General features: G+C 58.1%; 51 protein-coding genes, 1 tRNA gene and 1 pseudogene (1 of these 53 only partly in view). 21 read left to right on the forward strand and 32 right to left on the reverse strand.

Translation table 11 applies throughout. The features are described 5' to 3' along the window. On the forward strand, nucleotides 1–700 hold the final stretch of the coding sequence (locus AVI_RS15615) for a M23 family metallopeptidase (RefSeq protein ID WP_015917264.1). Its footprint begins 1247 nt before the window's first position; the window shows 700 of its 1947 coding nt (coding positions 1248–1947); the start codon falls outside the window, past its left edge; the stop codon is at nucleotides 698–700. Between the two features lie 82 nt (nucleotides 701–782). Here AVI_RS15615 and clpB read toward each other — a convergent pair whose 3' ends face one another. The 7 genes from clpB to AVI_RS15645 all read right to left on the reverse strand — a co-directional run bounded on the left by clpB (nucleotide 783) and on the right by AVI_RS15645 (nucleotide 10640). Continuing rightward, nucleotides 783–3389 (reverse strand): ATP-dependent chaperone ClpB, encoded by a 2607-nt coding sequence (gene clpB / locus AVI_RS15620; RefSeq protein ID WP_015917265.1) that lies wholly within the window; start codon nucleotides 3387–3389, stop codon nucleotides 783–785. Nucleotides 3390–3540: 151 nt separating this feature from the next. Further along, nucleotides 3541–3663, reverse strand: coding sequence for a hypothetical protein (locus AVI_RS31720; RefSeq protein WP_267972252.1), 123 nt, complete (start codon nucleotides 3661–3663; stop codon nucleotides 3541–3543). 56 nt (nucleotides 3664–3719) lie between these two features. Beyond that, on the reverse strand, nucleotides 3720–4604 hold the full coding sequence (locus AVI_RS15625; RefSeq protein ID WP_015917266.1) for a DUF4167 domain-containing protein: 885 nt from the start codon (nucleotides 4602–4604) through the stop codon (nucleotides 3720–3722). 426 nt (nucleotides 4605–5030) lie between these two features. Then, nucleotides 5031–5912, reverse strand: a complete 882-nt coding sequence (gene prmC / locus AVI_RS15630) for a peptide chain release factor N(5)-glutamine methyltransferase (RefSeq protein ID WP_015917267.1) — start codon at nucleotides 5910–5912, stop codon at nucleotides 5031–5033. Beyond that, nucleotides 5909–6988 carry a peptide chain release factor 1 gene (gene prfA / locus AVI_RS15635; RefSeq protein WP_015917268.1) on the reverse strand — a complete coding sequence of 360 codons (1080 nt, stop codon included), beginning with the start codon at nucleotides 6986–6988 and terminating at the stop codon, nucleotides 5909–5911. The genes prmC and prfA overlap by 4 nt, the downstream gene beginning before the upstream one ends. A gap of 27 nt (nucleotides 6989–7015) precedes the next feature. After that, on the reverse strand, nucleotides 7016–9280 hold the full coding sequence (gene ptsP, locus AVI_RS15640; RefSeq protein ID WP_015917269.1) for a phosphoenolpyruvate--protein phosphotransferase: 2265 nt from the start codon (nucleotides 9278–9280) through the stop codon (nucleotides 7016–7018). A gap of 85 nt (nucleotides 9281–9365) precedes the next feature. Continuing rightward, on the reverse strand, nucleotides 9366–10640 hold the full coding sequence (locus AVI_RS15645; protein WP_015917270.1) for an aspartate kinase: 1275 nt from the start codon (nucleotides 10638–10640) through the stop codon (nucleotides 9366–9368). A gap of 506 nt (nucleotides 10641–11146) precedes the next feature. Between AVI_RS15645 and mprF the strand changes: the two genes are divergently transcribed. Both mprF and AVI_RS15655 read left to right on the forward strand, forming a co-directional pair. Beyond that, nucleotides 11147–13759, forward strand: coding sequence for a bifunctional lysylphosphatidylglycerol flippase/synthetase MprF (gene mprF / locus AVI_RS15650; protein ID WP_015917271.1), 2613 nt, complete (start codon nucleotides 11147–11149; stop codon nucleotides 13757–13759). Beyond that, on the forward strand, nucleotides 13756–15183 hold the full coding sequence (locus AVI_RS15655; protein ID WP_015917272.1) for a virulence factor family protein: 1428 nt from the start codon (nucleotides 13756–13758) through the stop codon (nucleotides 15181–15183). The genes mprF and AVI_RS15655 overlap by 4 nt, the downstream gene beginning before the upstream one ends. Before the next feature lie 139 nt (nucleotides 15184–15322). Here the strand turns inward: AVI_RS15655 and AVI_RS29200 are convergent, their stop codons facing one another. Next, the gene (locus tag AVI_RS29200) at nucleotides 15323–16186 is read right to left on the reverse strand and encodes an SH3 domain-containing protein (RefSeq protein WP_015917273.1); all 864 of its coding nucleotides are present in this window, start codon (nucleotides 16184–16186) and stop codon (nucleotides 15323–15325) included. A 363-nt stretch (nucleotides 16187–16549) separates the two neighbouring features. Here AVI_RS29200 and ubiG point away from each other — a divergent pair, with 363 nt between their 5' ends. Beyond that, a complete protein-coding gene (gene ubiG / locus AVI_RS15665) occupies nucleotides 16550–17308 on the forward strand; it encodes a bifunctional 2-polyprenyl-6-hydroxyphenol methylase/3-demethylubiquinol 3-O-methyltransferase UbiG (RefSeq protein ID WP_041697121.1) in 759 nt (252 codons plus the stop codon). 6 nt (nucleotides 17309–17314) lie between these two features. On the opposite strand, the gene AVI_RS15670 is transcribed toward ubiG, so the two are convergent. Genes AVI_RS15670 through AVI_RS15690 form a run of 5 tightly spaced genes read right to left on the reverse strand, consistent with a single transcriptional unit; the run spans nucleotide 17315 to nucleotide 20258 of the window. Then, nucleotides 17315–17896 (reverse strand): DUF3291 domain-containing protein, encoded by a 582-nt coding sequence (locus AVI_RS15670; protein WP_015917275.1) that lies wholly within the window; start codon nucleotides 17894–17896, stop codon nucleotides 17315–17317. Nucleotides 17897–17898: 2 nt separating this feature from the next. After that, nucleotides 17899–18327, reverse strand: a complete 429-nt coding sequence (locus tag AVI_RS15675) for a DUF1178 family protein (protein WP_015917276.1) — start codon at nucleotides 18325–18327, stop codon at nucleotides 17899–17901. Further along, nucleotides 18324–19181 carry a carbon-nitrogen hydrolase family protein gene (locus tag AVI_RS15680; RefSeq protein ID WP_015917277.1) on the reverse strand — a complete coding sequence of 286 codons (858 nt, stop codon included), beginning with the start codon at nucleotides 19179–19181 and terminating at the stop codon, nucleotides 18324–18326. The genes AVI_RS15675 and AVI_RS15680 overlap by 4 nt, the downstream gene beginning before the upstream one ends. 9 nt (nucleotides 19182–19190) lie before the next feature. After that, nucleotides 19191–19445 carry a glutaredoxin 3 gene (grxC, locus tag AVI_RS15685; RefSeq protein WP_015917278.1) on the reverse strand — a complete coding sequence of 85 codons (255 nt, stop codon included), beginning with the start codon at nucleotides 19443–19445 and terminating at the stop codon, nucleotides 19191–19193. A gap of 51 nt (nucleotides 19446–19496) precedes the next feature. Continuing rightward, the gene (locus tag AVI_RS15690) at nucleotides 19497–20258 is read right to left on the reverse strand and encodes a ComF family protein (protein WP_049777317.1); all 762 of its coding nucleotides are present in this window, start codon (nucleotides 20256–20258) and stop codon (nucleotides 19497–19499) included. Between the two features lie 311 nt (nucleotides 20259–20569). Here AVI_RS15690 and AVI_RS15695 point away from each other — a divergent pair, with 311 nt between their 5' ends. Beyond that, complete coding sequence (locus tag AVI_RS15695) at nucleotides 20570–21439, forward strand: methyltransferase domain-containing protein (RefSeq protein WP_015917280.1); 870 nt, start codon at nucleotides 20570–20572, stop codon at nucleotides 21437–21439. A gap of 43 nt (nucleotides 21440–21482) precedes the next feature. Here AVI_RS15695 and AVI_RS15700 read toward each other — a convergent pair whose 3' ends face one another. The 6 genes from AVI_RS15700 to AVI_RS15725 form a co-directional block, all read right to left on the reverse strand. Then, nucleotides 21483–21671: a Flp family type IVb pilin gene (locus AVI_RS15700; protein WP_015917281.1), complete on the reverse strand. Its 189-nt coding sequence runs from the start codon at nucleotides 21669–21671 to the stop codon at nucleotides 21483–21485. A 132-nt stretch (nucleotides 21672–21803) separates the two neighbouring features. Next, nucleotides 21804–22124, reverse strand: a complete 321-nt coding sequence (locus tag AVI_RS15705; protein WP_015917282.1) for a hypothetical protein — start codon at nucleotides 22122–22124, stop codon at nucleotides 21804–21806. Between the two features lie 508 nt (nucleotides 22125–22632). Then, a complete protein-coding gene (gene mutT / locus AVI_RS15710) occupies nucleotides 22633–23040 on the reverse strand; it encodes an 8-oxo-dGTP diphosphatase MutT (protein WP_015917283.1) in 408 nt (135 codons plus the stop codon). After that, a complete protein-coding gene (locus AVI_RS15715) occupies nucleotides 23037–23840 on the reverse strand; it encodes a GNAT family N-acetyltransferase (RefSeq protein WP_015917284.1) in 804 nt (267 codons plus the stop codon). The genes mutT and AVI_RS15715 overlap by 4 nt, the downstream gene beginning before the upstream one ends. Next, nucleotides 23840–25081 carry a bifunctional glutamate N-acetyltransferase/amino-acid acetyltransferase ArgJ gene (gene argJ / locus AVI_RS15720; RefSeq protein WP_015917285.1) on the reverse strand — a complete coding sequence of 414 codons (1242 nt, stop codon included), beginning with the start codon at nucleotides 25079–25081 and terminating at the stop codon, nucleotides 23840–23842. The genes AVI_RS15715 and argJ overlap by 1 nt, the downstream gene beginning before the upstream one ends. Before the next feature lie 88 nt (nucleotides 25082–25169). Then, nucleotides 25170–26045 (reverse strand): peptidylprolyl isomerase, encoded by an 876-nt coding sequence (locus tag AVI_RS15725; protein ID WP_015917286.1) that lies wholly within the window; start codon nucleotides 26043–26045, stop codon nucleotides 25170–25172. Between the two features lie 262 nt (nucleotides 26046–26307). Between AVI_RS15725 and secA the strand changes: the two genes are divergently transcribed. The 3 genes from secA (at nucleotide 26308) to AVI_RS15740 (ending at nucleotide 31863) form a co-directional block, all read left to right on the forward strand. Continuing rightward, a complete protein-coding gene (gene secA / locus AVI_RS15730) occupies nucleotides 26308–29007 on the forward strand; it encodes a preprotein translocase subunit SecA (protein ID WP_015917287.1) in 2700 nt (899 codons plus the stop codon). 148 nt (nucleotides 29008–29155) lie between these two features. Beyond that, nucleotides 29156–30559, forward strand: coding sequence for a lipopolysaccharide biosynthesis protein (locus AVI_RS15735; RefSeq protein WP_015917288.1), 1404 nt, complete (start codon nucleotides 29156–29158; stop codon nucleotides 30557–30559). 20 nt (nucleotides 30560–30579) lie between these two features. Next, on the forward strand, nucleotides 30580–31863 hold the full coding sequence (locus AVI_RS15740) for a GNAT family N-acetyltransferase (protein ID WP_015917289.1): 1284 nt from the start codon (nucleotides 30580–30582) through the stop codon (nucleotides 31861–31863). Nucleotides 31864–31876: 13 nt separating this feature from the next. On the opposite strand, the gene AVI_RS15745 is transcribed toward AVI_RS15740, so the two are convergent. Both AVI_RS15745 and AVI_RS30600 read right to left on the reverse strand, forming a co-directional pair. Beyond that, nucleotides 31877–33532, reverse strand: coding sequence for an AMP-binding protein (locus AVI_RS15745; protein WP_015917290.1), 1656 nt, complete (start codon nucleotides 33530–33532; stop codon nucleotides 31877–31879). Nucleotides 33533–33919: 387 nt separating this feature from the next. Further along, on the reverse strand, nucleotides 33920–34318 hold the full coding sequence (locus AVI_RS30600; protein WP_139192350.1) for a hypothetical protein: 399 nt from the start codon (nucleotides 34316–34318) through the stop codon (nucleotides 33920–33922). Between the two features lie 282 nt (nucleotides 34319–34600). Between AVI_RS30600 and AVI_RS15750 the strand changes: the two genes are divergently transcribed. Continuing rightward, a complete protein-coding gene (locus tag AVI_RS15750) occupies nucleotides 34601–35491 on the forward strand; it encodes a GGDEF domain-containing protein (protein WP_015917291.1) in 891 nt (296 codons plus the stop codon). A 372-nt stretch (nucleotides 35492–35863) separates the two neighbouring features. Here AVI_RS15750 and AVI_RS15755 read toward each other — a convergent pair. The 4 genes and pseudogenes from AVI_RS15755 to AVI_RS15770 all read right to left on the reverse strand — a co-directional run. Beyond that, nucleotides 35864–36241: pseudogene (locus AVI_RS15755) on the reverse strand (integrase core domain-containing protein); the annotation flags it as partial. 261 nt (nucleotides 36242–36502) lie between these two features. Next, nucleotides 36503–36934 carry a hypothetical protein gene (locus tag AVI_RS30605; RefSeq protein WP_139192351.1) on the reverse strand — a complete coding sequence of 144 codons (432 nt, stop codon included), beginning with the start codon at nucleotides 36932–36934 and terminating at the stop codon, nucleotides 36503–36505. A 23-nt stretch (nucleotides 36935–36957) separates the two neighbouring features. Further along, nucleotides 36958–37857 carry an aminoglycoside phosphotransferase family protein gene (locus AVI_RS15765; RefSeq protein ID WP_015917293.1) on the reverse strand — a complete coding sequence of 300 codons (900 nt, stop codon included), beginning with the start codon at nucleotides 37855–37857 and terminating at the stop codon, nucleotides 36958–36960. Nucleotides 37858–38571: 714 nt separating this feature from the next. Then, nucleotides 38572–39939, reverse strand: a complete 1368-nt coding sequence (locus tag AVI_RS15770) for an enoyl ACP reductase FabMG family protein (protein WP_015917294.1) — start codon at nucleotides 39937–39939, stop codon at nucleotides 38572–38574. Between AVI_RS15770 and AVI_RS30610 the strand changes: the two genes are divergently transcribed. Beyond that, entirely contained in the window at nucleotides 39921–40277 is a 357-nt protein-coding gene (locus AVI_RS30610; protein WP_139192352.1) for a hypothetical protein, read from the forward strand. The two genes, AVI_RS15770 and AVI_RS30610, sit on opposite strands and share 19 nt — an antisense overlap. Nucleotides 40278–40452: 175 nt before the next feature. On the opposite strand, the gene AVI_RS15780 is transcribed toward AVI_RS30610, so the two are convergent. Beyond that, nucleotides 40453–41550 (reverse strand): aldo/keto reductase, encoded by a 1098-nt coding sequence (locus AVI_RS15780; RefSeq protein ID WP_015917295.1) that lies wholly within the window; start codon nucleotides 41548–41550, stop codon nucleotides 40453–40455. Nucleotides 41551–41659: 109 nt separating this feature from the next. Here AVI_RS15780 and AVI_RS15785 point away from each other — a divergent pair, with 109 nt between their 5' ends. Beyond that, a complete protein-coding gene (locus AVI_RS15785) occupies nucleotides 41660–42553 on the forward strand; it encodes a LysR family transcriptional regulator (protein ID WP_015917296.1) in 894 nt (297 codons plus the stop codon). 375 nt (nucleotides 42554–42928) lie between these two features. Here the strand turns inward: AVI_RS15785 and AVI_RS15790 are convergent, their stop codons facing one another. Further along, nucleotides 42929–43219 carry a DUF1330 domain-containing protein gene (locus tag AVI_RS15790; RefSeq protein ID WP_041697131.1) on the reverse strand — a complete coding sequence of 97 codons (291 nt, stop codon included), beginning with the start codon at nucleotides 43217–43219 and terminating at the stop codon, nucleotides 42929–42931. Between the two features lie 65 nt (nucleotides 43220–43284). On the opposite strand from AVI_RS15790, the gene AVI_RS15795 reads away from it, so the two are divergent. Further along, nucleotides 43285–43764 carry a MarR family winged helix-turn-helix transcriptional regulator gene (locus tag AVI_RS15795; protein WP_015917297.1) on the forward strand — a complete coding sequence of 160 codons (480 nt, stop codon included), beginning with the start codon at nucleotides 43285–43287 and terminating at the stop codon, nucleotides 43762–43764. Between the two features lie 279 nt (nucleotides 43765–44043). Here the strand turns inward: AVI_RS15795 and AVI_RS15800 are convergent. Continuing rightward, nucleotides 44044–44128: transfer RNA gene (locus AVI_RS15800), tRNA-Leu, on the reverse strand. Nucleotides 44129–44473: 345 nt separating this feature from the next. On the opposite strand from AVI_RS15800, the gene AVI_RS15805 reads away from it, so the two are divergent. Both AVI_RS15805 and AVI_RS15810 read left to right on the forward strand, forming a co-directional pair. Further along, the gene (locus AVI_RS15805) at nucleotides 44474–45064 is read left to right on the forward strand and encodes a YqaA family protein (RefSeq protein ID WP_015917298.1); all 591 of its coding nucleotides are present in this window, start codon (nucleotides 44474–44476) and stop codon (nucleotides 45062–45064) included. Nucleotides 45065–45087: 23 nt separating this feature from the next. Next, nucleotides 45088–45600, forward strand: a complete 513-nt coding sequence (locus AVI_RS15810; RefSeq protein WP_015917299.1) for a disulfide bond formation protein B — start codon at nucleotides 45088–45090, stop codon at nucleotides 45598–45600. Here AVI_RS15810 and AVI_RS15815 read toward each other — a convergent pair. Then, a complete protein-coding gene (locus tag AVI_RS15815; protein WP_015917300.1) occupies nucleotides 45597–46154 on the reverse strand; it encodes an HNH endonuclease in 558 nt (185 codons plus the stop codon). The two genes, AVI_RS15810 and AVI_RS15815, sit on opposite strands and share 4 nt — an antisense overlap. A 98-nt stretch (nucleotides 46155–46252) precedes the next feature. Continuing rightward, nucleotides 46253–46897, reverse strand: coding sequence for a DNA-3-methyladenine glycosylase family protein (locus AVI_RS15820; protein ID WP_041698232.1), 645 nt, complete (start codon nucleotides 46895–46897; stop codon nucleotides 46253–46255). A 47-nt stretch (nucleotides 46898–46944) separates the two neighbouring features. Here AVI_RS15820 and gluQRS point away from each other — a divergent pair, with 47 nt between their 5' ends. Next, the gene (gene gluQRS / locus AVI_RS15825; protein ID WP_015917302.1) at nucleotides 46945–47847 is read left to right on the forward strand and encodes a tRNA glutamyl-Q(34) synthetase GluQRS; all 903 of its coding nucleotides are present in this window, start codon (nucleotides 46945–46947) and stop codon (nucleotides 47845–47847) included. Here the strand turns inward: gluQRS and AVI_RS15830 are convergent. Continuing rightward, nucleotides 47806–48702, reverse strand: a complete 897-nt coding sequence (locus AVI_RS15830; protein ID WP_015917303.1) for a YihY/virulence factor BrkB family protein — start codon at nucleotides 48700–48702, stop codon at nucleotides 47806–47808. The two genes, gluQRS and AVI_RS15830, sit on opposite strands and share 42 nt — an antisense overlap. Before the next feature lie 110 nt (nucleotides 48703–48812). Here AVI_RS15830 and AVI_RS15835 point away from each other — a divergent pair, with 110 nt between their 5' ends. The 5 genes from AVI_RS15835 (at nucleotide 48813) to AVI_RS15855 (ending at nucleotide 52693) form a co-directional block, all read left to right on the forward strand. Continuing rightward, a complete protein-coding gene (locus AVI_RS15835) occupies nucleotides 48813–49646 on the forward strand; it encodes an SDR family oxidoreductase (protein ID WP_015917304.1) in 834 nt (277 codons plus the stop codon). Nucleotides 49647–49682: 36 nt separating this feature from the next. Then, nucleotides 49683–49880, forward strand: a complete 198-nt coding sequence (locus AVI_RS15840; protein WP_015917305.1) for a twin transmembrane helix small protein — start codon at nucleotides 49683–49685, stop codon at nucleotides 49878–49880. Between the two features lie 130 nt (nucleotides 49881–50010). Then, on the forward strand, nucleotides 50011–50589 hold the full coding sequence (locus AVI_RS15845; protein ID WP_015917306.1) for a cob(I)yrinic acid a,c-diamide adenosyltransferase: 579 nt from the start codon (nucleotides 50011–50013) through the stop codon (nucleotides 50587–50589). A 400-nt stretch (nucleotides 50590–50989) separates the two neighbouring features. Beyond that, nucleotides 50990–51739 (forward strand): electron transfer flavoprotein subunit beta/FixA family protein, encoded by a 750-nt coding sequence (locus tag AVI_RS15850; RefSeq protein ID WP_015917307.1) that lies wholly within the window; start codon nucleotides 50990–50992, stop codon nucleotides 51737–51739. A 24-nt stretch (nucleotides 51740–51763) separates the two neighbouring features. Continuing rightward, nucleotides 51764–52693, forward strand: a complete 930-nt coding sequence (locus tag AVI_RS15855; RefSeq protein ID WP_015917308.1) for an electron transfer flavoprotein subunit alpha/FixB family protein — start codon at nucleotides 51764–51766, stop codon at nucleotides 52691–52693. Between the two features lie 92 nt (nucleotides 52694–52785). Here AVI_RS15855 and AVI_RS29205 read toward each other — a convergent pair whose 3' ends face one another. Beyond that, nucleotides 52786–55119, reverse strand: a complete 2334-nt coding sequence (locus AVI_RS29205) for a methyl-accepting chemotaxis protein (protein WP_187152367.1) — start codon at nucleotides 55117–55119, stop codon at nucleotides 52786–52788. A 574-nt stretch (nucleotides 55120–55693) separates the two neighbouring features. Here AVI_RS29205 and AVI_RS15865 point away from each other — a divergent pair. Next, entirely contained in the window at nucleotides 55694–56566 is an 873-nt protein-coding gene (locus tag AVI_RS15865) for a 3-hydroxybutyryl-CoA dehydrogenase (RefSeq protein ID WP_015917310.1), read from the forward strand. Nucleotides 56567–56587: the final 21 nt, after the last annotated feature.

Genomic DNA, 56587 nt, shown 5'->3' on the forward strand with positions numbered 1-56587 from the left:
GCTGAGGCCGACTGACGGGTTGGAAGTTTTCTATTCGGCTGCGGATGAAAGCGGCAAGGCCGCGGCGGATTCAGAACTGCTTTTCCTGCGGGCGCGTTTTGGCGACACGACAACATCGCTCTACCGTTTTCAGGACCCATCCGACAATTCCGTCGATTATTTTGACGAAAACGGTAAGACCAATCGCCAGTTCCTGATTCGCAATCCGGTTCCGAATGGTGTATTCCGCTCGGGCTTCGGCATGCGCAGACATCCGATCCTTGGTTATTCGCGCATGCATACCGGCGTCGATTGGGGTGCCCCATCCGGTTCGCCGATCATCGCTGCCGGCAGCGGAACGGTTGAAAAAGCAGGGTGGGATTCCGGCGGCTATGGCAACCAGACAATCATTCGCCATCCGAACGGCTATGAAAGCTCCTATAACCACCAAAGCGCCATCGCCAAAGGTGTCGTTGCCGGGGCAAAGATCCGCCAGGGTCAGGTCATCGGCTGGGTGGGGACGACCGGTGAGTCCACCGGCCCGCACCTGCATTACGAAATCATCGTCAACGGCACCAAGGTCGATCCGATGAAGGTGCGCCTGCCGGACGGCAAGTCGCTGAACGGCGGTACGTTGGCAAAATTCGAGCAGGAGCGGCAGCGCATTGACGATCTGCTGAGCAGTGCCGAGAAAAATCGGCAGCTTGCTGCCAACAATTGAAAACCCAATAACGATGATATGGAAATGGCGGCCAGAAGGCCGCCATCAAAGCGTTATGAAGAAAGGGGCTGCCTGATCGTAATCAGGCTGCGACCTGATCCATCGGCTTGACCGGCTTGATCAGCAACCGGTCCGAACCGGCGGTGATTTTCACCTCGCTACCGTCAAGCACTTCGCCTGACAGGATCTGCTCGGCGAGCGGGTCCTGCAAGTATTTCTGGATCACCCGTTTCAATGGCCTTGCACCATAAACCGGGTCATAGCCCTTATTGGCCATCCAATCGCGGGCATCCCCGCCAAGATCGACCGTGATCTTGCGTTCTGCCAACAGAGCCAAGAGCCGCTGCATCTGGATCTCGACAATCGCACCCATTTCACTGCGCCGCAGGCGATGGAACAGGATGATCTCATCGACACGGTTGAGGAATTCGGGACGGAAAGAGGCCCGGACAACGCTCATCACCTGGTCGCGAACACTGTCGACATCCTCGTTCTCACCAAGGGCTGTCAGATATTCGGCCCCGAGATTGGACGTCATGATGATGATCGTGTTCTTGAAATCCACCGTGCGGCCTTGGCCATCCGTCAGGCGACCGTCATCCAGAACCTGCAAGAGCACGTTGAAGACATCGGGATGCGCCTTTTCGATCTCATCGAACAGCACGACCTGATAGGGCTTGCGCCGCACCGATTCCGTCAGAGCGCCGCCTTCCTCATAGCCGACATAGCCCGGAGGCGCGCCAATCAGCCGGGATACGGAGTGTTTCTCCATATATTCCGACATGTCGAGGCGAACCATGGCCGTTTCATCATCGAACAGGAACCGAGCCAGGGACTTGGTCAACTCTGTTTTGCCGACGCCAGTCGGACCGAGGAAGATGAAGGAGCCAATCGGCCGGTTGGGGTCCTGAAGTCCGGCCCGCGAACGGCGCACGGCCCGCGATACGGCCTGCACCGCATCGCCCTGCCCGACCACCGATTTTGCCAGTTCGTCCTCCATTCTCAGCAGCTTTTCCCGTTCGCCCTGCAACATCCGGTCCACCGGGATGCCGGTCCAACGCGAGACGATATGAGCGATATTGTCGGGTGTTACCACTTCCTGCACCATGCTGGCCGCGCCAGAGGCATCCTTTGCCTCGGCATCGGTCAACTGCTTTTCGAGGCCTGGAATAACACCATAGGCCAGTTCGCCGGCACGCTGGAATTCGCCCTTGCGCTGGGCGATGGCCAAGTCGTTGCGAGCCTCATCAAGCTGACGCTTGAGATCGGCGGCAAGACCCAGCTTCTGTTTTTCCGACTGCCAGCGGGCCGTCAGCGCATCGGCTTCTTCTTCCAGCGAGGCCAATTCGCTTTCCAGCCGCTTCAACCGGTCGGCGGACGCGATGTCGGTTTCCTTCTTCAGGGCTTCCCGCTCGATCTTCAACTGAATGATACGGCGGTCCAATTCATCCAGCTCTTCCGGCTTGGAATCCACCTGCATGCGAAGACGCGAGGCAGCTTCGTCCATCAAGTCGATGGCTTTGTCCGGCAGGAAGCGGTCGGTGATGTAACGATTCGACAAGGTCGCAGCTGCGACGATGGCCGAATCGGCAATCCGAACCTTGTGATGCTGCTCATATTTTTCCTTGAGGCCGCGCAGGATGGAAATCGTATCCTCCACCGTCGGCTCATCCACCATCACAGGCTGGAAACGCCGTGCAAGCGCCGGGTCTTTTTCCACATGCTTGCGATATTCGTCCAGCGTCGTTGCCCCAACGCAATGCAATTCGCCACGCGCCAGTGCGGGTTTCAGCAAGTTGGACGCATCCATAGCGCCATCGCTCTTGCCCGCGCCGACCAGCGTGTGCATTTCGTCGATAAACAGGATGATCTCGCCGTTATCGGCCTGAACTTCGTTCAACACGGCCTTCAAGCGTTCCTCGAATTCGCCGCGATATTTGGCGCCGGCAATCAGCGAGCCCATATCCAGCGCCATCAATTTCTTGTCTTTCAGACTCTCCGGCACATCGCCATTGACGATACGAATAGCCAGGCCTTCGGCAATCGCCGTCTTGCCGACGCCGGGCTCACCAATCAGGACGGGATTGTTCTTGGTGCGGCGTGACAGGACTTGCATCGTGCGGCGAATTTCATCGTCGCGGCCAATCACCGGATCGAGCCGGCCTTCTCGCGCCTCTGCCGTCAAGTCACGGGCATATTTCTTCAAGGCATCGAAGCCCTGTTCGGCATTGGCGGTGTCGGCGGTGCGCCCCTTGCGGACATCATTGATCACTTGGTTCAACGCCGCAGCCGTAACCCCGCCCTTTTTCAGGCTGGCGGATGTGGATGCCGAGGTTTCGACCGCCAGGGCCAACAGCAGCCGCTCGACGGTAACGAAACTGTCGCCCGCCTTCTTGGCCGCGTCTTCCGCGGTGGAAAACACCCGGGCCAGGGGCTGGGCAAGATAGACCTGACCATTGCCGCCCGACACTTTCGGCAGCTTGGCAAGCGCTGCATCATTGGCGATCCTGACTTCCTTTGGGTCGCCGCCCGCGCGGCTGATCAGCGAGGAGGCCATGCCCTGCTCATCATCCAGAAGCACTTTCAACACATGTTCAGGGGTAAATTGCTGGTGGCCTTCCGACAGCGCATGCGTCTGGGCAGACTGCAAAAAGCCGCGCACCCGTTCGGAATATTTTTCTACGTTCATTTTCGCTCTCCAGTCTCCAGGCCGCCCGTCAAGGCACGGCATGGGTTTTGAGGATCAGGCCCCCATTCGGCAGGCCCGGTGATTGAATTCAATCCTTTAAAGGGATTCTGTTCAATTCGTCAAAGCTGATATGGGGAGGCGATTTTGCCCTTTAAAGAGTGGCTTCGCACAAAAAATCAGGCACACTTGATGAAAGGCAAACAACTGAAAACAAATCATCAAAAAATAAAAAAGCCCCTGCTCCAGAAAAGGAAAAGGGGCTGATTTTGGTCATCAGTCATTCCAGAGTCTGTCTGGCCAGAGTCTGTCTGGTTCAATCACCGATGGATATTATTCCGAAACGATATCGGCAAGAGCCGGAGCATCGCCATTATTGGCCTTGTCGCGACCCTTGGCCGGTGGCTTGCCTTCGGCACTCGCCTCACCATTCGCTTCGGCCGCAATCTCTTCAGCTGTGCGGCGCGGACGGCGCGGACGGGCAGCAGGCGTGCGGCGGCGGGTCTGGGGCCGATCCGACTTCGCGCTGGCCTGCTGTGCGCTTTCCTCAGCGGCAAATTCAGCTTCGACCGGGGTCTTCTCAATCACCGGCTGCGGTCCGCTTCCAGCAATGTCCAGCTCAGGCTGCGGCTGGGCAATCGGCTGCGGCCGGCGATCCTGATGCGTGCGATCGCGGCGATCAGGACGCTCGGCCCGTTCTGGGCGCTCCGCACGCTCGGCCCGTTCTGGACGGTCCTGCCGTTCGGTGCGCTCTGGGCGCTCCTGCTGGGCGCGCTCTGGCTGAACCCGTTCCTGCTGAATGCGGGGCTGCTGAACCGGCATCTCAGGCTGCGGCTGGTAGCCACGGTCCAGACCGTTATCGCCCTCGTCGCCATCCATGTCGGAACCGTCGCGGTCATTATAATCGCGGTCGTCGCGATGGACGCGCTCCTGCATCTGCGCCTGGGCGGCGGCAATGATGCGGTTATAATGTTCGGCATGCTGCAAATAGTTCTCGGCCATGACCCGGTCGCCTGAACTATGCGAATCGCGCGCCAGCGCCATGTATTTTTCAGCGATATGCTGCGCCGTGCCGCGGATCTTCACGTCAGGACCCGAACTGTCATAGGTGCGGGTCAGCGGGTTGGAGCCCTTGCGGTTGAAATTGTTGCCGTTGTTATTATTGCTGCCGCCACTGCTACGCCCCCGACTGCGCTTGTTTTGCTGTCCTGGCCTCATCGATTACTCACCTGATTTCTGTCTTGCTGATATGAGGGCGACGCGGCCCGTTCGCTCAATCGAACCGGGGCTCCACGCGCTGCGGGGCATACTGCGCCAATGCAACATACGGCCGCTGGTGACTATCACAGCTCCTTGCATTCTATAAAATGCGTGAGGGTCGACTGTAACACGTTAACATTCTGCATAATTTTTGCCCTTAATCCGACTTCGGCTTAAGGAATCAAGCAGTAAATTATTTGATCCACGCACCAGGATCATTCGCGCCGCTACCGTCTCCTTAAGGAGGCATGTTTGCGGTCGACCCAGAGCCAAACGAATCTTTGTTCATTCCCCGCTGCCCGGTGCGTGTCTGCAACCTATCCCGCTTCCTTTCGAAAACCAAGCCCTTTCTTTGCATTGCAGAAAGTTCCTTGGTGAATACCACTATAGTTGCGGTCCGGTCTGAGCAAACAACAGAATCCGATCATTATCACCGTGATCCTTTGCGCTTTCCACAAGAACGAAGCTATTGTTTGCGAAAAGTTGCGTCACCGCCATCGCCTGATCGTAACCGATTTCCACCCCAACCAGACCGCCCGGTTTCAGAAAATCGGCGGCGCCAGCGGCAATTGCACGGTAAGCATCCAGCCCATCGTCGCCACCGTCAAGTGCTACGGCAGGATCATAAAGCCGAACGTCAGGGGCCAGATCTTTAATCACATCGCTGACAATATAGGGCGGATTCGACAGAATGATGTCAAAACGGCCCGATAACGCCTCGTACCAATGGCTTTGCAGCGTCTCGAACCGGTCGGAAAGTGAGTTGGCTGCGGCGTTCTGCCGCGCCATGGCCAACGCTTCGGCGGAAATATCGGTCGCCAATGCTGTAGTACCCGGACATTCCTGCAAAAGCGCCAGGGCAATTGCCCCGGTGCCCGTCCCCATATCCAGCAGGCGCACGCTGCCATTCTTCGCCACCATGGCATGAAGATGCGGCAAAACACGCTCAATCAGGATTTCCGTATCGGGTCGCGGTTCCAATGTCGCTGGCGACAGGGCCAGTTCCAGACCGTAAAAGGCCCGCCGTCCCAAAATCCGATGGACAGGCTCAAACAACAGACGTCGCTCGACTGCCGTCTCGATCAGGCTCGTCTCCTCGGCGCTCAAAACCCGGTTGTCCTGCACGATAAGATCGGTCGACGTCAGTCCAAGAAGACCGGCGATCAAGGTCCGCGCATCGCGTGGCGCATCGGCGATACCCGCTTGCGCAAACCGAAGACGAGCGGCAGTGATCGCCTGCTTCAGCGTCACCGGTGCGCCTGTCATGCCTGTTCGCCGAGTTGCGCCAATTGTCCAGCCTGATAATCGGCGATCAGGGCATCGACCACTTCATCGATTTCACCCATCATCATCCGGTCGAGCTTGTAGAGGGTCAGGTTGATCCGGTGATCGGTCACCCGGCCCTGCGGGAAATTATAGGTGCGGATCCGCTCGGACCGGTCACCGGAGCCAACCTGGCTCTTGCGATCAGCCGATCGTTCGCTGTCAGCCCGCTGGCGTTCCATGTCGAACAGACGCGAACGCAGCACCTGCATGGCTTTTGCCCGGTTCTGGTGCTGGGATTTTTCTGAGCTGGTCACCACCAGGCCGGTCGGCAGATGGGTGATGCGCACCGCAGAGTCCGTGGTGTTGACGTGCTGGCCGCCTGCCCCGGAGGAGCGCATCGTATCGATGCGAATGTCTTCAGCCCGAACCTCGATATCGATCTCTTCCGCCTCGGGCAAAACCGCCACGGTAGCAGCCGACGTATGGATACGTCCTTGCGTCTCCGTATCGGGAACGCGCTGCACCCGGTGAACACCGGATTCGAATTTCAGCTTGGAGAAGACCCCTCGCCCGGTCACGGTGGCGATAATTTCCTTAAAGCCCCCGGCATCGCCCTCGCTGGAAGACAGGACCTCAACTTTCCAGCCCTTGCCCGCCGCGAAACGCTCATACATCCGAAACAAGTCACCGGCAAACAACGCGGCTTCGGACCCACCCGTTCCAGCGCGAATTTCCAGGATCGCGCTTTTTTCGTCGGCGGCATCCTTGGGCAAAAGCTGGATCTGGATTTCCTTTTCCAGTCCTTCCAGCCGCGCCTCGACATCCGGCAGCTCCATTTCCGCCAGATCGCGCATCTCGCGGTCCGTGGACTTGTCGGCCAGCAGCGCCTTCAGATCAGCAACTTCCTTTTCCGCCAACCCCAATTCCCGGATGGCTTTGACCACCGGCTGCAACTCGGAATATTCCGAGGCAAGCTTGACATAGACATCGGCGGCAGGCCCGGCGGACATGCGCGCCTCGATTTCGCCAAACCGGCGCTCAAGCTCGCGCATTTTATCGACAGGAAGCTTCGCCACCCTTTACCTCTTGTTTTTCTTCAGAAATCAGACCGGAACGCCGTTCTGTTCGGCAAACCGTGTCAGGAAAGCCCGGATCGGCTCACTTGGCCTGTTGTCGTCCAGCAACGCATTCAGCTCGGCGGAAAGCCTGCCGATATCCAATTGCAACAGCATGGCCTTGATCGGACCGATGGCCGTCGGCGACATCGACACCGAACGGAAGCCGATAGCAAACAGCGCCATGGATGACAACGGCTTTCCCGCCATCTCGCCGCACAGCGTCACCGGCGTATCGTGCCGATCGGCGGCGCGGACAATATCGCGCAGAATGCGCAGGAAAGGCCGGCCCAGAGTGTCGAACCGGTCGGACACCCGGGCATTGCCCCGGTCGACCGCCATGGAAAACTGGAACAGGTCATTGGAGCCAACCGAGACGAAATCCACTTCCTGCATCAACTCGTCAAGTTGCCACATCAGGGCAGGAACCTCCAGCATCACGCCGAATTGCAGCCGCTTTGGCAGGCCATGGCCGAATTTGGAAATATGCTGCACTTCCTTCTGCAGCAATTCGCGGGCAGCGCGGATTTCCGACACTTCCGTGACCATCGGCAGCATCATCTTCAGCTCACCCCCGGTCGCGGCCTTCAACAGCGCCCGCATCTGGGTGCGCAACAGGCCGGGCCGGTCCAGCGACAGCCGGATGGCGCGCCAGCCGAGAGCTGGGTTTTCTTCCTCATGGCTGCGGAAATAGGGCAGCACCTTATCGCCGCCGATATCCAGCGTGCGGAAGGTGACGGGCCGACCCTTCGCCTGTTTCAGCACATTGCGATAGAGCGCTTCCTGCTCATCGGCCTTGGGCATGGTCGAAGCGATCATAAATTGCAACTCGGTGCGGAACAGGCCAATGCCCTCGGCCCCCGATTCGGCCAATTGCGGCAGATCGACCATCAAACCGGCATTCATCTGCAATTTGATTCGCTGTCCGTCCTTGCTGAGCGGCTCAACATCGCGCAGCGCCTTGAACTGTTCCTGGCGGCGAGCACGCAGCTTGACCTTTTCCTCATAGGCAGTCTGCAGATCGACCATCGGGCGCACATGCACCTTACCGTCATCGCCATCGATAATAACGGCATCACCGTTTTCAGCCAGCGCCACAGCACCGGCTGCCTGCCCGACCACGGCAATGCCCATGGCGCGGGCAACAATCACCACATGGCTGGTGACAGCGCCGTCTTCGAGTACCAGACCGCGAATGTTCTGGCGCGGATAATCGAGCAATTCGGCAGCGCCCATGGCACGGGCGAAAATCACCGCATCCGAGGGAAATCCTTCGGCGCTACTGCCGGAAAATCCGGTCAGCTGCCGCAGCAACCGGTTGGCCAGATCGTCAAAATCATGCATGCGCTCGCGCATATAGGGATCGGTCAGGCGCATCATCCGCGCCTTTGTATCGCTCTGGACCTTTTCGACCGCCGCTTCCGCCGTCAGGCCGTTGCGGATCGCCTCTTCCATGCGCCGCACCCAGCCCTGGTCATGGGCAAACATCCGGTAGGTTTCCAGCACCTCACGATGCTCGCCTTCCATTGCCACTTCGCGGCGCGACAGCATGTCATCGATGGAGATGCGCAGGGAGCCGAGCGATTCGGCCATCCGCTTCAGCTCGGTCTCGGTATCCTCGTTCAACAGATTGGTGACTACGATGCGCGGTTCGTGCAGCACGACATGGCCAAGACCGATGCCCTCGCTATAGCTGTCGCCATCGATGGTCACGGCCCGCGTCAGGTCCAATTCAAGGCCCGGCCGGGTAATTTTCTTCAAATCGCCAGTGGCAATCATTTCGGCCAGCACCATGGCCGTGGTTTCAAGCGCTTCAAGCTCGTCTTCCCGATAATTCCGTTGCGCCTTGTTCTGGACGACAAGAACGCCAAGACTGCGGCCAGCCCGCAAAATCGGCACACCGAGGAAGGAATGATAAATTTCCTCACCAGTTTCAGGGAGATAGCGGAAAGCGGGATGCGCCTGCGCATCGGAAAGATTGAGTGGTTGGGCGGATGCCGCGATGGTACCGACCAGACCTTGCCCCATTTTCAGCTGGGCCAGATGCACCGCGTCGGGATTGAGACCTTCGGTGGCGTAAAGCTCCAGCACACCATCGGAACGCAAAACATAAACGGAGCAAACTTCGGCAACCATATTGCTCGCGATCTGGCGAGTGATACGGTCAAGACGCTCCTGAGGCTCAAGGGGCTCCGCCATCAATTCGCGAAGCCGCTTGAGGAGGACGCGCGGACCTGCGGAAAGGTCTCTCATCGCGTGCATGCTCCCGATAATGACAATCCAGGCGCAAAATGCGCCCGGAGGTAGTGATCAAGGGTGGCAAATTCCCACCCGTTGATCAAGCCTTATCGAGACCGTAGCAGGAATGCAAAGTGCGAACAGCCAATTCGGCGTAAGGACCGTCGATCAGGATGGAAATCTTGATCTCGGAGGTGGTGATCGCCTTGATATTGATGCCTTTATCGGCAAGTGCACGGAAAGCGGTCGCCGCAACCCCTGCATGGCTGCGCATGCCAATGCCGATCACCGAGACCTTGACCAGGCCCTTTTCGCTTTGCACCACGTCGAAACCGATTTTTTCCTGGTTGTCGGAGAGCACTTTCAAGGCTTTATCCACATCCCCGGATGGGACGGTAAAGGTCATATCGGTCTTGGAACCGTCCTCGGAAATATTCTGGACGATCATATCGACATTGATATGCGATTCGGACAGCGGTCCGAAAATCGCCGCCGAAACACCGGGACGGTCAGCCAACCGGCGCAGGGATATCTGGGCTTCGTCCTTGGCATAGGCAATGCCGGTAACAACTTCCTGTTCCACGATCTCTTCCTCATCGCAAATCAACGTTCCGGGCGGATTCAGCACGTCACCCATGCCCGGAGCATCGGGATCTTCAAAGCTCGAGCGCACGAAGGTGCGCACCTTGTGTACCATGGCCAGTTCGACGGAGCGCACCTGCAATACCTTGGCGCCAAGCGAAGCCATTTCCAGCATTTCCTCAAACGCTACCTTTTTCAGGCGGCGCGCTTTTGGCTCGATGCGTGGATCGGTGGTATAGACACCATCGACATCGGTATAGATGTCGCAACGGTCGGCCTTGACGGCTGCCGCGATTGCCACCGCCGAGGTATCGGACCCGCCGCGGCCCAGCGTGGCAATGCGATTGTCCGGGCCAATGCCCTGGAAACCGGCCACCACGGCGACCTGGCCCTCACCCATGCGGCGGATGATATCGGAACCGTCGATGTCCTGGATGCGGGCCGCGCCATGCGCATTGTCGGTCTTAATGGCAATCTGCCAGCCCTGCCAGGAGCGGGCATTGATACCGAGCGATTGCAGCGCAATGGCAAGCAGACCGGATGTCACCTGTTCACCGGAGGCCACGATAGCGTCATATTCACGCGCATCATAGAAAGGCGAAGCAGCACCGGCGACCTTGGGCATGGTCTGGACCCAGTCCACCAATTCGTTGGTCTTGCCGGACATGGCCGAAACCACCACGGCAACTTCGTGGCCGGCATCCACTTCACGTTTCACATGCCGCGCCACGTTGTGAATGCGTTCAAGATTGGCGACGGATGTACCGCCGAATTTCATCACAATGCGCGCCATGGCCCGACCGTCTCGACCTCAAACCTGTGCCGGACATATCCGGCTGAAACCAATCTCTGCATTTCACAATGCGGCTGGCGGGCTTTTAGACAATTCGGGGCCAAGGTGCAACGGCAAGTTCACCGCATTAAGGCGGCATCGGTGCCGCTCTCTATGCAAACGTTTTTGTCATGAATTTGGGATACCCCATTCAGCGATAATTCAGTAGAGAACGGCAACATGTCCGATACCGTTAATACCGAGGCTCGAAGATGCTAACGCATCCTCGCCTTAAGCGAGTTTCGAATATCTCAAATGCGTCAAAGGCTTGAGATATTCGAAAAAGGAATACCAACTGCCATTTTTAATGGCAGTTGGTATAAGATTTACCGCATATTTCCTTAAACCTGTCAGGGTTTCAGGGGAAATTCATGCGGCGGATGCCAAATGGGCATAGGCGCTACATATAAAATGCCGCCGCGTACCGGTCGCGGCAGACAAAAGCAGTCAATGAAAGGGACGATCGCATGGCAGCCGAAATACAATCCGAGAGCCAGGAAAGCGCCGAGCCGCCGACCAGGTCCGGATGGCGGGCAGCCCTTGCCGATTATGGCAGGGCGATTGCCGCCGTGTTCACGCTGGTCATTTTTGCCGCCGTAGCGCTGGCGATCTATCGGCTGACGGAAGAAGTCAGCTATGACGACGTCGTCTCGGCCATGGCCACCACCGGCTATGACCAGATCCTGCTGGCAGTGGTGTTTACCGCGCTCAGTTTCCTGTCGCTGTGTCTCTACGACTGGAACGCCATGGAATTCATCGGCCGCAAGCGCCCGATGGCGGAAGTGGCGCTGACCGCCTTCAGTGCCTATGCCGTCGGTAATGCGGCAGGCTTCGGCATGCTGTCGGGTGGCGCGATCCGCTACCGGGCCTATTCGCGGGCAGGCCTTGCCCCGGATGAAATCGGTCGTGTCATCGCCTTCGTCACCCTGTCCTTCAGCCTGGGGCTTGCCGCTGTCACCGCGCTGTCGCTTATTCCGATGTCGTCGGAAATCGCGCCGCTGCTGAATATCAACCCGCTCTGGCTGCGCGGCCTGGCGATTGCCATCGTCCTTGGCTTTGCCGTGCTGATCGTCATCGGCCAGCGCCGCAGCCTGACCTTTGCCGGCGTGACGCTGCGGATGGCCGATACCCCGACCCTGTCGCGGCAATTCCTGGTCACCGTGGCTGATCTGGCCTTTTCCGCCTCGGTCGTCTATGCGCTCTTGCCGGAACAGGCCGCCATTTCCTGGCCGGCCTTTTTTGCGATCTATTCCATTGCCATCGGGATCGGCGTGCTCAGCCACGTTCCTGCCGGTATCGGCGTGTTTGAAACCGTCATCATCGCAGCCCTTGGCCCGACCACCAATATCGACGCGGTGCTCGCCTCACTGGTGGTTTACCGCCTGATCTATTATGTTTTACCGCTGATTCTGGCCATCGTGCTGGTGACAATCACCGAGCTGCGTCATTATTCCAAAACCCCGGCACTGGCCGGGGTCGGACGCACCGCAGCCCGAATATCACCGGCACTTCTCGGCGCACTGACCTTCATTCTCGGCGTCATGCTGATTTTCTCCAGCGTCACGCCGACGCCGGAAAGCAATCTCGAATTCCTGCAAAACATCGTGCCGCTACCGGTGGTGGAAGGCGCGCATTTCTTCACCAGCTTGCTCGGGCTATTTCTGGTCATCGCGGCGCGCGGCCTTGCCCAGCGGTTGGACGGCGCGTGGTGGGCGGCCATGGTTGGAGCCTCGACCGCCCTGGTCCTCTCGCTGCTGAAAGCCTTTGCGGTGCTCGAAGCCTCGGCGCTGGCCATCCTGCTGATCGGCCTGTTCGCCAGCAAGCGGCTGTTCATTCGCCCCGCCTCGCTGTTTCGCCAGGTGCTGACCTCGTCCTGGCTGACTGCCATCGCCCTGATCTGCATTTTTGCCTGCTTCATCCTGTTCTTCGTCTATCGCGATGTCGATTACACCCGCTCGCTCTGGTGGGAATTCGAGTTTTCGCAAGAAGCGCCGCGCTCGCTGCGCGCCATGCTGGGCCTGACCATCTTCTCATCGGCGCTGGCGGTCTTCAGCCTGTTGCGCCCCGCAGCGCCCGCCGTGACACCGTCGAGCCCGGAAGATATTGAAAAGGCCGTCACCATTCTCAGCAAATCGGATGTGGCCGATAGCAATCTTGTGCGCACCGGCGACAAGGCCGTGATGTTTTCACCGGATGGCCTGGCATTCCTGATGTATGGCAAGCAGGGCCGCTCGTGGATCGCCTTTCTCGATCCGGTCGGGCCGAAAAAGTCCCGCGACGAACTGGTTTGGCAATTCGTCGAATCGGCTCGTTTGGCTGGCTGCCGGGCCGTCTTCTACCAGGCCTCGCCCGTGCTGCTGCCGGCGATTGCCGATGCCGGCATGCAGGCCTTCAAACTGGGAGAACTGGCGGTCGTCGATCTCTCCCGCTTCGACCTGAAGGGCGGGAAATGGGCCAATCTTCGCCAAAGTGCCGCCAAGGCCGAGCGCGACGGACTGAGTTATGACATCATTCCCCTGGCCAACGTGCCTGATATTCTCGAAGATCTCCGGGGCGTGTCGGATGGCTGGCTTGCCCAGCACCGCGCCAAGGAAAAGGGCTTTTCCCTCGGCGCGTTCACCGATGACTATATCCTGAGCCAGCCAGTGATCGTGCTGCGTTTCGAAGGTCGGATCGTCGCTTTTGCCAATATCCTGGTGACGGAAACCAAGGCCGAGTCATCCATCGACCTGATGCGCTTTTCGCCGGAGGCCCCGAAGGGATCGATGGACTATCTGTTCGTCAGCCTGCTGACCCATCTGCGCAGCGAAGGGTACGAACATTTCAACCTGGGCATGGCGCCCCTATCGGGCCTGTCGAGACGCGATGTGGCCCCGGTCTGGGATCGCATTGCCAACACATTCTATGAGCATGGTGAGCGCTTCTACAATTTCAAGGGGCTTCGGGCTTTCAAGACAAAGTTTCATCCCGAATGGCAACCCCGCTATCTCGCCGTTTCAGGCGGCCTCAGTCCGGTCATCGCGCTCCTGGACGCAACTCTCCTGATCGGTGGCGGTCTGAAAGGCGTGGTAAAGAAATGAAATCGTCAACTTATCGTCTCACCAAGGGCAGTCTGGCCCGCAATTGTCTGGCCGCCGGCGTTCTGGCATGGGCGTCGTCCACGGCTGTTTTCGTGCAGCCCGCCCTGGCCGAGGACCCGCAATACGAAACAGGCACGATACCCGATCCGGTTATCGCCATGCCGGACGACAAACCGAAATCCATCGTTTTCCTGTTGTCCGACAAGGACGGCTGGAGCGACAAGATGAAGACTGAGGCTGAAAGATTGCGCAGCAACGGCTCGATTGTCGTCGGCATCGATACGCCGCGCTATCTGCAATCCCTACAGGCCGATTTAAAGTCGTCCGATGAGGACGATTGCATCTATACCGTATCCGACATCGAGGACCTGTCCCATCAGATTCAGCGGCATGTCGGCGGTGCGGATTACCTGCCGCCGCTGGTGGCGGGCATCGGTGAAGGCGGTACGCTGGCCCTGGCGATCCTGGCCCAGACACCCAACGCGACCATCGGCGAAACGCTGGCTGTCGATCCCGGCGACGTCATTCCCCTGCCCGAACAGTTCTGCACCCCGGCGGTCAAGACCGAAAAGAACGGCGGCATCGTCTATGGCCTGACCGACGGCGCGCTTCCCGATCCAGCCAGCGTCCGGTTTTCGCCCTCGGCCGATCCTGCGGGGCGTGCCCATGTGGCCGATCTGCTGAAGGATCATTCCGATATCGACGTGGCCGATAGCCAGAAGCCTGCCGCCCAGACCCTGTCGGACGGCATCGACGTGATGATCGCAGCCACCGCCAAGGAGGCATCGCCTCTTGGCTTGCCGCTGACACTGATGGATGTCGATAAACCGGCATTTGATACGATGGCGATCATCTATTCCGGTGATGGTGGCTGGCGCGATATCGACAGCGAAATGGCAAGCTATTTCCAGAGTGAAGGCCTGCCCGTCGTCGGCGTCGATTCGCTGCGCTATTTCTGGTCGGAGCGCAAACCGCAGGAAACCGCGGACGATCTCGCCCGTATCATCACCGCCTTTACCAAACGTTGGAAGGTCAAGCATGTGATGCTGGTCGGCTTCTCCTTCGGCGCGGACATTAGCCCACCGGTCTATAATCTCCTGCCAGACAATATTCGCCAGAAAATCAACCAGGTATCGCTCCTGTCCATGTCGCAGGCATCCGATTTCGAGATTTCCGTGACCGGCTGGCTGGGAGCAAAAAGCAGCGGCGCCGGCGGCGATCCCACCAAGGAAGTCGCCAAAATGCCAGCGGGCCTGGTGCAATGCCTTTATGGCGCCGATGACGAGGAAGATGATGGTTGCCACAAGCTCGACCCGAAGAAGGTCGATGTCGTCAAGCTTGAGGGCGGTCACCATTTCGATGGCGACTATGAAGCCCTTGCCAAACTGCTTCTGGATCGGCTGAAAACCCGCAAGCTGGATTGATAAAGCAAAGAGCGTTGCTCACGCCCTGCTCGACCTTTGCGCGGGATAGGGTACGCAACAAGATTTTAAATTAACCGCATGAAAAAAGGGCCGCTTAAAGCGGCCCTTTCCAATATCTGTAGCTCGGTTCCCTGCCTGATTACCGTGGCGGGCAATTCGGTGTGTTGGGCGCGCAAGCCGCACCCGGTGGTGGTGGCGGTGGCGGGGCAGCCTGACCCGGCACAGGTGGCGGCGGTGGCGGCGGACGGTTTCCATCCGGAGCGTTGCGGTCTGGCCGATCAGGACGCTGGCCTTGTGGCGGCTGCATCTGGTCACGACGCTGATCGCCTGGACGCATATCACCGGGGCGCATGTTATCCGGCCCTCTGTTATCGGGACGTCTGTCGTCCGGGCGTCTATCGTCTGGCCGACGATCATCCGGGCGAGGCCTCTGTCGGTCATCGCGCATCATCCGGTCACGGTCGCCGTCCATTCGCGGATCTTGCATCCTTGGGTCCGGTCCACGACGGCGATCCATGTCCGGTGCGCCTGGAGGCGGGGGACCATCACCACCCATGAAGCGGGGCGGTGGACCATCGCGGCGCCAAACCGGCGGCGGTGGCGGCGCACGGCGCCAGCGATCCCGTTCGCGGTAAAAATCGCGGCCGCGATAATAGCGATCCCAATAATTATCAACCTGGAAGGTCACAGTCGGAATGCCGAGCGGCTGATAATAATCCGGATCGACATAGACCCGACGGTTGGAATATTGGGTCTGCAAATAGCTGCCGGAAATCCAGCCGCGATAGCCCGCGTAACCGACATCGCACCAATTGGCCGAAGACAGGCAGCCAAAGATCCGCACGGAATTACCGGCTGGCACGACCAGAACAGGGGGATATTGTGTGCTGGGCCCAGCCCGCAAGTTAACATTCGCCGTTGCAAATGCTTGGGCCGCCTCAGCGGCCGCCGGCAACGCAACTGCCATCAGCCCTGCAAAGGCCGACAGGTAAAGTGGTTTCATCGATCTGATCTCCTTGGCCGTCCCTGACCTTGGCTTGTCCCGCCAATTGGAATTGGGTTCATGCGGCATGGTAACGCCATCAGGAGCAATTTGTTCCCCCAGCGCCCCACCCGCACTTGACCCGCTTATGTCAAGCAATGTCCTCCGGCTTTTTTGAGGCGGCGTGTTTTGAAGCGACCGTGTTTTGAAGCGACAAGGTGTCGCTCACCCTTGACTTTAAGCCCGGATCGTCCGACCTCACGCAAGAGACGGCGAAGCGACTGCGCCTAAGGATGGCGCGGCAGCGCAAAACGCGGTAGTGAGCCTTGAGATATCCGCCCGGATCAACAAAGCTATGGAATGCAGCACAGTCAGGAGAACCCGATGAGCGAGACCGCCAAGAGCACCATCGATCAGGCCGAGGTCGACCGCTTTTCCGCCATGGCTGCTGAATGGTGGGACCCCACCGGCAAATTCAAGCCGCTGCATAAGATCAATCCGGTGCGCCTTGCCTATATCCGCGACAAAGCCTGCGAAAATTATCAGCGCGATCCACGCTCCAATCAGCCGCTATCGGGCCTGCGGGTTCTCGACATCGGCTGTGGCGGCGGCTTGCTGTCGGAACCCATTGCCCGCATGGGCGCCGACGTGCTGGGCGCTGATGCCTCCGCCAAGAATATCGGCATCGCCCAGACCCATGCAGCCCAGACCGGCGTAAGCGTGGATTACCGCGCCGTCACCGCCGAGGCCCTGGCCGCTGCTGGCGAAAGCTTCGATATCGTGCTGAATATGGAAGTCGTTGAGCATGTCGCCGATGTCGAGTATTTCATCTCCACCTGCGCCTCCATGGTACGCCCTGGCGGGATCATGCTGATTTCCACCATCAACCGCACCCTGAAGGCTGCAGCGCTGGCCATCGGCGCCTGCGAATACGTTCTGCGCTGGCTGCCGCGCGGCACCCATCAATATGAAAAACTGGTGCGCCCGGAAGAATTGGAAAAGCCAATCCTCGGCGCAGGCATGAATGTATCCGAGACTGTCGGTGTCTTCTTCAACCCGTTCCAGAACCAGTGGAACCTGTCCACCGACACCGATGTCAATTACATGATGCTGACCCGCAGGCCGACGTCCACCCCAGAGTGAACCATCTCATACAGGCATTGAGGCAAGGCGTTCCAGCAAATCCTGCTGGCGGGCGCAATTGCCGGTGGCAAGCTGCTTTATCCGCGCTCGGTCAAGATGATAGGATGTACCATCCTCAGCAAAAGCCTGCTTGAACGTGAAGCCGAAGGGCGTCGGTCCGTGATCGGCGAGATGCTCGAGCCTTTCCACGCCATCTGACCATTGCGGCCTGCTGCCAACTGGCACCCACCACAGCACCAAAGAAGGCCAGGTCTGCTTCACATTCCAGTGGCGAGCGTGTTTCAAGGCGTCAGCATGGACGCCACTATAGGAGAAGGCCATCAGCGTCTCCGGGTCTTGCCAGAGCGAAAGAGACGATGGACCGGAGGTAAAGCCGCTGCCTTCCATAAAACGCGGAAATACCTTCACGCCCCAGCTTTCGGGCCCCGGTTCGCCCTCATAACCGGAACGGTCGATAAAGCCCGTGGAGCGCGTAGCGGCCTCAAAATTAAGAGGCTCGCGGTCAACAAAGCCCTGAATGGCCGGATCTCCAGATGGCGCGACATGCAGACCGAAATTATAGAGCGCGAGGTGATGGGTGGACGACATGCTCAATTCACATCGTCAGGCAGAACCGGCAAGGGGGCAATTTCGATGCCTTCCTCGATCAGGGCGCGCGCCTCGTCGGGGCTGGCATTGCCGATAATCCCGCGGGCATCGGCCTCGCCGTAATGGATCTTGCGGGCCTCTTCGGGAAACCGCTCACCGACATCTTCGCTATTGGCCCTGACGGTCGCAACCGCCTCCTTCAACTTCAGGAAGGCTTCACGCTGGGCAGCGTCATAGGCCACCTTCTGGCGTTCTTCCTTGCCGCGCGCCGTTGACACCATTGGCGCCATCAGGCTTTTGGAAATGGAGGCGGAAGAACAGACCGGGCAGGTCAAAAAGCCGCTGGCTTTCTGGCGGTCGAAATCATCGCTTTGCGCAAACCAGCCCTCGAATTCATGGGCCTGATCGCAGATGAGGGAATAGCGGATCAAACCGTCTGCCCTCCCTTGGCCAGCGTTGGAACCATGTCGAGATTGAAATCACGGCCATTTTTGAGGTTGGGGATCTTCATGCGCGCCGCCTTGACGGCATCGAGATCGATCTCGGCCATCACCACGGCCTCGCCCGCCGCCGGGCCTTCCGCCAGGATTTTCCCCCAGGGATCGATGATCAGCGAATGCCCATAGGTTTCGCGTCCATCCTCGTGGGTACCGCCCTGGGCGGCGGCAATGACGAACGCACCATTCTCGATGGCCCGCGCTCTGAGCAGGATGTGCCAATGCGCCTCGCCGGTCTGCCGGGTGAAAGCCGCTGGCACCGTCAGAATGTCGGCGCCCGCCATGGCTTCGGTGCGAAACAGCGAGGGAAACCGCACATCATAGCAAATCGCAAAGCCGAGCCTGGCGAAGGGCAAATCAGCAACGCAAGCGCTCTTGCCGGGCGCATAAGCGGCACTTTCCCGCCAGCTTTCACCATTGTCCAGATCCACGTCAAACATATGAATCTTGTCATAGGTGCAGATCCGCCGACCATTCGGGCCGAACAACAGGCCGCGATTGGCAATCATCCCATCGGCACGGGCAATCGCTGTTGAACCGACATGGACATGGATCTTCAGTTCGCCAGCCAGTTGAGCCGCCGTCACGGCAATCAAGTCATTGTCGTCATCGCGCAGCATGGCCCGCAAAGCCTCACGGTTGCGCTGCAAGGCCCCGGTCATTTCCGGGGTCTGGACATAGATCGCCCCTGCTGCTGCTGCCTCGCGCACCAGACGCGCCATGGTAGCGGCATTCTTCTCAAGATCGGTGCCTGAGCACATTTGCAGGGCTGCAACCGTAATGGTCATGACATGTCCTCAGGCCGCCAGCATCGGATCGAGCTTTCCGGCCCGTTCCAGCGCATGCAGATCATCGCAACCACCGACATGGGTGTTATCGATGAAGATCTGCGGAAAGGTATTGCGACCGGATTTATCGACCATTTCCTGGCGCAGCGCCGCATTGCCCGTCGCGTCGACCTCGGTAAAAGCCACGCCCTTGGTGGTCAGAAGCGCCTTGGCGCGGGCGCAATATTCACAATATTTCCGCGTATAGATGATCACGGACGCCATGCTCGTCTCCGGTTCAGTGTTGATGAAATAATGTCTATCAGTATTGTCATCTCATATAGGTGTTACAAGCGCCATTGCAAAGGTCAAGACCGTGACTTCCACGGCCCCCGCCCGCTTCAGCGCGCGGGTCGCAGCACTGACCGTGGCCCCTGTCGTGTAGACATCATCGACCAGCACCAGATGGCGGCCAAACACCTGATCGCGGCGGTTTTCCGCCACTTTGAAAGCGCCACGAACATTGTCCGCCCGTGCCTTCTCCGTCAGCCCAACCTGCTTTTGCGTCCGCTTCACCCGCGTCAGAACCCCCGGCAGGAATGGCTTATCTGACAGCCCGGCCAGCGCCCGACCTAGTTCCGCTGACTGGTTATATTGGCGTGAAAACAACCGCCAGCGATGCAACGGCACCGGCAGGATCGCATCGGCGCGGAGCAGTTCCTGGCCGCCGGCCCGGATCATCCAATGGGCCATCATCGGTGCCAGATCGGTCCTGTCGCCATATTTCAGCCGATGGACCAGATCACGCGCCGCACCATCATGCACAACCGCCGCCCGCAGCCGGTCGAAAACCGGAGGATTGGCAATCGCCTCGGCACAGACCATGCCCTGGCCTGGATCAAAACCGAAAGGCAGACCGAGAATTTCACAATAAGGCCGCTCGATGAACCGCACCGAGCACCAGCAATCGGAACACAGGCTGCCAGCCTTGGCAACCGGCAGACCGCAGGTGGCGCAACCGGGAGGATAGACCAGATCGCGCAGCACCCGGCCAAGACTTTGCGTCCCCCGAAAGCCCCGATGGGCCAGGGCCACCATGCTGTCCCTGGCCTGCCGGATATGGTCCACCCTGCCTCCATTCGCCCGCATCATACCGATATACCCTACCCGATCTCGTCCAAGGCCCATGAATGCACCATAAAAGCGTAGGTGCGATATAGTGCACTCAACACCCAAGAGGATTCAAGCCGCTTGGAAACTTTAAGGGGACAGAGCTGTCCAGAATCCGCCTGGGGTAAACACGGGAATGTTCGAGCCCAATTAAGCGATTTCCTGCGCAAATCGATTCCGATTGATGCAATTATGCAGTAGGCACTTGGTGTCTCGAAGAACAACACCGGGAGGCCTCCATGGAGCCGCTATTCGATCCTGATCTCATCGTCCGCAACCGCGAGCGTGCCTTCGGCGCTGATGATGCCGGAGCCGGTTTCCTGCTGGATATCGTCGCACAGGAACTGACCGAGCGTCTGGCTGTGGTGGAACGCCGGTTTGAAACCGCAGTCGAATTGCACGGAATCGATGGCAGGGTCGGGAGGGCCTGTCTGGAAACAGGACGGATCGACCAGTTGCAGCGGGTGGAAACCAGCAGTCGCTTTGCCCGGCAGGGAGAAACGCTGATCCCCGGCCCTATCGAGCATCTGCCACTTGGCGAGCAAAGCGCCAATCTTCTGCTGTCGCCGCTTGCCCTGCATCTTGCCAATGACATGCCGGGCCTGCTGATCCAGATGCGCCGGTCACTCCGGCCTGACGGTCTGTTGCTGGCAGCCTTGCCCGGAGCCGGAACGCTTGGCGAATTGCGCGATGTGCTGTTGACGACCGAGATCGAGATCAGCGGCGGAGCAAGCCCCCGCGTCATGCCCTTTGCCGATGTGCGCGACATGGGGGCATTGTTACAGCGGGCGGGCTTTGCCCTTCCGGTTGTCGATGTCGAGACCTATACGGTGCGATATGATGGGATTCTGGCGCTGATGCGCGATCTCAAAGCCATGGGCATGGCCAATCCGCTGGCCGCCCGCAGCCGCAAACCGCTGACCCGGCAGTTTTTCCTGCGCGCCGCCGAGCTGTATGCCGAACGCTATAGCGATGCCGATGGCCGCATTCGCGCCAGTTTCTCGATCATCTACATGTCAGGCTGGGCCCCGCATGAAAGCCAGCCCAAACCGCTCAAGCCGGGGTCTGCGAAAATCCGCCTCGCCGACGCATTGGGCGGAAAGCCGTAGGGGATCATTCAAGCCTTTGCCGCAAGCCTGAACGCATTGCCGGTCAGGCTTGCGGTATGGCGGCAATGATGGAATCAAACAGCCTGTCCAGCGCTTCGTAATAAACGCCAAGCGCCAGATAAAGCGTCACCGCGATTATCCCCGCGATCAGGCTATACTCGATTGCAGTTGCAGCAGACGTTTGGCGAAAAATCGCCGACAAGCCGGAAAACCGGCGTAAAAGCCCCATCATACCCCTAGCCTAAAACCATGCGCCCCCGCATGGGTGATCGAAGCGAACGTTTTGTCATACCAAAACGCTCTGTCTGTTTGTTTTCAAATATTTCCGGTTTCAAAACCGCCTAACCCATACCATCACGGGTTATCAGCAGGCATCCCCATTACCGGGATTGACGATACAGACGGAACCGGGCGTCTCCTGCAAGACGCTGCGCCGGATCGTGTAGCGTTTTCCGGCATCGTGCTCGCCAGGAATGGAGCCCGTGCTCATCCGATCGACATCAGCCGGTCGCGCCGCAAACTGACCGGAGGTGGTCTTGTCTGCGAGCATCGGCGTCAGCACCAGCGATACCGCCACGGCCGTGACAGCAAACAGCAAGGCAAGATTGACAACGCCTATTCTACCGGACCTGGAAGTCGCACGTCGCGACTGCCGTCCGCCCTTTCCGAAATCCTTCTGCGTCATCGCAAACCTCACAAAATCCAAAGGGCTTCTTCCCGGACCATGGCCCGCCGGACGATTGCCCCACAATCGACCACATAGATCAGGAGGTTTGCATCATTGAACATGCAAAACTCCTTTTGCTCACCCCATGACCCGATTCGATTCTTGATATCGCACCCAAGACGGTCTCGACATCAACACACCGCAGCAGGCGACATCCTGCGCGGTAGAACCGTAAAGCCCTGAGATTACTGCGTTATTTTTTATCGAACGATACCGCGCCCCATGCGATCATGCCATCCGACGCCCAACGCACATAAGACGATGCACGAAGCGCCTGTGCATGATGAGGGAATAATGCCGGTTTGAGGATTAACTTTCTATTAATCGCCGATAAAAACCGGTGAGCAATGGCCCATCTGGTGGGCTTATCCCGGCATTTCACACCGCTTCACAGGACAAATCTGCTGAATAATTCCTGAAATCGGACTCGGATTCCGGTTATCCTGACGAGCTCTAAAGGCAAATTCTAGAGCAAATCCAGCAGGAACGGGATCAACGGCTCATCGGCTGGCGGCATCGGATAGGATCGCAGATCGCGGGGCTTGACCCATTTGATCGCCTGGCCTTCCCGCCCCTGCGGCATGCCCTCATAGCGACGGCAGACATAGAGCGGCATCAGCAGGTGGAATGTTTCATAGGTGTGGCTGGCGAAGGTCAGCGGCGCGAGACAGGGGATTTTCGTGGCAATGCCAAGCTCTTCCTCCAGCTCGCGAACCAGGGTTTCTTCTGGTGTTTCGCCGGGTTCCACCTTGCCGCCGGGAAATTCCCAGAGCCCGGCCAGCGATTTTCCTTCCGGCCTTTGCGCCAGCAGAATGCGTCCGTCGCTATCCAGCAAAGCGCAGGCGGCAACCAGCAGAATAGGCCGCACCGTCATTCTTCGCCCTCAGCCTTGGCAGCGGTTTCGTGACGCCAGTAGCAATAGCGATAGGCTTCCTTGAAACCGAGCTTTTCGTAAAGCGAAAGGGCCGGACCGTTATCGGCCTGGACCTGGAGCCAGGCGCTTTTCGCTCCCCTTATCCGCGCCCAGCGCAGGGCCGCATAGGTCAGTTCGAGGCCGGTTCCCTTGCCACGATGGGCTTCCCCCACGGCAAGCTGCAACAGTCCGGCCAGATCATTGTCTTGCACGCAAATGGCCGCTGCTACCGGGCCATTGTCAGGCACCTCGATCAGAAACAGGCCAAGCGGCGGCTTGATATTGCTGATCAATTCGGCAAGCGCCGGCTTCGATGCGGCATCCTCATTGCGCAGCGCCAGACTGGCATCGACGAAACGACCGATATCCTGAGTTGGCAGGTGATCCATCACATCGAGATCGCAAAGCTCCGCCAGATCGAGTGCCATGACCAGGCTTTCGTCAAACCGGGTCCAGCCATCCTCGCGCAGCACATCAATCACTTGCGGCGGCGCCAGTGGCGTTTCGCGAAACACCATGGGTCGGCCATAGGATTCGAATTTGCGCTCCGCCTTTTCCAGCCGCAGACGGATGTCACGGATATCGGAGCGGTCCAGCGCCACAACGCAATTGACCCGCTTCGACGGATGACCGCCCGTCAGCCGGACCTGCCAGCTGCCGTCATACTGAACGGAGGCCGCGGGCCAGGCGCGAAAACTGACGGCTTCCAGCCTGCGGACCTGCGGCAGGTTTGGCGCGCGTGGTGACTGATCCACCGCCATCAGCTCCGATAATCCCCGTTGATGGCCACATATTCCTTGGTGAGATCGCAGGTCCAGACCGTGGCTGTCCCCGACCCAAGCCCAAGCTCAACCGTGACCGGAATGTCTTCGCCCTGCATCACGGCTGTGGCTGCGGCTTCCGAATAATCCGGATCACGCTCACCGTTAACAGCAACGCGCACGTCACCGAACCAGATCGCCAGACGATCCCGGTCGGCCAGCTCGCCAGCCTTGCCGACCGCCATGACCACGCGGCCCCAATTGGCGTCTTCGCCAGCAACCGCCGTCTTCACCAAGGGCGAATTGGCAATCGAAAGGGCAATCACCTTGGCAGCCGCGTCGCTTTCAGCGCCCTTGACGGTGACTTCCACCATCTTGCGCGCGCCTTCGCCATCCCGCACCACCTGCAAGGCCAGATCCTTCAGGAGATCGTTGAGCGCTGCCCGGAACCCATCAAGACGGGCGTCATCGGCAGTCTCAACCCGCTGCTGACCATCACTGGCCGCAGCGCCGGTCGCAAACAGCATCAACGTATCGGAGGTCGAGGTGTCACTATCAACCGTGACGGAATTAAAGCTTGGACCGACACCCGCCGACAACAGCGCCTGCAAGGCAGCCGGTGCGATATCGGCATCGGTGACGACGAAGGACAGCATGGTCGCCATATCAGGCGCGATCATGCCAGCACCCTTGGCAATGCCATTGATGGTCACAGTGACGCCGCCGATCTCAGTGCTGCGGGTCGCAACCTTCGGATAGGTATCCGTGGTCATGATCGCCTTGGCGGCTTCCAGCCAGAAATCGCCCTTGGCGTCACGGGCCATGTCATCAAGCACGCCGGCAAATTTCGTTGCATCCAGAGGTTCGCCGATCACGCCGGTCGAGGCCAGATAAATTTCATCTTCACCGCAGTTGAGCGCCGATGCCGCCGATTTGGCCGTCAACTCGGTCGCAGCCCGGCCCTTGGTGCCGGTAAAGGCATTGGCATTTCCGGAATTGACCACCACGCCGCGTGCCACGCCATGGGCCAGGTTTTTCCGGCAGAAATCCACTGGTGCGGATGGGCATTTGGACCGGGTAAACACGCCCGCAACGCTGGCAGGCTGGTCGAACACCATCAACAGCACATCGGTACGGTTCTTGTATTTAATGCCCGCCGCAGCTGTTGCCATGGAGACGCCGCGGATCGCGGGCATTTCGGCAAAACTCTTTGGCGCGAGAGGAGAAACACTGGCTGACATAGCTGGAAACGGCCCCGGAAAAGACGAAACGACAAAAGGAAACCGCCGCATCGCGTCCTATGCGCGATGCGGCGGAATGAGCGCTTGCTTATGGCTTCGGCGCGGCGGCAGCGTCCGGATCGGCTTGCTGCTTGCTGATGTCCTCATAGCCCTTCTTCAGAGCCGGATCGACGATCTCGACCTTTTCAGAGGTCTTGGCCTTTTCCAGCAGGGCCAGATACTTGTCACGCATCACCAGCTGGCGAACCTGCTGCTGCACATCTTCGAATTTCGGCGGAGCCGCGTCACGGATCTCTTCGACCTTGATGACGTGGAAGCCGAACTGGCTCTTGACCGGGGTCTTGGTATAGGTGCCGGGCTTCAGGGCAAAGGCCGCTTCTTCGAATTCAGGCACCATACGGCCCTTGGAGAAGAAACCGAGATCACCGCCGTCCGATCCGCTGGAATCGGTCGATTTTTCCTTGGCAAGCTCAGCAAAATCCTTGCCAGCGTCCAGTTGCTTGATCACATCCTTGGCTTCATCCTCGGTCTTCACCAGAATGTGACGGGCGTGAATTTCCTGCTCCTTCGGCAGAGCGGCAATTTCCTTCTCATAGCGCGCCTTGACTTCCTCATCGGTCGTCACATCAACAACATGCTTCTTGAAAAAGGCATTGTGCAATTCGCGGTCGGCAATGAAAGCCATGCGCTGCTTGTAGGCCGGATCGTCCTGCATTTTTTCGCCGATGGCGCTGCCGGCAAGCAGCTTGACATCGATGGCACCGGACAGAGCCGCAACCTTTTTCTGGTCATCCGGCATCTGGGCAAACTGGGGATCGAGGTTGGCAATGGCCAGATCCAGCTCGGACTGGTGGATTTCCAGAGTGCCGACCTTGGCGACGACAGCATCGTCGGCATGGGCGTAGGAAGACAGCGCCACAAGGGCGGCACAGGCCGCCAGGACGAGTTTGTGAGAACGCAGCATATAATAACCCTTCGGTAAAGAGGCCGATTGCGACTGTCAATCGGGTCGAAAACACCCTAAACCACGCGATTGTGGCACTTGTGGTGCATGCTGTCCCGTTGACATAATTCGACCCCCCTCTTATCTGTCACGCAACTCCGCGTCCAGAGCAGTTTCCGGAGGCGGTACGCCAATCTCCACTGTCATGTGGCCGTGAGCGACCGGGAGTAGACCCGGGGCTTCGGTTTCAACCTCGTGACGGAATTCAGAAAGGACCATGGACATGGTCAGTCTTGGTGGGATCGCCCGCAAAATTTTCGGCTCCTCGAATGAACGCCGCATCCGGGGGAATAAGCCTCGCGTGGCCGCCATCAACGCGCTGGAGGACAGCATAAAGGCATTGAGTGATGCCGAGCTGGCCGCAAAGACCGAGGAATTCAAGGGTGAGCTTGCCAAAGGCAAGACGCTCGACGACATCCTGATCCCGGCCTTTGCCGTGGCGCGCGAAGCATCGCGCCGGGCGCTCGGCATGCGGCCCTTCGATGTGCAGCTGATCGGCGGCATGATCCTGCATGAAAACGCCATTGCAGAAATGAAAACCGGCGAAGGCAAGACGCTGGTGGCAACGCTCGCCGTTTATCTCAACGCATTGTCCGGCAAGGGCGTGCATGTGGTGACGGTCAATGATTATCTCGCCAGCCGCGACGCCGCCATCATGGCCAAGCTCTACAGCTTCCTCGGGCTGACCACCGGCGTCATCGTGCATGGCATGAACGATGATGAGCGCCGCGAGGCCTATGCCTGCGACATCACCTATGCCACCAATAACGAGCTTGGGTTCGACTACCTGCGCGACAACATGAAATATGAGCGCGGCCAGATGGTGCAGCGCGGCCATAATTACGCAATCGTCGACGAAGTGGACTCAATCCTGGTCGATGAGGCGCGCACGCCGCTGATCATTTCCGGACCGCTCGACGACCGTTCCGATCTCTACACCACCATCGATGCCTTCATTCCGATGCTGAGCGCCGAAGACTACGAGATCGACGAAAAGCAGAAATCGGCCAATTTCTCCGAAGTCGGCACCGAAAAGCTGGAAAACCTGCTGAAAGACGCTGGCCTGCTCAAAGGCGTTTCGCTGTATGACGTCGAAAACGTCGCCATCGTCCATCACATCAACAATGCGCTGAAGGCCCACAAGCTGTTCCAGCGCGACAAGGACTATATCGTTCGCAATGACGAAATCGTCATTATCGACGAGTTCACCGGCCGGATGATGCCGGGCCGCCGTTATTCGGAAGGCCAGCACCAGGCGCTGGAAGCCAAGGAAAAGGTAACGATCCAGCCGGAAAACCAGACGCTGGCCTCGATTACCTTCCAGAATTATTTCCGGATGTATTCCAAGCTTGCAGGGATGACCGGTACGGCCAATACCGAAGCCGAGGAATTCCAGGATATCTACGGCCTCAGCGTCATCGAAGTGCCGACCAACCTGCCGATCCTGCGTATCGACGAGGATGATGAGGTCTACCGGACCTTTGAGGAAAAGTTCAAGGCGATCATCGAGGAAATCAAGGCCTCCGCGTCGCGCAATCAGCCGGTCCTGGTCGGGACAACATCGATTGAAAAGTCCGAACTGCTGGCCACCATGCTGCGCCAGAGCGGATTTACCGATTTCAGCGTGCTGAATGCCCGCTATCACGAGCAGGAAGCCTATATCGTCTCCCAGGCTGGTGTGCCGGGCGCCGTCACCATCGCCACCAACATGGCCGGTCGCGGTACCGACATTCAGCTTGGTGGCAATATCGACATGCGGCTTGAACGCGATCTGGAAGGCATGGAGCCCGGCCCCGAGCGCGACGCCAAGGAACAGGCGATCCGCGAGGAAGTCAAAGCGCTGAAGGAAAAGGCACTGGCCGCAGGCGGCCTCTACGTGATCGCCACCGAGCGCCATGAAAGCCGGCGCATCGATAACCAGCTGCGTGGCCGTTCTGGTCGTCAGGGCGACCCGGGCCGTTCGAAATTCTACCTGTCGCTTCAAGACGACCTGATGCGGATTTTCGGTTCCGACCGCATGGACAGCATGCTTCAGAAGTTGGGCCTGAAGGAAGGCGAAGCCATCGTCCATCCCTGGATCAACAAGGCGCTTGAACGCGCCCAGAAAAAGGTCGAGGCGCGCAATTTCGACATCCGCAAGAACCTGTTGAAATATGACGACGTGCTGAACGACCAGCGCAAGGTGATTTTCGAGCAGCGCGTCGAGCTGATGGATGCCGAAGACCTGACCGAAACCATCGACGACATGCGCCACGAGCTGATCGACACCATCGTGCGCACCCATATCCCGGAAAAGGCCTATGCCGAACAATGGGATGTGGCTGGCCTGAAGACGGCAATGACCGGAATCCTCAACCTCGACCTTCCTATCGAGGACTGGGCGCAGGAAGAAGGCATTGCTGAAGACGATATCGTCGAACGGGTCAAGAAAGCTGCCGACGAGGTCATGGCTGAGAAGACCGAGCGCTTCGGCCCGGAAATCATGGCCTATATCGAGCGTTCCGTGTTGTTGCAGACCATCGATAACCTGTGGCGCGAGCATATCGTCAACCTCGACCACTTGCGTTCTGTGGTGGGTTTCCGTGGCTATGCCCAGCGCGATCCCTTGCAGGAATACAAGGCGGAAGCGTTCGAACTGTTCCAGGCGCTGCTGGCCAATATGCGTGAAGGCGTGACCGCCCAGATGATGCGGGTGGAAATCGTCCGTGAAGCGCCCCCGGAGCCGACCCTGCCGATCATGCATGGTCACCACGAAGATCCGCAGACCGGCCAGGATGAATTTGCCGCCGCCGATGGCATCGTCGCCCCTGAGAACCGCAATCCCGCCGATCCCTCGACCTGGGGCAAGGTTGGACGCAATGAAATGTGTCCTTGCGGCTCCGGCAAGCGCTTCAAGCACTGCCACGGCGCCCTGCTGGCGTAAGACAATCAAAATCGGCCAGCCGGATGGGTTGGCCGATTTCTCACAGGCATAGGCTATTCAAACACTGACGGGCAGGCTTTTGTTAACCGTAAGCTGCCAAGACTGAATGCCCTGTCGCATATGTGCCTGTGAGTGTTGCGTGTTTATCATGGCGGTTATCCAGAGGGTGGAACATCTCCTGCCAGCCCGGCTGCATGGCCCGCTGCGCAGGATCGTCGCCGCCTTGTCCGCTCACGACGATGTGGCCCGCGCCCAGCGCATGGCGCTGATTGCCTTTGCCATCCGCATCGTCAGCGCAGCGATTGCCTTTTTCTCGCAGATCGTCCAAGCCCGGCTGATGGGCGATTTCGAATACGGTATTTTCGTCTTCGTCTGGGTCTTGGTCGTACTGTTCGGCAATCTATCCTGCCTGGGCTTTCATTCGACCGTCATCCGCTTTCTGCCGCAATATCACGCCCGAGGCGAAATTCCAGAAATCCGTGGCATCACGGTCACCATCCGGATCTTCGCGCTTGGCCTCGCCAGCTGTTTGACTGCAACCGGTCTTATCCTGTTGAATTTTTTCGGAGATCGGATTGCTGGCTACTATCTGACGCCGCTGTTTCTCGGCCTGTTCGCACTGCCGATGATTGCGCTGGGCGATGTGCTTGACGGGACGGCGCGCGCCAATAGCTGGCCCGTTGCAGCCCTCAGCCCCACCTATATCGTCAGGCCCGTGCTGATCCTGGCCTTCATGCTGCTGGCCGTCATGCTGGGCGCGCCACGCACCGCCACCACCGCCATGCAGGCGGCCCTTGCCGCCACTTATGTCACGACACTCAGCCAATTCGCCACCATTCACTGGCGTCTGCGGCGCAAATATCTACGGGGCCCTCGGCGGATCGATTTCATGGTCTGGTTTCGCGTTGCCATCCCGATTTTCCTGATCGAGGGCTTTCTGTTTCTGCTGACCAATTCCGATGTCATGGTGGTCGGGCTTTATCTGCCACCCGACCAGGTCGGGATCTATTTTGCCGCGGCAAAAACCATGGCCCTGGTGCAATTCGTCTATTTCGCGGTCAAGGCCGCAGCCGGACCGCGCTTTTCAGCACTGATGAATGAAGATGATATCCGGCCGCTGGCCCTGTTTGCCGGCAGAATGGCCCGCTGGTGCTTTTGGCCGTCGCTGATCATCGGTCTTCTGGTGCTGGCGGCAGGCGAAGTCTTGCTCGGTCTGTTCGGCCCGAATTTCACGGCAGGCTATCCATTGATGGCCATTCTGTTTGCCGGTGCCCTGACCAAGGCGCTGATCGGCCCCGGTGAGATGCTCCTGACCATGGCCGGGCGACAAAAATTGTGTGTGCTACTATATGTGATTGCTTTAGCATCTAATATCGGGCTGAATGTGACTCTCATTCCGCTTTATGGCCTCACCGGCGCGGCAACGGCTGCCGCCTCGGCAATGTTGGTGGAAGCGATCTTGTTACACATTGCCGTGCGCTATGCGCTTGGCATTGTCTTATTTGCATTTGCCGACCCATTGTCTCGCATGAAGCAAGACAGGCCCGCATGAAGCGAACCAGGTTGTAGGATATGAACACACTACCGGTGACCGACGAGACCAGCCGGGAAACGAGCACCGAGCGCCCGGTTCTGCATACCGTGTCTGCACCGGTCAATCGTCCGCCCGCCGATGGCCAGATTGCCGTGGGACGCCCCGGCCGCGATCTTTGGCTCTATCCACGCCAGACCAGCTACGACCTTGAACAGGAAATGGACTACCTGACCAACCGGGCGCTGGAGCAGAATGTCTTCTTCTCGGCCCGCTTTCTGGCCCCCGCCATCCCCCGCCTGGACGAGCGTGAAGTGCGCATGGCACTGATCCGCGACGAGCGGCAGGGTCGCAGCCGGATCCGGTTGCTGATGCCTTTCTCCGTGGAAAAACCGGGATTTGCAGTCGGTCCATCCATTGTTCGCGTCTGGTCCAACCCCTTCGGCCCGCTTGGCACGCCTCTGGTCGATGCAGAGGATGCGGTGGAAACGCTCGACAACCTTTTCGAAGGACTGAGCGATCCCAAAGCCAAATTGCCCTCCGTTCTCGTCCTGCCGGATCTGCGAATCGATGGGCCGGTCACAAAACTGCTGCGGGCCGTGGCGATCAGCCGTGACCTACCACTGACCGTGACAAATCCCTACCAGCGCCCAATGCTCGAGAGCCTGGAGGATGGAGAAACCTATCTAAGCCAGGCCATTGGCAAGTCCCATTGGCGCGATATGCGCCGGCAGATGCGCCTGCTGGGTCAGCAGGGCGAATTGACCTATTCCGTCGCCCGTCAGCCGCAGGATCTGCATGTCCGCATGGAGGAATTCCTGGCGCTTGAAGCCAGCGGCTGGAAAGGCCGCAAGCGTAGCGCCCTTGTCATGGACCGGCTACGAGCCGCCTTTGCCCGCGAGGCGATGACCAATCTGGCCGAGCGCGATTCGGTCCGCATCCATACGCTCGATCTCGATGGAAAAGCCATCGCCTCCATGGTTGTCTTCATTATGGGTGCCGAAGCCTATACGTGGAAGACTGCCTATGATGAGCGCTATGCGCGATATTCGCCCGGCAAGCTTCTGGTGGCTCGATTGACAGAATGGCATCTGGACGATGCCAATATTCTGCGCACCGATTCCTGCGCCGTACCCGATCACCCGGTCATGAGCAGGCTCTGGCGGGAGCGGGAAGACATGGGAACCATGGTTATCGGCCTGAAGCGCAATGCCGACCGCGATGTCCGCCAGGTGGCGGCGCAACTGCATCTCTATCGCAACACGCGCAATATCGCCCGCATCCTGCGGGACAAAGTGCTGGGCAGGCGCCAAAAAGACAGCTGATCATTGCGCGATATCATCCAGTCATCACGCCCGGCTGTGCCTGTTGCGGTTCATCGCGCTCACGCAGCAGGCGGCGGATCACCTTGCCACTGGTGGTCAGCGGCATATCGGTGATAAACTCCACTTCACGCGGATATTCGTGCATGGACAGCCGCTGCTTGACCCAATCAGCAATGTCACGGGCCAAGGCCGGTCCAGCCTGAAAACCCGGCGCGAGCACCACATAGGCCTTGACGATTTCAGTTCGCACCGGATCGGGCTTGCCCACCGCCGCCGCCAGGCGAACAGCCGGATGACCAACCAGACAATCCTCGATTTCCGCCGGGCCGATACGGTAGCCGGATGACGTAATGACATCATCGTCGCGACCGAAAAACTCCACATAGCCCTCGCTATCCTGGCGTCCGAGATCACCGGTCAGCATCCAGTCACCAATGAATTTCTGGCGGGTCGCCTGCGGATCATTCCAATATTCCAGGAACATCACCGGGTCAGGCCGGGCAATCGCCACCTGTCCGACCTTGCCGACTGGCAGCTCCCTGCCTTTGTCATCGATAATTGCCACGCGGTGGCCCGGCACCGGCTTGCCTATGGCGCCTGCCTTGCTGACGCCCAGCCGGGCTGCCGATGACAGCACGAAATTGCATTCGGTCTGCCCATAGAACTCATTGGGCGTGATACCAAGCGCCGTCTTGACCCATTGATAGGTTTCCCGCCCCAGCGATTCCCCTGCCGAACCGATGGAACGCAGCACAAGATCATAATGCTGGCGCGGATTGTTCACCGTTTTGAGCAGCCGCAAGGCGGTGGGCGGAATGAAGGCATTGCGCACCTTCATCTCCGCCATGATGCGAAAGGCCATGGCCGGATCAAATTTCTGGGCAGGCGACGACACGACCGGAACCCCCAGCATCAGGGCTGGCATCAGCACATTCAAAAGCCCGCCAGCCCAAGCCCAGTCCGAAGGCGTCCAGATTCTGTCGCCCGGTTGCGGTAGACCGTCATGGGCAAGCTGGAAGCCTGGAATGTGACCGGCAAGCACCCGATGCCCATGCAGAGCGCCCTTCGGCGCACCGGTCGTGCCAGAGGTGAAAATCATCAGTGCCGGATCGTCTGGCCCGGTCTGTGGCCCCTCAAAAGACGCGGAACCGCTCTGCCATAGAGTTTCAAAGGAAAGGACGCTGGGAGAAGGCGTGCCAATGGAAATAACCTCCCGAAGGTCCGGCAGGCTGGCCCGAATAGGCTCCAGCCGCGACAGACCGAAATCATTGGTGATGACCGCGCAGGCGCCCGCCGTCTTCAGCCGATATTCCAATGCATCGGCGCCAAATAGCAAGGCCAGCGGCAGAGCGATCGCGCCAAGCTTGTAAATCGCCACATGGGCGATGACAGTCTCAAACCCCTGCGGTAGCAGCAGAGCAACCCGCTCCCCAGGGCCAATGCCGAGCTGGCTTAGAGCATCCGCGAAGGCGTTGGATCGCGCAGCAAGCGCCCCATAGGTTAAAGTTCGATGCGCGCCGTCAGGTAAAAAATGCTCAAGGCAGATCCGGTCCGGCTCGCGGGCGGCCCATTCATCGCAAACGGCCCGTCCCATGTTGAACTGAGCTGGTATGGACCAGGAAAACGCATGACAGAGAGCCTCATAGGAAGCGCCGGCAGGTAGAAACATCGATCTTGTCCTGAATGAGTTCCCTGTCGCATTCCCCTGCACTGGCCAAACATTCAGAGAGTTTGCCGCAGATCCAGGATCAGCGTTTTTGTCAAATAGAGAAAAACGTCACTTGGCAAACCTATCATTCCTTTCGCAGTCGCACAATCCATCTCGCAAGCGCACACGACAGCGCTATGCACCGACTATAGCGCCTTCAGGTTTGCTGTAGCGCTTTATATATGCTGCATAATTTTCCTCTTAAACTCCAACCGGTATAACGCTAAAATTATGCAGTAGCCCGGGGGAAATACTGTGGCCCCATGCGCAGTGGAGAGAGGGCGTCAGGGCTTGATGTCTTGAAAATTGCCGGGTGGACGACATCCAGTATCGTTCAACCTTCGATTTTTAAGGTCGCAAAACCGGTTCCCTTTTGCTGGAACAATCCTGAGCCAAAAGGGTTGAAAGGCGGTAACGCGCGCGTGAAAGCGCCATGCCAGACCACGAAAACGTCGCGGACATGCCGTCTTTGCGACCAAGATCTGCGGCATTTTCCTGGTTTAAAAGCTCACGCACTTCAAAACGTGCGGAGCATAAAAGGAGGATACACATGCTGAAGAAAATCGTACCGGTCGTTGCTCTTCTCGGGCTTCTAGCTTCCTGCGGAGATGACAGCAGCTCCAAGAGTGGCAGTTCGACATCAACCCCCGGCACCAGTTCCTCGACAGGCGGCACCGGCAGCACGACAACGGCACCTGCTACGCCTGGAAGCAGCACAGGCAATAGTTCAGGGACAGGCACCAGCACGGGTACCCCATAAGCCTACCGATTCTGTCTTGATACAAGGTAGATATTGCCCGTTCAATGAGCGGGCAATATCCCTGTGTTGGTGAATGGCCATCTTGTTGAACTGTAAAATAGTTTTAAAAACAAACAAATTTGACTGTCATTCACTCGTGACTTGCATGGCAGAAATTCCAAAAAACCCTAAAAATATCTAGATTCTGCTTTTTTAAGCCACGATCATCCCTATCTATCCTGCCGGTTGCACACGGGATTGAAGCTTTAGGGATGCTTAAGAGAAATTGGATGGCTGAATGGCCGCATATGACGGCCCGGGCAATACGTTCGTCGCTGATAACAAAGATTTTTGTAATCTGCTTTATCTCCATTCACGTGCCACTTCTGGCGGTGGTTGCACATGTCCTTGGTGGCGGCGCACTGAGCGAAGCAAGCATTTTGCTTGTCCTGCTGATATCGACCTTGGCTGGAACGGCTGGCTGCCTGCTGTCGCTCTGGCGGATCATTCAACCGCTACGCCAACTCAACCACTCCATAGCCCGATACCGGCAGGAAGGGGCACCTGTTACCATCGCAGTCAAGACGAAAGATGAAATCGGCACTGTCGCCCAGGCGGTTTCAGCCCTGGTAACAGAATTGGACTGTTCTCTCAAAACCCTGACCCTTCAAGCCAATACTGATCCCCTGACCGGATTGGCAAACCGCCGGTTCATTCTGGCAAGAGGCACGGAGGCTCTTGACGAGACCCGCCGCAGCGGCGATCCCATGTGCCTTCTTCTCTTCGATCTGGACCATTTCAAGGGCATCAATGACGCATTCGGCCATGAAACCGGCGATAAAGCATTGATCGCAGCAGCACAGACAATCCGCAGTAATTTGCGACCAAACGATTTGGCAGGCCGGATCGGCGGCGAAGAGTTCTGCGTTCTTCTGCCAGGCACAAATCTGGTCCAGGCCCAAGCGATTGCCGAACGTCTACGCACCTGCCTGGAAAATATTTGTCTTGAACCACTGGCACCTGGCAGGATCACCGCCAGCTTTGGCCTTGCCCAATCCGCCGATCATTTTTCAACTTTCCAGAAATTCATGGCCGCCACCGATATGGCGCTCTACCGCGCCAAACAACATGGCCGCAACCGCATCCACTGCGAACCTCAAAACGCCCTCAGCTATTTGTGACAAAAAGCCAGCCACCAGACCGCAGCATTTTTGTCACCGGGCCAGCATTGGCTTAGGGAGCCCATGACTGACATGTTGAGCTCCGTCGTGAATGATTGGATATAGTCCGAACGGCGAAAGGCCATAAGTTCGCCTGGCAATCAGGCCTCCGCTAAGGCTGCCAGCATCTTGCCCTTTTAGGAGGGAAGTCTATTGTCGACCCGTTAATGACGTAAACAAGATATTTTCACGCGTTGACCGAGTGTGCCTTCAACGCGGCAGTTGTTGGAATTTGATGACGCGATAAGTGGAGGGGGCTTCCATGGACCACGTTCTGTGAACGTGCACCCCGATTTTGGGCCAGCGGGAGCTGGAATTGTCCGGGGTTAAGGCTCAGGTCGGCGGTGGTGCCGGTGAGCCGTTCATAAGCGAAATCGGCACCTTGTTGCCGATGGCGCTGTGTGGCCGGAACTCGTTATAGTCTCTACGCCAATCCTCCATCTTTGCCCTTGCGTCGTCAAGGCTCATAAACCAGTGGGCGTTCAGGCACTCTGCCCGGAACTTGCCATTAAAACTCTCGATGTAGCTGTTGTCCGTCGGCTTGCCCGGCCGCGAGAAGTCAAGCACGACGCCTCTATGATAGGCCCAGAGATCGAGGTCACGAGAGATGAATTCGCTGCCGTTGTCCACCCGAATGGTGGCCGGGTAACCGACCTGCCGGCATACGCGTTCGAGGGTCTGCACGACGTCTTCCCCTTTATAGCTGAAGCGGTTCACTGGACTAAAATCGCAATCCCTCCAGAACTGCTTGAGCGTGATTTCAAGGGATTGCCAAGGACTAAGTAATGACGAAGTGGCTTCGATTGCCGATTTAACGCGAGTGTTGAACATTTAGGTTCGTTGGTTGTGGAGCAGCACCGAAGGTCAACCCCGCTCAAAAGGCAGTAAGCACCTGATTTTAATCGCAAACTCGCAACAAGAGCGAAGTCATCGTCGACACCGATCGTGATCCCATACGATCTCAATTTCATCTTAATAAATCAGTGCCTTACGGGAACAATCGCAGGGGTAAACATCCAACGCTGCTTCACAAATACGCATGAAAGACCAATCATGAAGATTTTCAAGATTGCGACTATATTCGTCGTAATGGCGGTATTGTGCATTTTCCTGGGCTATCAGACGGCTGTATGGTCCGGGATAAGTGGGATCTACGAATGCAATGATGTTGCTTGCCCGTTTGTTGTGACCTTTGTGACCTTTGTGACCGGGCCACTGCTGAGTATTGCTTATGCATTCGTAGCCGGCGGCACTACCTGCTCTGGCGGCGCATTCACCGCTGAATATAGTGACCGCTAATTCCCCGTCGCCTTTTCGCGCTTGCGTGTTTAGCGCGTGAAGTGTCGAATTTAAATGGAATGAAGGGAAGAAGCGAACCGGTGGGTTTGAAGATTGAATGATCATGAGCAGTCTCTGAAAACGATGCACTAGACCTGCGATGGGTAATCCTCAATGAGCCGAGAAATTGTGCTTCGGCCCAAGTCGGCCATGATAGGGTTTGTGTCTTTATAATACCAAACTAAGCCCATCGCTTGCTGGAATGCCCATGCCGCGCCTCGGTGCCATTCAAGGTCATCAACTTGCAGACCTTCGCGGAAGACCGCTCGAGTATCCCGATCTAGCAGATGCCAACCGGCGACGAGATCAAGCGATGGATCGGCGGGAGCAAAACCGCCAGTGTCAAGCACTCCAACCAAGTGTTCGCCATTGACTAAAAGATTTGTAGGAATGATGTCCTTGTGGCTCATCACTTCGCGATTTGGAAATGGCAATTCGCGAAGGCTTCTCCACATGCTGCGTAGGTGATCAACATCAAGAAGGTGTTCACTCTTAGAGAAGCACACCTCCATCCACCCATCATGATCGGTCAAATTTCCGCCTCTACCCCGCCCCTCAAATGTCCGTCCGTTCAAATTCGATGTGCGAAGTGTAATGATCAGTCTTACAAGATCGAGCGCAAAAACAGGCGAGTTGCATAGTCCAGTCGGCGTAGCAATTTGTCCCTCGATCCAAGTTTGTACATACCACGGCAGCGGATAGTCAGAACTTTGCCGCCCGATTCCGACTGGCTTAGGACTGGGAAAGAGGCAACATTCGTTGAATTCCGCGCTGGCTCTGGCTTCTGCTTCCAGTAAACGGGTGCATTCGGCGGGGTCCATCATCCGCAGAGGAAAGCGAGCAGCGTGCTTGGCACCAATTCGAAAGATCGCATTGGCTGTGCCTGCTGTTTCCAGTTCAATGATTTCTTCGCCTCGAAACTGCGGAAACTGGTCAGCGATCAAATCTCTCACGTGCGCCGCGTTGATGTTTATTTGATCGCTATGCATCGCCGCCATTCCTCAAACATCTACGCTGCCATAACCTTTATATATGACGACTTTTTGAAATGAGATCGTCTCCAGTCTGACTGTTTTTCGAGCGTAAAAGACGAAAGCGGCCAGAGCATCTCGGTTCGTCGACTTCCGTCATTGGCCTGAAGCAGACGTCATGCGGCTTTCACAAACGTGGAAATGATCCCCGCGAGAAAGACCTGCTGCGCGGGCTGAAGCCCGTGACGTATTCAAGAAGATTTCCGGTACATTCTACCGCTCTGGTCTGACGGATAGAGTTCACCAAGTGTTGCACCCGCCGAAACCGAACAGTGCAGGGCGCTATCATCGTCCTGGCGAGTGGACCCTTTACACGAGCGCCGCCCTGGAGTGGTCCACGCGCTACCCGATCGCAGTGGAGCGGGCGTCGCGATATTCTACAACGTGTACAACGTGCCAATGGCGTCAAACTTGAATTCGCAGGTTAACATGCCGATGCGCTCGACATGTGGTACTTCAGCGCGTCGACGATGGCGTTTTTTGTCACCTATGCGTAGATCATAGCCATCTTCGCCGTGTCATATGACCGGGCCCATAACGTCGGGTGTTCACGAACGTCGGATTTCAGAATCCGCTTACCGCATAGTGAATGACCAGAATGGGGGCATTCCTGTCGCAAGATTCGTCGCTTCATGGCCAAACACTCAGCTTCCAAGCTAAGCTGGAAAGCCGTCACGCCATCTCAAGGGACGAAGATTCCATTCCCGGCGCTGGAGACTTCGAATGCGGGTGGGAAGCGTTCAGTCGCCGAGCCACGATATCGTGGTTGAGCCACAGGGCAGGACCGGAGGGGTCTGACGATTCGCCAAAAATGAGCTGCCCGGTTGCCTTCACAACGAGACCGCTCAGGAGGTCGCTAATCATCACCTTGTTATTGCGATGCATCTGGGTGATCCCGTTGGACGTGCTGATGGTCAAATCAGCCTGTGCCTGGCTGTTTGCCATGGGCCATGCCGAAAAGTCATAGAACGGGCGCATGACCTCGCTGGCCTGCATATCGGTGATCTTTTGGAAGACATGCTTCATGGTTATGCCGTCTGCCAGAAGTTGCTGGCAGGCTTGCCACTGTTCGTCTGCCCATTTGCCGCCGTTTTCTTTCTTCAACGCAAGCAGCAGCGGTATCAGGGGCAGTTCGATACCCGTGAACACATCGGAGGAATTGGTCCGGATTTCGGGGCAGTTATAGACAGTTGCCTTGATCCCTGCCGCCCAGGCTTGCTCTGCAATGCCTTCGAGCCGCATCTTCGCATAACCCTGGGTGTAGTTGGTGTAGGTCTGCCAACGATAGCTTCCGTCAATGAGGACCGACGATCCGTGGTAACCATAGGCCGTATATCGTACTTGACCACCCGAAGCTTCCACGCGCTCGCGGATCGCCGCGCTGAAATCAATGAGATGGCGAAAGGTGTTTGCGGAGACGTCGTCAAAATTCTGCAGGATGAGTTTTCCCATGTCACTGTCGAGCAAGGTCTGCGACGACATGTGGCGACGTCCGGTCCCCTTGTAGATTCGATTGGCGACGACCAACAATACCTTCGCCTTCGGGATGCCCCCGGCCATTGTGTGGGCAAAGAAGACATTGCGGCCAGCGGCGATCATCCCGTCGAGAACGGTCATGACTTTCGAAAGCGCCTCTGTAAAACGCGCAGTGGCGATGTCGCGGCATTGCCCGAGATAGCCCCAGTCGAGCGTGTCGTGTTCCCAGCTCTCAAGCGTCATCGTTGCCAGGAGATCGGTGGGAGTTGGGCCGTCTTCGGGCGCATCGAGATCGAAACCCGCCATAAGAGGTATGTTGATGATCCTGCCGCCCAGCTGGCCCTCCGCCGAAGACAGCTCCTCGGCGTCAAGCGGCCGCAGCGCGTTGTTCTCGTCGCGCCGCCCGACGGTGATCCCGACAACCTCCATTCCTGCCCGCTTGGCTTCATCGAGCAATCCGGTAGCGTATCCGCGGCCGAACAATTCGCCGAAAAGGACGAAAACATCGCCTTTACGGAAGACCGTGTTTTCGGAAAGACGATTCAGTGCAACCGGATTTTCCATCTGTCAGCTCTTTGATTCGTGTGTCGTCGAGCAGTGGCTCATACGGGCTTTTACAAACACATGCCCGCACTGGCGCCGAATGGGAACTCATTTTCGGTGACCGTTCATTTCAAAACGTGAAGTCGGTCTCTGCTGGTCCTGCAATGGGGCGAAATGCCGAGGCTCTTGGAGATCGGCGCGGCGATAAGAAACGAGTTCGCTGGGAACGCTCGTCCCGCGAATGCTTGCGAGGCTATTGGCGCGTTCTATCATTGTCGAAATCACCTTTCGGCCGCGTTCCGGACGTGACTGCTGAACAGCAGACCGACAGCTTTCAGGATCCAATGCGGGTGATGTGAACGACCGGCATGGGGGCGCAAAGCAGAAGTGATTTCTGCTAGAGTTCGGTCGCAATCATGGTCGCGTTGCGACAACACTGGCCATCATGATTATCTACAGGGTTTACGTCTCTTGCCGTCGTTGATCCCGTTACCCTTGTTTGCGATCAAACAGGGGAAAGCGGATCAATCTGATTTACCCCCAAGCCTGGACCGTCTGCCCTCCAAACATCACCTGCGTTGGCAATGTGAAGATAAAGTAGGGGTTGAACGATGGCGGTGCGCTGATTTGATCCAGTCGATTGAGTTGATCGGCTGTCAGCGCCACCTGCAGCGATGCCACATTCTGCGCGAGCTGCTCGGCTCGGCTGGCACCGACGAGAATGGTATCGACGCCGGGACGCTGTATCGTCCATGCCAGCGCCACTGCCGCCATCGGCTGTTCAAGTTCCGTGGCAACCTGCCGCACCACATCGACGACGTCAAAATTATGCTCGGTGAACAACATGCCCCCGAAAGGGTTGTCGCCGTTCAGTCGGCCGTTGCTATCGCTTTCGTCGTCAGACGAAGCCTTGTCCGGAAGGCCACCCCTTACCCCGGCTTGTGCGAGCATGTCGCGACCGTATTTGCCCGTGAGCAATCCAGCTGCCAAAGGGCTCCATGGAACAAGCCCCATCCCAAACTCTGCGGCTGCCGGAAGGATGTCGAGTTCGACGCCCCGATCTACGAGGGAATAGGCATATTGCAGCCCGATTGGCATTGGAAGTCCGTGGACCGCCGCCAGCGTCGCGATCTTTGCAACATACCATGATGGCGTATTGGAGAATCCATAGTGGAGGATTTTCCCACTGCGGACTGCATCGGTCAGGGTCTGGAGCACCTCTTCGGCAGGCGTGGTCCGATCCCAAACGTGCATCCAGTACATGTCGATGTAGTCCGTCTTCAGCCGCTTCAGCGAGCCTTCGATCCCGAGCCGGATGTTCTTGGCTCCATTGCCACCATGCAGAGGTGTTCCCTGGCTGCGCGCAAAGCCTGACTTGGTGGCGATAACGAGTCTGTCGCGAAGGCCGGTTTCGGCAACAAATGCGCCCAGCATCTCCTCGCTGCGGCCGCCTGAATAGACGTCAGCAGTATCAAAGAAATTGCCACCCGCCGCGACATAGGTGTCGAAGAGTTGGCGCGATCCTTTCATCCCTGCGCCCCAGCGCTCGGCACCAAACGTCATTGTTCCAAGCGCCAACGGGCTGACGATGAGGCCGGATCGGCCCAGTGTGCGGTAGCTTGACAGGTCCATGTTGAATTCCTTGAGTGTGTTTCGAAAAGTTTCTGCTGACACCCTAGCCGGTCGCATGCCTCTCGATTAGCCGTTGCGCGCGGCATGAACTTGTGAGCACGTTGCAGCAATGGAACGAGGCGAACTGAACGATCTCTTGGCTTTTGCCGCCGTCGCACGCGAGCGGAGCTTCACAAGGGCCGCAGCATCCCTGGGAATATCGCCCTCGGCGCTGAGCCATGCCATGCGCGGATTAGAGGAAAGACTTGGTGTCAGGCTGCTGGCAAGGACCACACGCAGCGTCGCTCCGACGGAAGCCGGCGACAGGCTGCTGCAATCCATCCGGCCAGCATTCGCATCGATCGAGGATGGGCTTTCGGCGCTGGCCGAATGGCGTGACAGCCCTTCAGGCTCAGTGCGGATCACGACCTTCTCTTACCCTGCAAAAACCGTTCTCATGGCGAAGCTTCCAGCGTTCCTCCTGTCACATCCCGAAATCCAGGTCGAAGTGAATATCGATGACCGGCTGACAGATATCGTCGCCGAAGGCTACGACGCCGGAATAAGGTTCGGCGAGAACGTCGCGAAGGATATGATCGCCGTGCGGGTCGGCCCGGACCTTCGAACCATCGTAGTCGCGACGCCCTGTTATTTCGAGCACCATCCGAAGCCGAAAACGCCTGGTGATCTTGAAGTCCACAACTGCATTGGATATCGGCTCGCAAGCGCTGGCGGACTTCTTCCCTGGGAGTTTGAACGCGATGGACGTGAGATCAAGGTCAGAACCTCCGGTTCCTTTGTCGGCAATGACGGCGATCTCGCTGCCGCCGCCGTCAGGGCCGGGGCAGGCCTTGGCTACCTGTTGGAGCATGATGTTGCCGAGGACATTGCCTCCGGCCGATTGATCCAGGTTCTCGACGAGTGGTGTCCGCAATTTCAGGGCTGCTACCTCTATCACCCGAGCCGCCGTCAGACGCCACCGGCACTGCGCGCCCTCATCAGTGCGCTGAAAACGGAGAGCTGATAGTTCTCGGCGCCGAACATCGCCCACCAGCACATTGATCACAGCCGCGCACCAATGATTTTCAAAGATGCTCCATGGCCGATCAAAGCGCGAGTAAGTGGCGTGCGTGGGATTTTCTCGACAATATGTTGTCAATCAGCGTTTAAAAGTTTCCAGTTCAGTCGTTCCATCAGCGTTGGCGGCTCCCGATATCCGCCACCCTGCTTAGGCTATCTTAAATGTTTGAGACGGGGCCGAACCTAGAAAGCCCGCTTCTAGGGGCTGCCCTGCAAAATCTGCTTTTGACTTGTCCGGCGTTCTCCAAAAATTGCGACGGAAAAGGGCCGGTGCTTAATTCACAGACAAGTGGCCGGACGATCGTAGGTGCGGATCTCGCTAATTCGCGTCGACAATAAACATACGTGCTTCCTGGGCCTCATCACGCTCGACCTTGATTGGCACATATTCTGACGACTTATAAAACGCCTGCGCATCGGCAAGGGTGGCGAATTCGAAGATGCCAGCCATAGGCAATGGGGTCACGTCCCCTTCCAGAATCTCGGCTACCGGCCCAAAGTGCAGGATACGGCCCCCGGCTGCCTTTAACGCGGCTTGAAAGCGCGGCGCTAATGCGGCTTGCTTGGCTGGATCTTTGATACGCAGATTGACGTGAACATAGGCAGTCATAGTGCAGCTCCCGAGAATACTGTATATACAGTATTCAGTGAGTCGGAGATTGTCGAGACCTGCAAATGACAGACACTTCAGATTTCTATCGCCGCGTCGAAACCGAGTGCCCGGCCTTCCAGGCCAGGGTCGCCGCGAGGGCCTTGACACGCTATTACAATGCCTGCTTTCGACCCCTAGGGATCACCGCAGAGCAGTTCAGTCTTCTGGTGGGGATTGGCGGTAGCCACGAGCCAACGCTCGCTGAACTGGCGGCACGCGCCGGGGTCGACGCCACCACTCTCAGCCGGAGCGTAAAGAGCCTGGAACGGAACAATCTCGTGCATAGTCACGGAGGGCGGGGCCGGGCCGGCAAACGCCTGGCGCTTACCGACAAAGGCCTCCAGTTGATGGCCAAATCTATGGCCACCTGGGAGGATGCCCGCGTCCGTCTGGCTGAGGCTCTCGGTGAGGAAACATCACATGTTGCGGGAAGCGTGATGTCTCAGCTTGCTGTCGCCGCGCAGACCGCGACCTCTGCGGCCGGTTTCGGAGTGGCGGAATAGCATGGTTAGGCGCCCTCAATTCTGTCGTCTGGCCCGCACGCGTGGCCCTTGAAAGCTGCCGCTCGATCAGGTGAATGGCGATCTATGCTTAGGTGACAAAGACCCAAACGGTCACCGACACTAAAAATGCCAATCGGAAGAGGACTGCCAAGAACGCCGTTGACAAGCTCATCCCAGAACAAAAAAACACCGAGATTGTCCCAGGCATTCCGGGGCAGACAAAAGATGTGACAAAAACACCTTAAACTCTCAATGATTTCAATACATCAAAGATGTTGATGGTGCCCCTTGCCGGAATCGAACCAGCACTCCTCTCGGAACCTGATTTTGAGTCAGGCGCGTCTACCAATTCCGCCAAAGGGGCACTTAGAGAGTAGAAGGACGAACTACACGGAGGAAGGGGGGTCGGTCAACCGGGTTTTTTACAAATTTCCGGTTTCACGCAAAAGTTAGGCATCCGGGCAATATCACTGTTTTCGCCGCATTTACAGCCCATGGGCTTTGCGCATAAAGACTTGACGGAACGGCAGATATTCAGTCTTTCGTCATCTTGAATGCTGCGCCGCAATGGCAAAGACCCTCTGCATTAGAGCATGTCGCGCAAAAGTGTGCAGCGGTTTTGCGGTAACGACATGCGTAAAAACAAAAACTTAAAGCGCGTTGCTTGAGGCTGATAAGCCGCAACACGCTTTAGGACCAAGGAGCGATCATGCTGCGACGCCTTTACGACTGGACCATGTCGCTTGCCGCCCGCAAATCTGCGGAAGCCTGGCTTGGGGCAATCTCCTTTGTGGAAAGCTCGATCTTTCTTGTCCCTGCCGATGTGCTGTTCCTGCCCATGGCGCTGGCCAAGCCGGAAAAGGTCTGGCGCTATGCGACCATTGCCACCATCACCTCGGTTTTGGGCGGCATAGCTGGTTGGTTTCTCGGTTATTACGCCTATGAAAGCATTGCCCGGCCAATCCTTGAGTTTTACGGCAAGGCCGATGCCTTCGACCAGCTGCGCCTGTCGGTGGACTATGAAACGGTGGTGCTGCTGTTGATCACCTCCGGCCTGGCCCATCTGCCCCCCATCAAGGTCGTGACCATCCTGTCGGGCGTCGCCCATGTGAATATCTGGTTGTTCATCATGACCGCCATCGTCGCGCGTGGAGGCCGGTTTTTCCTTCTGGCCTGGCTGCTGCGTCGCTACGGTGAGCCGATCCGCCATTTCATTGAAAAACGCCTCGGCCTGATCGCCGCTATCGGCGCTATCGTGCTGATCGCCCTGTTCGTCGCCTATCGCCTCCTTGTCCATTGAAAGATGAGGATTGGAGAACCATCATGACCACGCTTTCTTCCAACCGGCCCGGTCTTGCCCCTGCCCTCCTGTTGACCCTTGGCATGGCCGGGGTTGTCGGCTCGGCTTTGGCCTTTGAATATCTCGGCGGCTATATTCCCTGCGAGCTTTGCCTGTTGCAGCGTAAGCCTTATTACATCGGCGCAGCAATCGGAGTGGTGACGGTCATCGCCGCCACCATCAACCTACCCGCCAAAGTCACGAAAAGCCTGATCCTGCTTCTCGGCCTGATCATGATCGTCAGCGCTGGCCTCGGCGTTTACCACGCAGGCGTCGAATGGCATTTCTGGGAAGGGCCGAGCGCCTGCTCCGCCACCAGCGGCGCAGGCTTCAACGGCAGCGGCGACATCCTCTCGCAGCTCAACAGCTTCAAAGGACCGTCCTGCACAGAAGCGGCCTTGCGGATTTTCGGCCTGTCGCTGGCCGGCTGGAATGTCCTGACCAGCCTCGTTCTCGCCGCCATCGCTTTCTGGGGCGCTCGGCGCATGACGGCTTAAGGCTGCAATTCGGAATCCCAATAGAGATAATCCACCCAGCTTTCATGCAGATAGTTGGGTGGAAACGACCGGCCATTATTATGCAGGTCCTGCACGCTTGGCTGATAGGGCTTCTGGGCCGGGAACATATTGGCCTGTTTCGGCAGTTTAGACCCCTTGCGCAGATTGCAGGGCGAACACGCCGCCACGACATTCTGCCAGGTGGTTTCCCCACCATGGGCGCGGGGAATGACGTGATCGAAGGTCAGGTCGTCAGGCGAGCCGCAATACTGGCACTGAAACTTGTCGCGCAGAAACACGTTAAAGCGTGTGAAGGCAGGATTGCGGGTCGGCTGCACATAGGTTTTCAGGCTGACCACGCTGGGAAGCCGCATAGAAAAGCTGGGTGAACAGACCGAATGATCGTATTCGGCGATGATATTCACACGGTCAAGGAAAACCGCCTTGATCGCGTCCTGCCAGGACCACAACGACAAGGGATAATAACTCAGTGGCCTATAATCAGCGTTGAGCACAAGCGCTGGTAAGGACTGGGGCGAAACTGCAATCGTCAAGGCGTTCTCCTGATCGATTCGGCATCTGCTCCCTCTATATTAGGCTTGCTGTTACAGGATTGTGAAGCCCAATAAATAAGCAGTGAACTGATTCTCCATCAGACCGGCACCGGCGCTGCTTCGCGTCGTAAACGCGCCGCATAAAAGGCCCAGAACAACCGTGCCGCAATGGCGCGGTATGGCCGCCAGGTCAGTGCAATTCGGGTGGTTTCGCGGATGTCCGGGCGCGTGGCAAGGCAAAGGCCATCTCCCACAGCCGCCCGCAGTGCCACGTCACCTGCCGGAAACACATCTGCGTGACCGCCACAAAACATCAGATAAACTTCCGATGTCCACAGCCCAATGCCACGCAGCCGGGTCAGCTCGGCAATACCGGTCTCCACCGGCTGATCGAGGATGGCGAAGAGATCGATGTCACCAGCCTGGACAGCAGAGGCCAAACCGCTCAGGCAGGCATGCTTGGCGCGCGAAAGACCGAGCGAAAGCGCTGCGTCACCCAGCGCCAAATAGGCGGCGGGTTCGGCTGTTCCCATCGCCTCACACAGCCGCCGCCAAATCGCATCAGCACTGGCGCGTGACACCATTTGCGAGACGATGATGAAGGCCAGCCCTTCGAAACCCGGTTCCGTCAACCGAAGCGGCAAGGGTCCGGCCTCGCGGGCAATGGCATGCAGCCGGGGATCGATATCCAGCAAGGCCTCAAGGCCGGTGGCAAGATCCGCTTGGTTGCGAATTCGCATCATCTCGGCCATGTCTTTTCCTCCCGCTATAAATCATGCCAAAACAAACCATGTCCGATCACCACCATCCTTTACCTGTTTCGCAAAAACCAGTCTTGCGTTTTGCGCCCAGTCCAAATGGCTATCTTCATCTCGGCCATGCCCTTTCGGCACTGATCAATGCCGATATGGCTGAGGCGACCGGTGGCCGGCTGCTGTTGCGGATCGAGGATATCGATATCGACCGCTGCACGCCCGCATTCGAGGCGGCGATCTATGAGGATCTCGCCTGGCTTGGCGTGACATGGGAACATCAGGTGCGCCGCCAGTCAGAGCATATCGACGCCTATCGTTCTGCCTTGGCAAAGCTTCAGGCGATGGATCTGGTCTATCCGGCCTTTCTCAGCCGCGCCGAGATCAAGCAGCAGGCGCAGGCCGCAGAGGCGCAAGGCAAGGTCTGGCCCCGCGACCCGGATGGTGCCTGGCATTATCCGGCAGGCGAACGGCAGATGGACCGGCATTTGGCGCAGCAACGGATCGACCGGGGTGAGCGCCACAGCCTGCGCCTGGATACCGGCAAAGCACTGTCCATGATTGGCGCCGACCTGCATTGGGAGGAAAGAACCGGCGACACGGTGCAGCAGATCACCGCCGATCCGACCATCTGGGGCGATGTCATTCTCTGGCGTTGGGATGCGCCCTCCAGCTACCACCTGTCTGTTGTCGTGGATGACGCCCTCCAGGGTGTGACCCATGTGGTGCGCGGCGAGGATCTCTATCACGCCACCGCCGTCCACCGCCTGTTGCAAAGCCTGCTTGGCCTGCCCATACCGACCTATACGCACCATCGGCTGATAATCGGCGAGGACGGGCGCAAACTGTCAAAGAGCCTGCAATCGGCAGGTCTCCGGCACTTGCGCGCAGATGGCCTCTCACCCCTCGACATCCGTAGGCTGGTGGGGATTGCGGTCTGACATTCGCCGTGATCGCGTACGCGGCCTGGAAAACTTCATCAATGCCGCGTTGAATTCCGCGCCGATCAGGAACAGCACGCCCAGCATGTAGAGAAATATGATCACCACCATAACCGAGGCCAGACCGGCATAGGTGGCGGCATAATTGGCAAAGGTGGCGAGATAGGCGGCAAAGGCCAGCGCACCCAGCAGCCAGAGCAACAGCGTCAGGCAGATGCCGGGCAGAACATCAATCAGACGCCGCCGGTCCGCCGGGAGCCACAGATGCGAAATCGTCAGACCGACTGCCAGCAGGATTAGAGTGCCAAGCACGCTCCAATTCGATACCAGCGCCAGGAAATCCTTCAAAAGCGGAAATTGCCGCTCGGCAAAGCGCAGCGCAATTGGCACAGCGATCAGCAGCACGCTAATGACAGCGAAGGCGGCAACCCCCATGATGACGAAACCAAGGCTGATGAGCCGGGTAATATACCAGGGCCGGGTTTCCGTGACCCGATAGGCACGATTCAGCGCCGTGCGTAGCGCTTCCACCCCGTTTGACGCGAAATAGGCTGCCGCCAGCACCGAAATGGTCAGTAGCCCGCCGCGCGGAATGGTCAGCACCTGCACCACCTGCTCGGAAATCGGCTTGGCGATTTCTTCCGGCCAGGTATCGAAAATAAAATGGATGGCTGTTGGTGCAAAGGTATTGGCACCGAGAAGACCGGCAAGCGCCGTGCCGAAGATCAGGAAGGGAAACACCGCCAGCAAGATCGACAGCGCCACATGGCTCGCCATCGCCCAACCATCATCCTCGGTGAAATGCCAGACCGCATCAAAGGCCACCTTGTAAAGCCTGCCCAGATAGGACCGCATTCCGTCTCCCGTTCATTTATTTCATGACTGCTTCTCAAGCGGCCTGCCACAATTGCCTATATCTGTCGAATATGGGAGACCCTATCGTATTTGTAAGAGGAAAATCTCATATGGCCGCACAGAAAAGCATTATCGTCACCGGCTGCTCCTCCGGCATCGGAGCCTACTGCGCCCGCGCCCTGAAGCAGGATGGCTGGCGGGTATTTGCCACCGTGCGCAAGGCCGAAGACTTAAAAGCCCTTGAGGATGACGGTCTTGAAGCGCTGCTGATGGATTACCGCGACACGGCAAGCATCGCGGCCCTCGCTGAGACCGTGTTGTCGCGCACCGGCGGGCGGCTGGACGCCCTGTTCAACAATGGCGCCTATGGACAGGCAGGTGCGGTCGAAGATCTGCCAACGGAGGCGCTTCGTGAACAGTTCGAGACCAATGTCTTCGGCTGGCACGACCTGACACGGCGGATCGTGCCGGTGATGCGCGCGCAAGGGTCGGGCCGTATCGTGCAATGCTCGTCTATTCTCGGCCTCATTCCCTATCGCTGGCGCGGCGCCTATACGGCGTCCAAATTTGCGCTGGAGGGCCTGTCGCTGACCCTGCGCATGGAGCTGGACGGCAGCGGCGTCATGGTCAGCCTAATCGAGCCGGGTCCGATAGAAAGCCGTTTTACCGCCAATTGCCTTGAGGCCATCAAACGCAATATCGACGTGGAAAATTCGGTCCATGCCGCAGATTACCGGCGTCAATTGGCCCGCCTTGACGGCACCGGACCGAAAAAACGCCACAAGCTTGGACCGGATGCCGTGTATAAAGTGTTGCAGCACGCCTTGACCGCGAAGCGTCCACGGCCACATTATCTGGTCACAAAACCGGCGAAACAGGGCGTCGCACTCAAACGGCTGATGCCGTCCGATCTCTTCTATCGGCTGATGCGGGCGCTGGATTGATCGGATAGGTATTCATAATAAGGTCAGCGGCGCATCATGTCCTCATTCACCACCATTCTGGCCATTATCGTCATGGGGCTTGTCGCGCTGGTTCTGGTGCGCGGGCTGTTCAACATGATGAAGGGCGGCGATGCCAACCGTTCCAACAAGCTAATGCAGATGCGTGTGCTGCTTCAGGCCATTGCCGTGGTGCTGATCATGCTGACATTGTGGATCACCGGCGGCGGCCGTTAGGTCTGTCAGGCTCCACTTTTCCTAACAGTCTGTCCAAAAATTGCCGCTGGCCAGCAGCAATTCTTGAGCAGGCTGTCAGGCAAACTCTCATAATGCGGGTACCACCCGCTTTCTCAAGACGAATGGTTCCATGGTAAAACTCAATAAAATCTACACCCGAACCGGCGATGACGGCACCACGGCGCTGGTCTGCGGCCCGCGCCGCTTCAAGCACGATCTGCGTGTCGATGCCTATGGCACGATCGATGAGGCCAACAGCGCCATCGGTGTTGCCCGACTGTACACGGCAGGCGATGAGGTGCTGGACGCCATGCTGTTTCGCATCCAGAACGACCTTTTCGATCTTGGTGCTGATCTGGCCACGCCCGATACCGGCGAAAAACTGGAATGGGAACCCTTGCGCGTCGTCCAGAGCCAGGTGGACAGGATCGAACAGGAAATCGATGCGCTGAACGCCCATCTCGAACCGCTGAAATCCTTTGTCTTGCCCGCAGGCTCACCAGCCTCCGCCAATCTGCATCTGGCCCGCACCATAGCAAGACGCGGCGAACGGATCATCGTCGATCTGATGCAGATCCCCGGCGAAGCCGTCTCGGCACCAGCGCTGAAATATGTGAACCGGCTCTCCGATTTCCTGTTCGTCGCCGCCCGCTATGCCAATGAGATTGGCAAGGCCGATGTTTTGTGGGTGCCTGGAAAAAACCGGTAGCGACAGCATCGCGCAGCAAACCGATTTTGGTTGGATGAAAGGCAATATTTGACGTGAACGTAAAAGTTAGGTAATTCTTGCCTCGGAGCATCAGTCTGCGGGAGGAGCATCGCAAGAATGAATGGCACCGTTGTCATGGAGGAAAAAATGCGTATCCATGTCGCCAATTGACAATCTCCAACGTGCAAAATGCCGCAGTCTGGCGTTTGCCTGAAAACGGAACATTGATGTTTCGACTGGCAGATAAACTGGGCTGTCGCATCTAAAAGAGAGTGGAAACGCGGCTGCATCATTCCCTAAATCGTCGCTGATCTATGGAATTATGCAGGAATAAAGCAATTGCGGCACCGCATGTCATCATGCGCAAGGCCCACTAGAAGGTGAAGCAAGGAAGGACCCCATGAAGATTCTCGTGCCCGTCAAGCGCGTCGTCGATTATAACGTCAAGATCCGCGTCAAGCCGGATGGCTCCGGCGTCGAGCTTGCCAATGTGAAGATGTCGATGAACCCGTTCGACGAAATTTCCGTTGAGGAAGCGCTGCGCCTGAAAGAAGCGGGCAAGGCAGAGGAAGTGGTCGTGGTTTCCATCGGCCCAGCCAAGGCTGAAGAAACCCTGCGCACTGCCCTTGCCATGGGTGCAGACCGGGCCATTCTGGTGGAAACCGAGGATGCCGTCGAGCCGCTGGCCGTCGCCAAGATCCTCAAGGGCATCGTCGAGGCCGAGGCCCCGGGCCTGATCATCGTCGGCAAGCAGGCAATTGATGATGACAGCAACCAGACCGGCCAGATGCTCGCGGCCCTCTTGGGCTGGGCGCAGGCCACCTTTGCTTCCAAGCTGGAGATCGGCGACGGTTCGGCCAATGTCACCCGCGAAGTCGATGGCGGCTTGCAGACCATTGCCGTCAAACTGCCAGCCGTGGTCACCACCGACCTGCGCCTGAACGAGCCGCGCTATGCCTCGCTGCCCAATATCATGAAGGCCAAGAAGAAGCCGCTCGACAAGAAGACGCCTGCCGATTTCGGTGTCGATACCACACCGCGCCTCAAGGTGCTGAAAACCGAGGAGCCGGGTGGCCGCAAGGCGGGCATCAAGGTCAAGTCGGTGGCCGAACTGGTCGAAAAGCTTAAGAACGAAGCCGGCGTGCTTTGATTTCGGATTGGGAGATATAGTAAAATGGCCATTCTTCTTCTGGCAGATCACGACAACGCAACCATTTCCGAACAGACCGCCAAGACCCTGACGGCAGCAGCCAAAATTGGCGGCGATATCCATGTTCTCGTCGCAGGTGCAAACGCTAAACCCGCCGCAGACGCCGCCGCCAAATTGTCCGGCGTCTCGAAAGTGCTGCTGGCCGACAGCGCCGAGCTTGGCAACCAGCTGGCAGAACCGCTGGCAGCCTTGATCGTGTCGCTGGCACCCGCCTACGATACGATCATCACCGCCGCCACGTCGGTCGGCAAGAATGTCGCGCCGCGCGTCGCGGCCCTGCTTGATGTCGCTCAGATTTCGGAAATCGTCGAAGTGATCTCTGCCGACACCTTCAAGCGCCCGATCTATGCCGGCAATGCCATCCAGACGGTTCAGTCGAGCGATGCCAAGAAGGTCATCACCGTGCGCACCGCCTCTTTCGCCGCCGCTGCTGCCGATGGCTCGGCTGCGGTCGAGGCCGTGGCAGCGGTTGCCAATCCTGGCCTGTCCAGCTTTGTCTCAGATGCGCTGTCGTCGTCGGAGCGCCCGGAACTGACATCCGCCAAGATCATCATCTCGGGCGGTCGCGCGCTCGGCTCCTCGGAGAAGTTCAAGGAAGTCATTCTGCCGCTGGCCGACAAGCTGGGGGCCGCTGTCGGCGCCTCGCGCGCCGCCGTCGATGCAGGCTATGCGCCGAACGACTGGCAGGTTGGCCAGACCGGCAAGGTCGTCGCACCGCAGCTCTACATCGCCTGCGGCATTTCCGGTGCCATCCAGCATCTGGCCGGTATGAAGGACAGCAAGGTAATCGTCGCCATCAACAAGGACGAGGAAGCCCCAATCTTCCAGGTCGCCGATTATGGCCTGGTCGCAGACCTGTTCGACGCCCTGCCGGAATTTGAAAAGGCGCTTTGATCGCGCCTTGATCAACGAAATTTAGACAAGGAAAAGGCCGCAGACATGCGGCCTTTTTGCTTTTCAGGGATTATTTCGACAGTGGAGAGTGCTCAGAACTCTTCCCAATTGTTGCCACCGCTTGGGGCGGGTGTGCCACCGCTAGTCTTCAACCCAGCCGCCAGCTTGCCCATCAAGGCGCGGGCAGGCGAAGCGGCAGGACGACTGCTGGCCGGATCGGCTGGCCTGACGGACTGACGGGCATTGGGCGCAGGCGGCCGCTGCGAAGCCGCAGGACGATAGGAAGAGGCTGACGGGTTGGGAACGATCTCACCATCCATCACCCTGAACTGCGACACCAGATTGGACAGCGCCGCGGCATCGCTGGTCAGACGCGACATATCGGAATTGGTGCGGTCTGCCATCTGCGAATTCTGCTGGGTCGTTTCCTCCATCTGGCGGATCGCCGTGGAAATTTCCCGCACGCTTTCCGATTGTTCGCCGACAGCCGTGGCGATGAACGAGATTTCCTCGTTGATATGCACGACCTGACCGGCAATATCGCCCAGCGCGTCGCCGGTATTGCGCACCAGCCCGACACCGCTTTTCACCGCCTCGCCAGACTTGCTGATCAGTTCCTTGATTTCCTTGGCTGCACCAGCGGAACGCTGCGCCAATTCACGCACTTCCTGGGCAACAACGGCAAAGCCCTTGCCTGCTTCGCCCGCACGGGCCGCTTCCACGCCAGCGTTCAAGGCCAGAAGATTGGTCTGGAAGGCAATCTCATCGATCACATTGATGATCTGCGAAATCGCCAGCGACGCTTCTTCGATCCGTCCCATGGCGTCGATTGCAGACCCGACAATTGCTCCTGAGCGTTCGGTCGAGGTCTTGGCATCCGCCACCATGCGTCTCGCATTTTCGGCCCGCTCCGTGGAGGTGCGGATGGCCTCCATGATCTGGTTGATCACGGCGGATGTCTGCTCAATGGCCGCTGCCTGCTGTTCGGAGCGCCGCGACAGGTCATGTGTTGCCGCCACCATTCCGGTCGCGGTGCCATTGATCGAACCTGTGCTGCCGGACAGCTGGCGTACTGTCGATGCCAACCGCCGGATCGAATCGTTGAAGTCGGTGCGCAGCCGGTCAAGGCCTTCCATGAACGGCGTCTCGATAGTGGTCGTCAGGTCGCCAGCAGCAAGCCGTTGCAGACCGGCGCCGAGAATATCGACGGCCTGCTGAAGCCGGGCCGTTTCCTCGTTGCGGGCAGCTTCACGGGCCAGACGCTCGGCCTCCGATGTCTGCCGATCCTGTTCGGCGGCGGATTGCAGCCGTGTTTTCTCGATGGCCGCATCGCGGAAGATCGCCACGGACCGTACCATATCGCCGATTTCATCGGCCCGGTTCTCACCGACAAGCGTCACGCCGGTATCACCATCGGCCAGCCGTTTCATGCTATCGACCAGTTGATTGATCGGCCCGGTCAGCGAGCGGGAAAACAGAACCGCGCCGGTGATCGCCAGAACCAGTAGACCGGCGGCAATCAGCAGCACGATATTGCGCAGCTGCGCGACATTGGCCAGTGCCTCTTTCTCGCTCATCAGCGCAACGACAGCCCAGTTGTGCCCGGCAAAGGACAGGGGAATGGCCGCCGCATAGCTCACCATATTGCGATAGCCATCGATCTGACCGCTCGCCTTGGCACCCTTCAAAACATCGGCCAGCATCGGTGCGGCAACCTTGGTGACGAGAGAATCCTTTTCACCTGTTAGCGCGGAATCATTGACCATCACGCTATTGGAATCGAGAAGAATGGTCTCACCCGTATCGCCAAGCCCTGTGCGGTTGGAAAACATCGCGGTCAGCCGTTCCGAGGGAATGGCAACAACCAGCACGCCCATCTTGATGTCGCCCATGAACAGCGGCGTCGACAGGAAGGCCACCGACTGACGCGACGGACCATACAGGGTGAAATCGGACAGCGCATAGAATTGCCGGTCGTCGCTCTTTGCGACCTGGGCATAGGCCTGTGCCAAAGGACCGTCTTTCAGCGTGGGATCGGCGATATTGCCGGCATATTCATCGTTTTTCTGCACCGAATAGACGATATTGCCCTTCTGATCGATCAGGAACACATCCGCATAGCCGTATTGCTGCAAGGCCATGCGCAGCAGCGGATGGAATTTGGCATGGTTGCTGTCATAGGTATCGATACGGGCCGACTCCAACTGCAATCGCTGCCCGGCCGGATTGGGATTCTGAGTAATGTAGCGATCCACCAGCGCTTCGCGCGGCTTTTCGCCCAGATAGCGCCAGTCCGCCTTGAACTTGTAAAGAGCCTCACCCGTCGTGGCGACGCTGGAAAATGCCCGCAGATTGGTGACCAGATTTTCGAAATAAAGCCTGGCCTCGTTGCGGCGACCGTCAGCAGTCGCCTCCAGCTTCTGCATCACCTCTTTTTTAACCAGGGTGGAGCTTTGAATCAAAGTGGCCCAACTGGCTGCTCCGATCGACAGAATCGTGATCAAACAGACAAACAATGGCAACTTACGCGCAATGCGCATGCGATTTCTCCCCCTGGTGCATCGATCCAAACGGCTGCCTCAGCCGGGCTTGAACAATCGATGCATAAAAAAATGTGAGCGTATGACAGCATGAACGAAGTGAATGCGTCAGAGCGCTATAGTCATCCTTATGGCGTCACCTGAAAAAGCCCCGCCACCCTTTCGGCGACTTTAATCGTTGCGGCTTAAAATAACCCTAAAGCGCTGGGGATAGCGCTGGCTGCTCCGCCAACAGGAGCGGGACAATCCCGGGGCTGAAGCCAAGCAGCGACAGGAATAAAGCAACGGGCTGCGATCAGGGCTGGAAAACGGCGATACATGGCTTTATCACTGTCGGCCAGGACACGCCGGAGGAGCCATAGGCACACTCTGCGCGCGTCATGGTTTGCAAGGCTTAAGGCCCGGCAGCGAGATGGGAAACGGGCGCTTTTGCAGCCCGAAGGCAGGGATGGGAGACGTGATGATCAAGAATGTTGGAATTGTCGGCGCGGGACAGATGGGCTGCGGCATTGCCTATGTCTCGTCGCTTTCCGGTTACGATGTCACGCTTTATGACCTGAGCAAGGAACGGATTGAAGCCGGGCTTGCCACCATCAACGGCAACATGGCCCGCCAGGTTGCCAATGGCAAGATGGAGGATAGCGAGCGCAAGGCAGCTCTCGCTCGCATTTCCGGCGTCACCGATGTGCAGGATCTGGCCCAGGTGGACCTGGTGATTGAGGCGGCCACCGAGGATGAAAGCGTCAAGCGCAAGATTTTCGGCCAGATCTGCCCGGTGCTAAAGCCCGAAGCGCTGCTGGCCACCAATACGTCCTCGCTGTCCATCACCCGGCTTGCGGCATCCACGGACCGCCCGGAACGTTTCATGGGCATCCATTTCATGAACCCGGTCCCGGTGATGAAGCTGGTGGAACTGGTGCGCGGCATTGCCACCGGTGAAAAGACCTTTGAGACCGCCAAGGACTTCGTGCGGTCGCTGGACAAGACCATAACCGTCGCCGAGGATTTTCCCGCCTTCATCGTCAACCGCATCCTGCTGCCGATGATCAACGAGGCGATCTACACGCTCTATGAAGGGGTCGGTTCGGTCGAGGCCATCGATACCGCCATGAAGCTCGGCGCCAATCATCCGATGGGACCGTTGCAGCTCGCCGATTTCATCGGTCTCGATACTTGCCTGTCAATCATGCAGGTTCTGCATGACGGCTTGGCCGACAGCAAATATCGCCCCTGCCCGCTGCTGGTCAAATATGTGGAAGCGGGATGGCTTGGACGCAAGTCAGGCCGCGGCTTCTACGATTACCGCGGCGAAATCCCGATTCCGACGCGGTAAAGGTTCTGGCTGGGTCATGCG

It is taken from the genome of Allorhizobium ampelinum S4 (genome assembly GCF_000016285.1).
GTDB classification, from domain to species: Bacteria; Pseudomonadota; Alphaproteobacteria; order Rhizobiales; family Rhizobiaceae; genus Allorhizobium; species Allorhizobium ampelinum.

What these genes read in the sequence shown, in the direction of transcription:
- secA (WP_015917287.1), top strand. Translation starts at nt 26,308, where the DNA reads ATGGTCAGTCTTGGTGGGATCGCCCGCAAAATTTTCGGCTCCTCGAAT.
- AVI_RS29200 (WP_015917273.1), bottom strand. Translation starts at nt 16,186, where the DNA reads ATGAAACCACTTTACCTGTCGGCCTTTGCAGGGCTGATGGCAGTTGCG.
- AVI_RS15805 (WP_015917298.1), top strand. Translation starts at nt 44,474, where the DNA reads ATGCTGCGACGCCTTTACGACTGGACCATGTCGCTTGCCGCCCGCAAA.
- AVI_RS15745 (WP_015917290.1), bottom strand. Translation starts at nt 33,532, where the DNA reads ATGTTTCTACCTGCCGGCGCTTCCTATGAGGCTCTCTGTCATGCGTTT.
- AVI_RS15845 (WP_015917306.1), top strand. Translation starts at nt 50,011, where the DNA reads ATGGTAAAACTCAATAAAATCTACACCCGAACCGGCGATGACGGCACC.
- AVI_RS15645 (WP_015917270.1), bottom strand. Translation starts at nt 10,640, where the DNA reads ATGGCGCGCATTGTGATGAAATTCGGCGGTACATCCGTCGCCAATCTT.
- AVI_RS15865 (WP_015917310.1), top strand. Translation starts at nt 55,694, where the DNA reads ATGATCAAGAATGTTGGAATTGTCGGCGCGGGACAGATGGGCTGCGGC.
- mprF (WP_015917271.1), top strand. Translation starts at nt 11,147, where the DNA reads ATGGCAGCCGAAATACAATCCGAGAGCCAGGAAAGCGCCGAGCCGCCG.
- AVI_RS15835 (WP_015917304.1), top strand. Translation starts at nt 48,813, where the DNA reads ATGGCCGCACAGAAAAGCATTATCGTCACCGGCTGCTCCTCCGGCATC.
- prmC (WP_015917267.1), bottom strand. Translation starts at nt 5,912, where the DNA reads ATGACAGGCGCACCGGTGACGCTGAAGCAGGCGATCACTGCCGCTCGT.
- AVI_RS15770 (WP_015917294.1), bottom strand. Translation starts at nt 39,939, where the DNA reads ATGGAAAATCCGGTTGCACTGAATCGTCTTTCCGAAAACACGGTCTTC.
- AVI_RS15795 (WP_015917297.1), top strand. Translation starts at nt 43,285, where the DNA reads ATGACAGACACTTCAGATTTCTATCGCCGCGTCGAAACCGAGTGCCCG.
- AVI_RS31720 (WP_267972252.1), bottom strand. Translation starts at nt 3,663, where the DNA reads ATGACCAAAATCAGCCCCTTTTCCTTTTCTGGAGCAGGGGCTTTTTTA.
- AVI_RS15850 (WP_015917307.1), top strand. Translation starts at nt 50,990, where the DNA reads ATGAAGATTCTCGTGCCCGTCAAGCGCGTCGTCGATTATAACGTCAAG.
- AVI_RS15705 (WP_015917282.1), bottom strand. Translation starts at nt 22,124, where the DNA reads ATGACGCAGAAGGATTTCGGAAAGGGCGGACGGCAGTCGCGACGTGCG.
- AVI_RS15820 (WP_041698232.1), bottom strand. Translation starts at nt 46,897, where the DNA reads ATGATGCGAATTCGCAACCAAGCGGATCTTGCCACCGGCCTTGAGGCC.
- AVI_RS15740 (WP_015917289.1), top strand. Translation starts at nt 30,580, where the DNA reads ATGAACACACTACCGGTGACCGACGAGACCAGCCGGGAAACGAGCACC.
- AVI_RS15625 (WP_015917266.1), bottom strand. Translation starts at nt 4,604, where the DNA reads ATGAGGCCAGGACAGCAAAACAAGCGCAGTCGGGGGCGTAGCAGTGGC.
- clpB (WP_015917265.1), bottom strand. Translation starts at nt 3,389, where the DNA reads ATGAACGTAGAAAAATATTCCGAACGGGTGCGCGGCTTTTTGCAGTCT.
- AVI_RS15655 (WP_015917272.1), top strand. Translation starts at nt 13,756, where the DNA reads ATGAAATCGTCAACTTATCGTCTCACCAAGGGCAGTCTGGCCCGCAAT.
- AVI_RS15680 (WP_015917277.1), bottom strand. Translation starts at nt 19,181, where the DNA reads ATGACCATTACGGTTGCAGCCCTGCAAATGTGCTCAGGCACCGATCTT.
- AVI_RS15810 (WP_015917299.1), top strand. Translation starts at nt 45,088, where the DNA reads ATGACCACGCTTTCTTCCAACCGGCCCGGTCTTGCCCCTGCCCTCCTG.
- AVI_RS15830 (WP_015917303.1), bottom strand. Translation starts at nt 48,702, where the DNA reads ATGCGGTCCTATCTGGGCAGGCTTTACAAGGTGGCCTTTGATGCGGTC.
- grxC (WP_015917278.1), bottom strand. Translation starts at nt 19,445, where the DNA reads ATGGCGTCCGTGATCATCTATACGCGGAAATATTGTGAATATTGCGCC.
- AVI_RS15715 (WP_015917284.1), bottom strand. Translation starts at nt 23,840, where the DNA reads ATGGCGGTGGATCAGTCACCACGCGCGCCAAACCTGCCGCAGGTCCGC.
- AVI_RS15700 (WP_015917281.1), bottom strand. Translation starts at nt 21,671, where the DNA reads ATGATGGGGCTTTTACGCCGGTTTTCCGGCTTGTCGGCGATTTTTCGC.
- AVI_RS30605 (WP_139192351.1), bottom strand. Translation starts at nt 36,934, where the DNA reads ATGATCATTCAATCTTCAAACCCACCGGTTCGCTTCTTCCCTTCATTC.
- AVI_RS15780 (WP_015917295.1), bottom strand. Translation starts at nt 41,550, where the DNA reads ATGGACCTGTCAAGCTACCGCACACTGGGCCGATCCGGCCTCATCGTC.
- AVI_RS15695 (WP_015917280.1), top strand. Translation starts at nt 20,570, where the DNA reads ATGGAGCCGCTATTCGATCCTGATCTCATCGTCCGCAACCGCGAGCGT.
- AVI_RS15725 (WP_015917286.1), bottom strand. Translation starts at nt 26,045, where the DNA reads ATGCTGCGTTCTCACAAACTCGTCCTGGCGGCCTGTGCCGCCCTTGTG.
- AVI_RS15785 (WP_015917296.1), top strand. Translation starts at nt 41,660, where the DNA reads ATGGAACGAGGCGAACTGAACGATCTCTTGGCTTTTGCCGCCGTCGCA.
- mutT (WP_015917283.1), bottom strand. Translation starts at nt 23,040, where the DNA reads ATGACGGTGCGGCCTATTCTGCTGGTTGCCGCCTGCGCTTTGCTGGAT.
- AVI_RS15855 (WP_015917308.1), top strand. Translation starts at nt 51,764, where the DNA reads ATGGCCATTCTTCTTCTGGCAGATCACGACAACGCAACCATTTCCGAA.
- AVI_RS15735 (WP_015917288.1), top strand. Translation starts at nt 29,156, where the DNA reads ATGGCGGTTATCCAGAGGGTGGAACATCTCCTGCCAGCCCGGCTGCAT.
- AVI_RS15790 (WP_041697131.1), bottom strand. Translation starts at nt 43,219, where the DNA reads ATGACTGCCTATGTTCACGTCAATCTGCGTATCAAAGATCCAGCCAAG.
- AVI_RS15750 (WP_015917291.1), top strand. Translation starts at nt 34,601, where the DNA reads ATGGCTGAATGGCCGCATATGACGGCCCGGGCAATACGTTCGTCGCTG.
- ubiG (WP_041697121.1), top strand. Translation starts at nt 16,550, where the DNA reads ATGAGCGAGACCGCCAAGAGCACCATCGATCAGGCCGAGGTCGACCGC.
- AVI_RS29205 (WP_187152367.1), bottom strand. Translation starts at nt 55,119, where the DNA reads ATGCAGAAGCTGGAGGCGACTGCTGACGGTCGCCGCAACGAGGCCAGG.
- gluQRS (WP_015917302.1), top strand. Translation starts at nt 46,945, where the DNA reads ATGTCCGATCACCACCATCCTTTACCTGTTTCGCAAAAACCAGTCTTG.
- AVI_RS15670 (WP_015917275.1), bottom strand. Translation starts at nt 17,896, where the DNA reads ATGTCGTCCACCCATCACCTCGCGCTCTATAATTTCGGTCTGCATGTC.
- AVI_RS15840 (WP_015917305.1), top strand. Translation starts at nt 49,683, where the DNA reads ATGTCCTCATTCACCACCATTCTGGCCATTATCGTCATGGGGCTTGTC.
- AVI_RS15765 (WP_015917293.1), bottom strand. Translation starts at nt 37,857, where the DNA reads ATGCATAGCGATCAAATAAACATCAACGCGGCGCACGTGAGAGATTTG.
- ptsP (WP_015917269.1), bottom strand. Translation starts at nt 9,280, where the DNA reads ATGAGAGACCTTTCCGCAGGTCCGCGCGTCCTCCTCAAGCGGCTTCGC.
- AVI_RS15690 (WP_049777317.1), bottom strand. Translation starts at nt 20,258, where the DNA reads ATGGTGGCCCTGGCCCATCGGGGCTTTCGGGGGACGCAAAGTCTTGGC.
- argJ (WP_015917285.1), bottom strand. Translation starts at nt 25,081, where the DNA reads ATGTCAGCCAGTGTTTCTCCTCTCGCGCCAAAGAGTTTTGCCGAAATG.